Consider the following 54,970-nt stretch of genomic DNA (forward strand, 5'->3'; position numbering starts at 1 on the left):
GCGAAGCGGGTGATCTGGACGAGGTGGTGCGGCTCGCGGGCAAGGATCTGACGATCCGCGAGCTGCGCCGCTACCCGGATCCGCTGTCGCCCGAGGCCGCCAGCCGGCGCAGCGGCCTGCCCGCGCTCGGCCCTGGCGAGATCGCCGGCGCGGTGGGCGAGCTGGACGCCCGCCACGATCTGACTCTGGTGGAGGGCGCGGGCGGGCTGCTGGTCAGATTCGACGCGCAGGGCAGCAGCCTCGCCGACGTCGCCTGGTCGCTGGGCGCGCCGGTGGTGATCGTCGCGCAAGCCGGGCTGGGCACCCTCAACGCGACCGCGCTGACCGCTGAGGTGGCGACCCGGCGGGGACTGAACGTGGTCGGGGTGGTGATCGGGTCCTGGCCGGCGGAACCGGACCTGGCGGCGCGGGAGAACCTGCGCGACCTGCCGGTGGCGGCCGGCGCGCCGTTGCTGGGCGTGCTGCCGGCCGGGATGGGCGCGGTGGACCGGGAGACGTTCGCGGAGCAGGCGAAGGCGGGGCTGTCTCCGTGGTTCGGCGGGGAATTCGATCCGGAGGTTTTCACCGCGGAGGCTTCGGCTTCGCAGTGAGCCGGGCCGAGCGGCCCGTCCATTGTGGATGGACGCGGGGCTGGTGGCTGAGCGGGCTGAATCGGGTAGCCGCGCGATGTGACGCGGGTGCGGGGCGTGAGCCGAGAGTGCCCCGTGTGGGTGATGCAGAGTCCGCGGCCGGGCTCGGGTCGCCGGGCGCTTCGGGTGCCGGTGAGCCGAGCGAGCGGGTCCGGATCACCGCCGCGCCCGGTGGGACCAGATACCGCGCTGCTCCTGCCCGAGGCTGGGGGAGACCGCGCACCGCCCGTTGGCCCTGCCGGACGCGGCCAAGCGGGGCGGAGGCCGGGGGAGACCGCGAGCCGCGCATGACCCCGGGGCAGGCGACCGGTTACGCTCGGTCCCGGACATGCGCAGGGAAGGAGTCCCGGGGTGGTCGAATCCGCGGGCAAAGCGGCACACCGGTCGTCAGCGGTCGCCGAAGAGTGGTCGGTGCCGGTGTTGTTTCCGCCGCAGCGTCCGCGGGTGGTGGTGAAGGCGGATCTGCTGCCGGCGGTGAGCGTGTTGTCGACGGCCGCGCTGCTGGGGATTCCGATGGGCTGGCTCTGGTCGTTGCTGGCGCCCGCGGAACGGGTTCGCGTGATCACCTCGAACGGTCAGCTGGCTCCCCTGGAACTGGAAAGCTGGCACCGCTTCGACGATCTCGCCATCTTCGGCTTCCTGGCGATGGCGACCGGCCTCCTGATCGGCGTGGTGGTCTGGTTCCTGCGCGAACGCCGCGGACCGGTGGTCCTGGTCGCGGCAGTCGGCGGTGCGCTGCTGGCCGCCTGGCTGGGCACCCAGATGGGGCCGGCGTTCGCGAACTCGAAGTACTCCATCGACGCCCCGCCTGCCCTGGGCGCCGTCATCTCCCAGGCTCCCCGCCTCGAAAGCGGCTGGGTGATCCTGGCCGCCCCGCTGGTGACCTGCCTGGTCTATGCCCTGATGGCAGCGTGGAACGGTCGCGAAGACCTCGGCCGTCGCCTGGGCTGACCAGCCGCGAGGGCACCGGGCCGCGCGGCACCGCTCAACCCAGGGCCGCATCCTGCGGCCCGATCCGCGGTCGCGCTCCGGCGTCCGGGATGCGCGTCAGTTCAGGTCCCCCGGCTTGGTGAACCCAGCCACCTCGCTAGGCGGCAACGGCACCGCGCCCAGCGTCTCCAGGAACCCGGCCTCCCTCGTCAGGAACCGGCACACGATCCGCAGCCTCCGCAACGGATTGGTCTCCTCCAGCAGCAGCTGCCGGTCCTCCAGCGGCAACAGGCAATCCGCCGCCAGCTGATATGCCAGGTCCTCGAGCGAGGCATCGTCATGCGGCGCGCGCCAGTCATCTTCATGCCAGGCGGCTTCGCAGTACCGCTGATGCGCCGCTCGGGCCACCTCCGCCAGTCGTCGCGCGGTCGGCTCCGCGGCCGAGGGCACCGGGTCGTCCGGAAGCCACTCCACGGTGCCCATCAAATACGGTGCCGCGCCCGTGTCCAGCTCGCGCAGCCGGAACCGCCGGGCCGCGAGGGTCACCACGTCGAACCGGCCGTCGGGCAGCCGTTTGGCCTCGCGCAGCACCGTGCTGCACCCCACGCCGTACAGGTGGTCCAAACCATTGACCTCGCGCACCAATGGTGCGCGCAGCGCCACCACACCGAACTCCCGTTCCGGCACCGCTCCGGTGACCAGATCGGCGGTCAGCTGCCGGTAGCGCGGCTCGAAAATGTGCAGCGGCAGGTGCACGCCCGGAAGCAGCACAGTCTGCAGCGGGAATAACGGCAGGGTCGCCGTTCCGCTGGGGCACTGCTCGGGCTCGGTCACGCGCTCCACGGTACGGGCACCGGCGCGGCGGCGCAGTTCGTGTTCACTTCCGCGGTGGCGGCTTCAGAACCGCGAACGGGTCGGTGATTTGCATGCCTTTCCCGGCGAACGAGAACAGTGCGGCAGGGCGTCCGCCGGCCCGGCCGGGCGCCGCGGTGTGGCCGGTGGGGAGCAGCAGACCGCGCCGTTGCAGGACGCGTTGCAGGTTGGTCGCGGACACCTTGTAGCCCAGCGCCGCCGAGTACAGGCCGCGCAGCGCGGAGATCGTGAACTCCTCCGGGGCCAGTGCGAAGCCCAGGTTCGTGTAGCTCAGCTTGGACCGCAGCCGGTCGCGGGCGCGCAGGACGATCGCCTCGTGGTCGAACGCGGTACGCGGCAGGGCGTCCACGTCGTGCCATTCGGTGTCCTCGGGCACCGCCGGGTCGACGTCGGAGGGGACCAGGCCCAGAAACGCCGTCGCGACCACGCGCGGGCCGGGCACCCGGTCCGGCGCGCTGAACACCGACAGCTGCTCGACGTGTTTGAGCTGGCGAACGTCCACCTTCTCCGCGAGCTGGCGCCGGATGGACGTTTCGACGTCCTCGTCCGGGCGCAGCCGCCCGCCCGGCAGCGACCAGCGGCCCAGGTGCGGATCGAGCGCGCGGCGCCACAGCAGCACGCGCAGTGTGTCCGAGCGCACTTGCAGGACTGCTGCCAGAACCTCGTGGGCGAGGGGCGTCTGGGTGTTAATATGGCTTCGCACAGTTTTCGATTATAAGGCGAAAACCTCAGCGGAGCGGAACCGGGGCCGACCCGGTCTCGCCAGCGGCGGAGTTCGAGAGGGCCGAAGACATGACCACCACGCTTGACCAGGACTTGACCCCCTACGGCGGGGTCGAGGCGGACGCGGACTGGGCGGCTCGGGTGCGGGAGCTCGCCCGCAAGCGCGACGCGGTGCTGCTCGCGCACAACTACCAGGTTCCGGAAATCCAGGACATCGCCGACTTCACCGGCGACTCGCTGGCGCTCAGCCGCATCGCGGCCAGCAGCGACGCGTCCACCATCGTCTTCTGCGGCGTGCACTTCATGGCCGAGACGGCGAAGATCCTCGCGCCGCAGAAGACGGTGCTGATCCCGGACGCGCGGGCCGGCTGCTCGCTCGCCGACTCCATCACCGGCGCGCAGCTGCGCGAGTGGAAGGCCGAGCACCCGGGCGCGGTGGTCGTCTCCTACGTGAACACGACGGCCGAGGTCAAGGCCGAGACCGACATCTGCTGCACGTCGTCGAACGCGGTCGACGTGGTCGCCTCGATCCCCGCTGACCAGGAAGTTCTCTTCCTGCCCGACCAGTTCCTCGGCGCCCACGTCAAGCGGATCACCGGGCGGCGGAACATGCACGTCTGGGCCGGGGAATGCCACGTGCACGCCGGCATCAACGGGGCCGAGCTGGCCGAGCGGGCCGAGGAGAACCCGGACGCGGACCTGTTCATCCACCCCGAATGCGGTTGCGCGACGTCGGCGCTCTACCTGGCCGGCGAGGGCGCGGTCGCGCCGGAGCGGGTCAAGATCCTCTCCACCGGCGACATGGTGCACGCGGCGCGCGACACCAAGGCGACTTCGGTGCTGGTGGCCACTGAGATCGGCATGATCCACCAGCTGCGCAAGGCCGCGCCGGAGATCGACTTCCGCGCGGTGAACGACCGGGCCTCGTGCCGGTACATGAAGATGATCACCCCGGCCGCGCTGCTGCGGTGCCTCGAGGAGGGCGCGGACGAGGTGCACGTGGACCCGGAAACGGCGGCGAGGGCGAGCGCTTCGGTGCAGCGGATGATCGAAATCGGCCAGCCTGGCGGTGGGGAATGACCGACCCAGTTAATGCTCAGGAGGCGAAAACCTCGCCGGCGGCGCGCTGGGAGGCACGCGCTGACGTCGTGGTGATCGGCAGCGGGGTCGCCGGACTGACCGCGGCGCTGCGGGCCCGCGAACTCGGGCTGCACGTGCTGGTCGTGACCAAAGCGGCGGTCTCCGACGGCAACACCCGGTGGGCGCAGGGCGGCGTCGCGGTGGTGCTCGACGGCGAGCGCGACGAGGGCGACACCGTGGAGAAGCACACCTCGGACACGCTCACCGCCGGTGCCGGGCTCTGCGACGAGGCGGCCGTGCAGTCGATCCTCGCCGGCGGGCCGGCCGCGGTGACCGAGCTGCGGCAGAACGGCGCGGTATTCGACCGCGGCACGTCTGGTCTGTCGAGGGCGCGCGAGGGCGGACACAGTGCGTTCCGGGTCATCCACGCGGGTGGCGACGCTACTGGTGCGGAGGTCGAGCGCACTCTGGTCGCGCAGGCTGGTGAGCGGCGGATCCCGGTGCTGGAGCACCACCTCGCGGTCGACGCGCTGCGGACGCCGGCGGGGGAAGTGGCCGGGGTGACGGTGCTGGACCGCAACGGGGTGCCGGGGGTGGTCCGGGCCTCCGCGGTGGTGCTGGCCAGCGGCGGATTCGGGCAGCTTTACCAGGCGACGTCGAACCCGGAGATCGCGACCGGCGACGGGCTCGCGCTCGCGCTCCGGGCCGGTGCGGCGGTCGCGGACATCGAGTTCGTGCAGTTCCACCCGACGGTGCTGTACACGCCGGGCGCGCGCGGACGCTGCCCGCTGGTCACCGAGGCGGTGCGCGGCGAGGGGGCGACGCTGGTCGACGGCGCGGGCGCGTCGGTGATGGCCGGCGTGCACCCGCTGGGCGACCTAGCACCGCGCGACGTCGTGGCGGCCGCGATCACCCGGCGGCAAGTGCTGGCGCCGGGCGGCATCGACGATCACGTTTTCCTGGACGCCACCGGGATTCCTGGCTTCGCGAAGCGGTTCCCGACCGTGCGCGCGGCGTGCGCGGTGCTCGGGCTGGACCCGGCGGTGGACGCGATCCCGGTGACCCCGGCGGCGCACTTCGCGTGCGGCGGCGTGGTGACCACTGTGGACGGACGGTCCAGCGTGCGCGGGCTGTACGCGGCGGGAGAGGTGGCGCGCACCGGTCTGCACGGGGCGAACCGGCTCGCGTCGAACAGCCTGCTCGAAGGACTGGTGGTCGGCCAGCGGGCCGCGGAAGCGGTCGCGGCGGACTTGGCGGCCGGGCTGCTGCCGGACCCGGCGCGCGGCCGGATCCCGGACCGCACGACCGCGCCCGCGGCGGAACGCGATGCGCTGCAACGAGTCATGAGCCGGTACGCGGCGATCGGCCGGGACTCGGACGGCCTGGCCGCCGCGGCTTCGGTGCTCGACTTGTCGACAACGGACAGTCCGTTGTGGACGCACGCGGCAGTCGAGGACGCGGCGCTCACCCTGGTGGCGCAGGCGTTGCTCGCGGCGGCGGGACGGCGGACGGAATCGCGCGGCTGTCACGTGCGGACCGATTTCCCGGAACGAGACGAGCAGCTGTGGCGGCGCAGCCAGCTGATCCGGTTGAGCCCGTCGGGGCAGCCGGTGCTGGCCGAGTCGACGTCGCTGGAAGGGGTGGCATGAGCGGGGAATTCTCGGCACCGGTGACCCGGGCGCTGATCGCGGCCGGGCTCGACCTCGCCGACGTGCGGCGGGTCGTGACCACGGCGTTGGAAGAGGACTTGCGGTACGGGCCGGACGCCACGACCGACGCCACAGTGCCGTCCGCCGCCCGCGCGGTGGCGGAGCTGACGCCGCGGGTGGCTGGTGTGGTGGCTGGGGTGCCGGCCGCGCTCGCGGTGTTCGACGAGGTGCTCGGCCCGGACTACGAGGTGGTGTCGATCCGCGAGGACGGTTCGCGCGCGGTCGCCGGGGAACCGGTGCTGGTGCTGCGCGGGCCGGTGCGCGGACTGCTGACCGCCGAGCGGACGGCGTTGAATCTGCTGTGCCAGCTGTCCGGAGTGGCGACGGCGACCGCGGCTTGGGTGTCCGCGATCGAAGGAACCGGTGCGGCGGTGCGGGATTCGCGCAAGACCACGCCGGGATTGCGGCTGCTGCAGAAGTACGCTGTGCGCTGCGGCGGCGGGGTGAACCACCGGATGGGCCTCGGCGACGCGGTGCTGATCAAGGACAACCATGTGGTCGCTGCCGGTTCGGTCACCGCGGCGCTGGCTGCGGCGCGCGAGCACGCGCCGCAGCTGCACTGCGAGGTCGAGGTGGACAACCTGGACCAGCTGAACGAGGCGCTGGCCGCAGGAGCGGACGAAGTGCTGCTGGACAACTTCACGCCGGAGCAGTGCGCCGAGGCGGTCGCGCGACGCGACGAGATGTCGCCGAAGACGCGGCTGGAGTCGTCCGGCGGGCTCACGCTCGACCGGGCGCGCGCGTACGCCGAGTCCGGGGTGGACTTTCTCGCGGTCGGTGGGCTCACCCATTCCTCGCCTGCGCTGGATCTGGGGATGGACCTGCGCTGACCCTGTCGCCGCGGCCCGCTCTCCACTAGAATCCCGTTGTCGGGCAAGGGGGAAGGGGGCCGCGGTGCGGGGAATCGCCGCCGGAGCGGTGGCTGCGCTCGCGGCAGCCGGGCTGCCCGTTTTCGCGGCACCCGAAGCGCAGGCGGCCGCGTGCGCGAATCCGTCCGGCACGTACACCGGCGCGGTGTCCTGGGGGCAGCGGCTGATCGACCCGCCGAAACTGTGGCCGTTGAGCCGGGGCGACGGTCAGACCGTCGCGGTGATCGGCACCGGCGTGGACAAGCAGAACGCGCAATTCGGCCCCGGCCAGCTGCTCGGCGGCGCGGGCACCGCGGATTCCGATTGCGACGGGCGCGGCACGATCGCGGCCGGCATCGTCGGCGCGCAGCCGCAGAACGAGACCACGTTCACCGGGGTCGCACCCGGGGTAAAGCTCCTTCCGTTGCGCTACACGGAAAGCAACGGTTCGGCCGCGGACGGCGGCGGCGACCCGGGCGCGCTGGCCGGAGCGATCACGACGGCCGTGGACCGTGGTGCGGGCGTGCTTCTCATCGCGGTGCCAGCGGGTTCGGACAGTCCGGCGCTCAGCGCCGCGGTCGACCACGCGCACTCGCGCGGTGCGGTGGTGATTTCCGCGGCGGCGGCGACGCAACAGGGCGCGCACACGTATCCGACGGCGTCGGCGGGAGTGCTGGCAGTCGGATCGACCGACGAAGCGGGCGCGCCGGTGCAGACGGAAGCCGGAGACTACCTCGGGATTTCCGCGCCCGGCGCGAACCTGGTGAGCACGTCGGCCGGAGGCGGCGGCGCGGTGGCGCACCGGTGGCCGGTGACCGACCCCGGCCTGGCCGCGGCATACGTCGCCGGAGTGGCGGCGCTGGTCCGGTCCGCGCATCCGGAACTGACTGGCGACCAGGTGGTGAACCGGCTGACGCTCACCGCGTCCCGGCCGCCGTCCGGCGCGCACGACCCGAAGCGCGGCTGGGGCATGGTGAACGCCTACGCCGCGGTGTCCTCGACGTTGCCCGCCAACGCGCCGGGACCGAGCGCGGCACCGGCACGGTCGGCGCTGCCGGTGGTGGTCCCGGCCGCGGCGGAAACTCGGTCCACTTCGGACGCCACTGCCGGGATGGTCGCGGTGGGCGGAGTCGTGGTCGCGGCCGCGGCGGGGATCGGGGTGGCGGCGTTCCGGCGGGGAAAGCGGCGCGGCTGGAAGCCGTCGAGGTTCAAGGCTTAGCTATCAAGGCCTCGGCTTCAAGGCTTAGGCCTCAAGGTCCAAGGTTTCAAGTCCGTGAGGGGCCCCTTCACGGAATCTAAGTCCGTGAAGGGGCCAATCACGGAATCTGAGTCCCGCAAGGGCCCCCGGAATCTAAGTCCGTGAAGGTGCCCGTCACGGAATCCAAGTCCCGCAAGGGCCCCCGGAACCTGCGTCCGTGAAGGTGCCCGTCAGGGAATCTAAGTCCCGCAACGGGTCCTTCACCGCAGGCTGGAGCAGCGGATCAGGCCGTGACGCACCGGGTGGAGCCGATGATCGCCACCCCGCGTCCGTCCCGTGCGATGTGCACGCTGAAATCCGCGCCGTCACGGGAGAACCGGGCGATCACTTCGCGATAAGTGCTGCGGTCGTAGGATTTCCAGCCGGCCGCTTCGAGCGTCGGCCGGACCGCCTCGCTCAGCCGGCGCGGCGCACCCGGACTGCCTTCCAGCCGGAGACCGTACTGCCAGCACACCAGATGCCCCGGTTGCGCCGGATCGCAGTCCAGCTCCCCGTTCACGGTGCGCACCGCGCTCGCACCGAACGCGGCCGCGACGCTGTCGAGCACGTTGGTCAGCTCGGCGGCGAGGTCTTCGAGTTCCTGGGTGATCACGGCAGCGCCACCGCCGGGGCCGGCTGTGGCGCTTCAGTGACGTGTCCGCCGGTCAGGACGCCGTAGATGTTCTCCCACGAGTCCGAGCCCGGCTTCAAAACGCCGCTGTGCGAAGTAAGACCCCACTGCAGGTCGCCGCTGGCGTCGCGGCCGGTGGCCAGTTCGGTGACGCCTGGGAACGTGTCCGGGTCGGCGCCGTGGCCGATCCCGGTCCACTCGAACAGGCCCGCGTTGCCCTGGGCGATGACGATCGGGTCCAGCGGTGCGGTCATCGAGTACCGCTGCACGCCGGCTTGGCTCGGCGGCAGGTCGGCTGGGCTCCAGACCCCGTGTCCCATGCCTGCCGACTCTACGTGCAGGACCCGGTCCACCGGCAAGCCCTGCTGGTCGGCGAGGCCGACCGTGGCGCCGCCATAGCTGTGCCCGATCGCGGTGATCGTGGCCGCTCCGCCGGTCTGGGAATCGACCTGGTCGCGCAGTTCGTCGCCGAACGCCTTGAGGTTCGGGGCCATGGTCTGCGCGTAGCTGGCGTCCGCGCCTTCGGTGGTGACGTTCTGCGGGAAGACTCCGTCGGCCCACACCACCATCGCGGTCCGGCCGGACGGATCGGCGGCGACGAGGCTGCGGCCGAGGTCGGCGTAGGACTGGAAGGTGTCCATCCGGGTGTGCACGCCGGGCACGAACAGCCCGACGTTGCGGGTGCCCGGCTGGATGTCTCCGACCAGTTCGGCGATCCGTCCGTTGCCCGACGGATCGAACCGGAGGATCTGCCGGTGGTCGTCGAGAATGCTTTGGTACAGCGCGATCCGGCGCTGCGAGCGGGCGATCTCGTCCGCGTCGGCTAGGCCGGACAGCCGCTGCCGCTCGGCGGCGAGCGCGTCGGAGACCTTCGCGCGGTTCGCCGCGATGGCACTGGCCCACCGGCCGCTTTCGGCCGCCCCGCTCGGTTTTCCGGCCGAGGGAACGGCCTCTTCGGGCAGCAGGGACCGGTACCAGGTCGCGACCTGCTCGTCCGCGCGCCGGTAGCCCGACGAGGACGCGGTGAGACCGTCCCGGAGCACCTGCGCCCGGAGGATCTGCTTGTCGACATCGGTGGAAAGCTCGCTGAGCGTCTTCGCGAGCGCCGCCGCGCAGTTGGCGGACGCGGACACCTGGCCGAAGGCAGCGGCGGGCACTCGTTCGCCCGCCACGGCCTGCTGCGCGGTCCGGAGCGCGCTGGCGCGAGCGTCCAGTTCGGACGCCGCGCCGGCGAGTTTGGCCGGGGCGACCCGGTAGCCGCCGGTCACGGCTGGTCGAGCGGCTCTTCGCCGATGACCGAGGGCGCGACCGGGGCCTGCTGGCCCCAGACGTTCTCGGTTTCGACCAGCCAGGCCGGAATCCGCCTGCCGGAGCCCAGGTCGGCGCCGGCGCCCATGCCGCCCATCGGCATCATGGGCATCATCGGCATCGCGCTCTTGGCAGCCGCGCCGGCCGCCCCGGCCGCGCCGCCGGCGAGCCCGCTGAGGACGTTGGACGAGGTGGTGCCTGCCAGCCCGGAGTGCGCCGCCGGCGCTTCGCCGGAGCCGCTGAGACCGCCGCCGGACGGGACGCCGCCGCTGTCGATCGACGGAGCCTGCCCGCCGCCGACCGGGACGCCGCCCCCGCCGCCGGCCGGACTGGCGCCGCCGAGCTTGGTGCCGGGCGCTTCCTCTTGCTTGTCCTTGCCGTCCTTGTCCTTGCCCGAGGCCCACGGCGGCAGCTTCGGCATGATCGACCCGAACCGGCCGAACGCGGCGGCCGAAGCGGCCGCCAGACCGGCGGTGAACATGTCGCCGAACAACGGGCTGCCGGACTGTGCCGGGTGCGCCGGGTCGGTGATCGCCGGCTGGACGCCGTCGGTCGGCAGCGGGTGCGAGGCGACCGGGGCGCCGACGATCGCCGGGGCGTCCGGGCTGTTCCCGACCACCCCGATGCCGCCGCTGGACGCGCCGCCGCCGGGAACCGGCTTGGGCGGCGCGGGGGCCGCGTTCGGCGAGACCGGGATGGACTCCTCGGCGGTGTCGTAGTTCGTCGCGAGGTTGTTCATCACGACGATCGCCTTCGCGTGCGCGGAGCCGGCGGCGTTGGCGGCCTGTTGCTGCGCTTCGACATTGGCGATCGCCTGCTGCCGCTGCTGGGCCGCGGCGATCAGGGTGGCTTGCGGGGTGTCCGCGGGCAGCATCGGCGGGTTGAGGGCCAGCGCGAGGTCGGCGGGAGCGACGTCCGGCACCGAGACCGGCGGCGGCATCTCCGTTTTCGCCTTGGCCAACGCGTCCGCCGCGTCCTCCAGCATGTCGCGCATGCCCTGCGCGGTGACCGCGACCTTGCGGATGCCGCCGACCAGGTCGACCATCATGTGCCGGTACTCGTCGGCCGCGCCGCCGGTCCACGCGCTGGAGAAGTCCTTGAGCTGATCCGACAGGTTCTCCGCCTGGTCGTAGAGCCCGCGCGAGGCGGAGTTCCACTGTTCGGCGGCGGAGCGCGCGGTGGTCGGGTCGCCCGCCTGCAGCATCGCGTAGAGCTGCTGGTGGCTGAACGCGCCGAAGTTGGTGCGAGGCCCGGTCATGCTTGCTTACCCCCAGCGGAATCGAGGCCCAGCAACGAGAAAAGCGGGTCCAGCAGACCGGTCTGCTGGCCCGATTGGTGCAGATCGCCCGCGACCGACTGGTCGGCCTGGGCGTAACCGTCGGCGACGGTGGTGGTGACGTCCTGTGCGAAGGTGATCGCCCCGCGGACCTGTTCCAGCAGGCCCTGCATCTCGGCGACCGCCGCGCGGTGGGCGTCGACCAGCGAAGACGCTTCCCCGAACTCCCCGAACAGCAGCGGATGCTCGCCGAGGGTGCGCAGGAAGTCGTTCGGCCGGGACATCGCGTGGATCTGGGTTTCCAGTTCCCGGACGAAGTCCGTCAGCGATTCCAGGTGGACGTAGTACGACTGGTCGGGCATCGGCCGGTGACCTCTCGTGCGGCAGGACGCGGGAAAGCCGGCCGTCCGGGGCGGGCGGGGGGATGTGGTCCCGCCCCGGACGGCCGGCGTCGGGGCCGGATCAGGCGAACAGGCCCTGGTTGCGGTTCTCCAGCTGGTGCTGGAGGTCGTGCGCGTCGCCGACCTTGGCGCCGAACTGCGCGATGATCGCGACGATGTCGGCGGTCGCCTGGCGCAGCCGGGTCTCGGACGCGCGCGCCGCTTCACCGGCGGAGCTGCCCGAGGCGTACCAGGTCTGGGTGATCGGCTGCAGGTTCTGGTGCAGCTGCTCCAGCTGGGACGTGAGCGCCTTGGCCTTGGCGGCGAGCGAGGCCGAGCTGTGCTGCAGGGCCCCGAAGCTGATTTCTACGACGTCAGCCATGGTGTCTGATCCTCTCTCAGAGGTTGAGGCGAGGGATCACGTTGCCCTCGACGGTGTGGCTGACGCTCTGGAAGCTCTGGTGCACGTCGGCGTCGCCCGCGTTGTAGTTCGTGTGGCTGGTGTGCACCAGCTGCGACATGGTGTCGAGCTCCCGGACGGCGGCAGTCATCTTTTCCTGGAGCCTGCGCTGCAGGTCCCAGAACGCCACGGCCTGGTCGCCCTTGTAGTTCCGCAGCGACTCGGTCAGCTCGGACTCCAAGCTGGCCATCGTCGTCTTCGCGCTCGACGCGGTCTCCTCGAAGCCCTGGACGGCGCGCGTCATGGCAGCGGAATCTGCCTGGAATCCCGGACTGGACATGTGACGGGCCACCTCCTTCCCTCTCGTGGAAAATCCCGGTGCGCGGCGGGCCGCGCGGTGTGAATGTCACGCTAGAAAAAGAGGCGGTGCGGTCAAACGGCACAACTGCCGGTTTCTTTGACGGCACTATTACCCACAAGCGGTGCCGGTGGGGTTGTCCCCACCCTCGGCAAGGGGGTCCGCGCCAGTGCCTGGAAACCCGCCGTTGACCAGGCTGTAAGCATGACTTCCTGGGGTGCACGACTGTTTCGGCTGCACCGCCCGCTGGTGCTGCTGGCGGGTGCGATGACGGCGTTGCTGATCGCTTCGGTGCTGGGGCTGCTGTTCGACGATCGTACGTTGGTGAACGCCCCGATCTGGGCGAAGCCGTTCAAATTCGCGGTATCGGTGGGCATGTACGCGCTCACGCTGGCCTGGCTGCTGTCGCTGGTACAGCGCGGAAAACGGGCCGGCTGGTGGATGGGCACGGTGTTCGCGGTGGGCATCGGCGCGGACATGGCGCTGCTGGTGTGGCAGGTCGTCTTCCGCGGCCGGACCCTGCATTTCAACAAAGCGACCGAGGCCGACGTGATGATCAATAATTTCGTCGCCGGCGGCGCGTACACGGCTTGGCTGGCGACAGTGGCCGTGGTGATCTTGTTGCTGTGCCAGAAACTGCCGGACCGGGCGCTCGCGTCGTCGCTGCGCTGGGGCACCGCGCTGGCCGCCGGCGGGATGGCGCTGGCGATGGTGATGTTCTCGGCGACGAAGGCGCAGCAGGCGGTGTTCGCGACCGGCGGCAAGCCGTCGACGTTCGGCGCGCACACGGTCGGCTTGGAGGACGGCGGGCCGGGTCTGCCGCTGATCGGCTGGAGCACCGTCGGCGGGGACCTGCGGATCCCGCACTTCGTGGGCATTCACGCGATCCAGGCGCTGCCGCTGATCGCTCTCGCGCTGGCGGCGCTGGCCCGCCGGTACCCGGCGTTGTCGACCGATCTGGTGCGCCGGCGTTTGGTGCGGACCGCGGCGGTCGGGTACGCCGGGCTCATCGCGCTGGTGGCCTGGCAGGCGCTGCGCGGCCAGTCGATCGTCCGGCCGGACTTCTGGACGCTCGCCGCGTTCGCCGGCCTGGTCGCGGTGGTGGTGCTCGGGGTCGTCGGGTCCCTGCGGACCGCGGCGGCTGCCCGCGAGGCAGCGCTGATCTCGTAACCACAGCTGGCCGTGAAGGGCTCCTCGCGGGAATCAGATTCCCTCGAGGAGCCCTTCATAGACGGCGCCGGGCGCGGGTCAGACTCCGGCGGTCTGCTTGATCCAGTCGCGGCTGTTCGCCACGCTGGCGTAGTTCTGCGTACCGTGCGGGTCGCTGCCGCTGTTCTCGCCGGTCGAGCACACGCCGACCTGGACGCCGTCGGCGAGCTGAGGGCCGCCGGAGTCGCCGTGCCAGGACGAGCCGGTGACGCCCTTGCTCGCGATCGCCTTGCCGTTGAAGGCATCCGTGCTGGAGCCGGTCACCTCGACGTCCGCGGTTTTGAGCGTGTCCGACGGCGGGCTCTGGTCCTTGGTGCGGCCCCAGCCGTAGATCTGGTTGGTCGCCCCGTTGGCCGGGTCCTTGTCGGCGAGCTTCATGAACGTCGTGTCCACCGCGGTCTTGAGGTGCAGCAACGCGATGTCCCCGTTGGGCGACGCCTTCTTCTGGTCGACCGCCGACTCGGTTCCCTTGCCCAGCGCGACATCCCCGACCTTGACGTGCATGTCGCCCTTGTTCAGGCAGTGCTGCGCGGTGAGCACCCACTGCGAGGCGATGATCGTGCCGGAGCACTCGAAGCCGCCGTAATCGGTGACGTCGTCCCAGAAGATCTGCGCGCCCCAAGGCGCGGAACTGACCGTGCTTCCGCCGATGATCTGTGTGCCGGCGCTGGCCGGGACTGCCGCCCCGACGCCGAACGCCATCGCCGCCCCAGCAGCCACTGCCGCCGCTTTCGCGAAACGCATGTGGAAAATCCCTCCGCCTTCGGTAGTGATTTCCCGACCGTAGGCGGCTAATGGAAATCCGGTAACCTACGGAAGTCGGTCTTCGGCGCGGGCGGGTGCGGTTGATGGAGAGCCGTTCCGGCGCACGTTGGCGCGCGGCCGCCGTGGCCCTACTGACCGCGTCAAGCGACGGACCTGGCCACCGAATCTGCCTCAGTCCTCCACCGGCTTCGTCCACGCCACCTGCACCAGCTCCGTCCCGTGCCGCCGCGAGACCAGCGTGCCTCGGCCAGCTGGCTGCGGCGACGGCTTCACGTCGCCGAGCAGCACGCCTTCTTCCTTGCCGCCGGACATCACCAGGCCCGGCGAGCCCAGCTCCCGCACCCGCTGGAGCACCGCCTCGAACATCCCTCGCCCGGCGCCGCCGGAAGCGCGCGCCAGGATCAGATGCAGGCCGATGTCCCTGGCCTGCGGCAGGAATTCCAGCAGCGGCAGCACCGGGTTCCGGCCCGCGGTCGCGACCAGTTCGTAGTCGTCGATGACCACGTACAGGTCCGGGCCGCGCCACCACGAGCGGTTGCGAAGCTGTTCGGGCGTGACGTCCGGGCCGGGGAGCCGGTTGCGCATCGCGGTGGCGCACTGGTTCACCAGGTCGGTCAGCGTGTTCTCGGCCCCGGCGTAACCGAGCAGGTGCGGCTCGTCGACCACGCCCAGCAGGCCGCGCCGGTAGTCGCCGACCAGGATCAGGGCCTCGTCCGGCGAATACGTCTGGCACAGGCCGGTGACGACGGCGCGCAGCAGCGAGCTCTTCCCGGACTCCACGTCGCCGAAGGCGAGGAAATGCGGGTCGTTCCGGAAGTCCAGGGCGACCGGGCTCAGGGTGGATTCGGCCAGGCCCAAGGTGATCCGGCCGCGCTGCGGGGCGGGCAGCGAGTCCAGCGGGACCTCCGGCGGCAGCAAGCGGACCTGCGGTGCGCGCGGACCGGTCCACGCCGCCGACACTCGCCGCACCAGGTCCAGTCCGCCGGCGCCGACGGATTCCGGACGCTGGTCGCCGTCGATGCGCGGGAGGGCGGCCAGGAAGTGCAGTTTGTCGGCGGTCAGGCCGCGGCCGGGGCGGTCGGCGGGCACGTTCTGCGCCACCTTGCGGTCGATCGACGAGTCCGCCGGATCGCCGAGGCGCAGCTCGAACCGGGTGCCGATGGCGTCGCGCAGTTGGGCCCGGGCGCCGATCCACTGGTTGAGCGTGACCAGGACGTGGATGCCGAAACCCAGGCCCCGCTGGGCGAGCGCGGTGATCTGCTCTTCCAGCTTCTCGTACTCGGATCGGATGGTGGTCCAGTTGTCCACGAACAGGAACACGTCGCCGAACTCGCGGTCGTCGCTGCTCTCGGTGAACTCGCCGCGGCGGCTGCGGAACGCGGCCATCGACTCGATCCCGTGCGCGGCGAAGAACTCTTCCCGCTGTTCCAGCAACGTGACCAGCTCCGCGACGACCCGGCGGCAGCGCTGCGGGTCGCGCCGCGTGGCGTAGCCCGACACGTGCGGCAGGCCGGCGATCGGGGCCAGCGCGCCGCCTCCCATGTCCAAAATAGACAGCTGTACCTCGGCTGGCGTGTGGGTCAGCGCCAGCATCGCCGCGATGTCCTTCAGCAAAGTCGACTTGCCGCTTTGCGGCGCGCCGACGATCACCGCGTTGCCCGCGGCCCCGGAGAAATCCGCCCACAACATGTCGCGGCGCTGCTCGAACGGCTTGTCCACCAACGCCACCGGGACGGTCAGCTTGCCGTTGCCGCCCCAGCCCAGCGGGCACAGGCCGCGTTCCGGGTCTTCGCCGAGCGGCGGCAGCAGCTGGTCCAAAGTGGGCGGTTCGGTCAGCGGCGGCAGCCAGATCTGGTGCGCGGCCGGGCCGCGGTTCTCCAGCCGGGACAGCATCGCGCCGATGATGGTTTCGCCGGTGCCCTTTTCCGGGACGTCCGCGGCGATTTCCCGGGCGACCGGTACCTCGACCGGGCCGAGCGTGAACGGCAGGACGCCGAGCTGCTGCCCGTCCTCGCGGACGATCCGGCTGCGCGGCGGCAATTCGCCGGACACGTAGGCGGCCTTCAGCCGGATCAGCGTGTCGTTGTCCGACTTCAGGTACGCCGAACCCGGCACCGGCGGCAGCTGGTAGGCGTCGGCGACCCCCAGCACGGCCCGGCTTTCCGCGGCGGAGAAGGTCCGCAGGCCGATCCGGTACGACAGGTGCGAGTCGAGCCCGCGCAGCCGGCCTTCCTCCAGCCGCTGCGAAGCGAGCAGCAGATGGATGCCCAGCGAACGGCCGAGCCGTCCGATCGCGACGAACAGGTCGATGAACTCCGGCCGCGAGGACAACAGCTCGGAGAACTCGTCGATGATCACCAGCAGCGACGGCAGCGGCTGCAGCGGCGTGCCGTCCGCGCGCGCCTTTTCGTAGTCTCGCACCGAGGCGTAGTTGCCCGCCGAGTGCAGGAGTTCCTGCCGTCGCAGCAGTTCGCCGTTCAGCGCGTCCGCCATCCGGTCGACGAGCGCGAGGTCGTCGGAGAGGTTCGTGATCACCGCGCAGGTGTGCGGCAGGTTGGTCATGCCGGCGAAGGTCGCGCCGCCCTTGAAGTCGATCAGCGCGAGGTTCAGCTTCTCCGACGAGTGCGTCACGGCCAGCGCGGTGACCAGCGTGCGCAGCAGCTCGCTCTTGCCGGAACCGGTCGCGCCGATCACCAGGCCGTGCGGGCCCATGCCGCCCTCGGCGGACTCCTTGAGGTCCAGGTCGACCGGACGGCCGTCGGGGTTCACGCCGAGCGGGATGCGCAGCCGGTCGCGCGCCGAGCGCGGCGCCCAGGTGATCGCGGTGTCGGTGTCGCGCGGGTCGCCGATGCCGAGCAGCGCGGCCAGACCGAACGTCGAGGACATCGGTTGTTCGCTGATCACGGCACCGCCTTGGTGCAGCGGAGTCAGCATGCGCGCCAGTGCCTCGGCCGCGCCGTGGTCCAGCCGGTCCGGTACGCCGAGGAAGCCGAGCCGGGCTTCGGTGCCGTCAAGCACCACCATGCCGAGCTGGTCCGGCGCGACGTGCAGGCTCAGCAGCTGGTCCGTCGACGTCGCGCGCGGCTGGTCGACTCCGATCTCGAGCACCGTGATGCCGAGGCGTCCTTCTTCGGCCAGCAACCGGGGCTCGGTGTGCGCGCTGCCGCCGTCGACGATCAGCACGATGTGCGGCAGGTCCGCGCTGTTGCCGCGCCGCGTGAAGGCAGGCCGGTCGCCGAGGTCAGGACCGAGCAGCCGGGCGACCTCCGCGGCGTCGTCGGCGAACAGCCGGCGCGCGCCGGTCGCGTCGGCCAGCGCCGGCGCGGTCGCGTGCGGCAGCCACTTCGCCCATTCCCAGTCGTGCGAGCGGTCCTGCGCGACGCAGAACGCGACGCGCAGGTCAGCCGGGGAGTGGAAGGTCACCAGCTGCGCCAGCATCGCGCGGACCATGCCGAGCACGTCGTACCGGCGGCCGGACAGCGTGGCAGCCGCGTACGAGCGCAGCGAAACCGAAACCGGCAGGCCGTCGACCGTCGAGAAGGTCTGGATGAAGTGCTTGAGGTTGGTCGAGGAAACCGGGTCCAGCTCCTCCAGCGGCGCGATCTGCGGCGCCCGCAACGGCGTCGCGAGCGGCTGCGGACCGGTGGCGGCGCGCACCATCGCGAACGACCGGTCGGCGCGGCGACGGTCCCAGTGCTGGTCGGTTTCGACGTAGGCCCACAGGTCCGCCGGATCCGGCTGCTGCGCGATCAGCGTGGCCCGCTGCTCGTCGGCGACCGCGCGCACGCGGGTGCGCAACCCGGCGAGATAGCGCTGGTAGTCGCGCCGTTCCTCGTTGATCTGCGCCTTTTTCGCCATGCCGCCGCGGCCGAGCGACATGATGATCATGCCGCCCATCGCGGTGACGAACAGCGCGCCGAAGATCCAGGTCATCACCCCGCCGTCGCGTCCGATGTAGACGAACGACATCGCGCCCATGCCGAGCATCATCGGCAGGAACATCATGAGCTGCATCACTCCGCCGGAGCCGCTCTTGGGCAGCATCGGCGGAGACTGCAGCATGATCTCCCCGGGCTGCTCGCCGAGCAGGCCAAGGCGGTCACGAGGGGCACTCATGCCCCGTATTTTGGCCACCTCGTGTCCGCTCGCGGTGGGTACTTTTGCCGTCCGCTCGCCCGCCGCGCCGAACTTACGCTCTGCCGAGACCCGCCGCGCGGCGCGTCGTCCGCACGGATCGGAAGGAGAGCCATGGGCACGACCGGCGAGTACCGGGCCGAGCCGGAGGCCATGCGCTCCACGGTCGGCAACGTGGGCGGGATCATCGCCCACGGCATCAACGCCGTCGCCGACCTCGAAAAACTCGTCGTGGCGCCGATGAGTTTCGCCAGCTTCGGCAGCGTGGTCGCGGCGGCGAACGAGGCGCTGCACTCGCAGCAGGTCAGCGCGGTGCGGTCGCTCCTGCAGTTGCTGCAGGAGATCAACGGCCTGGTCAAGAACAGCGCCGACGCCTACCAACGCGCCGACGAAGCGGTCTCCGAAGGCTACGGCGGCGGCCGGGCCGCGCCTTCGTCCCCGCTCACCTCGATCTGGGGCGCCCCGCACGCCGCGCACCTGGCCGCGGCCGCGATCACCGACAGCGCCGGAGCGCACGGGGAACCGGCTTCGGTCGGCAACGTCCTGCGCTACCTCGGCGACGCCGACCTGGGGCGGCTCGCCGAACACCCGCTGACCGACGCCCGTTTCCACGGCGTCGCCGATTTCAACGACTGGCTAGCCGGAGACGCGGACAACCAGGCGCGAGTCGGCCTCATCGAGGTCTACTCCGGCACCGCGCGCACCTTCGGCGACGTGCCCGGCGGCGTGCACAGCGGCGATGTCGTCGTCGTCGAGCCGCTGCGGCATCCCCACCACAGCCCCGTGATCGCCGTCGCCGGGGACGGCGGCGCGCTCTACAACCACGGCCGGATCGATCCCGGCCTCGGCGGACTCGCCAAGGTCAGCGTGTACCGGCCCGCTTCCGTCTGATCCCGAACCCGACCAAGTGAGGACCACGGCGATGTTCTTCCCGAACTCCAGCGCGATGGACGCCACCGCTTCCGGTGGCGGCCCGATCACCGTGCTGCCGCAGATCGTCACCGGCCAGCCCGAGCAGATCGCCAAGCACGTCCTCGACCTGCTGCACAAGGCCGCCGAGCTGACCTCCCTCTACACCGAGCTGAGCAAGGCCGCCGACCAGCTGGGCAAGGTCTGGTCCGGCGACGCGTCGGAATCGGCGCTGCAGAAGATCTCGCACTCGCTCGACCAGCTGACCAAGATCATCAACGTCATCGAGAAGGGCGCCGAACTGCTCGGCGTCTCCGGCACGCTGGTCAAGGCGGCGCAGGAGGCGTACCGGTCGGTGGTCGCCGCGGTGAACCCGACTGTCGCGTCGCTGATGTCGAACTGGTGGACCTACGGTGCCGCGGTCGCGCTTTCCACCGCCACCAGTGCCACTCTGCGCGGATTCATCACCGCGGTCGGCGGTCTGCTGAAGGCGCTCGGGGCGGGCGACCTGGCCAACCAGATCACCCAGGTGGCGACGATCATCGGCGATATCGAGAAGCTGTTCCACCACGGTTCCCCGGATGCCGACATCTCGGCGGGGAACGCGGCGGTGGCGGGCGCCCCGGTGTCCGCGCCGCAGCTGCCCGCTCCGGTCGCCAGCGCGTCCGGACAGGCGGCGATCGGCGGCAGCGGCGGCGGCCTGCCCAGCGGCAGCCCGTCGTTCACGAACTACACCCCGCCCGCGCTGGCCCAGGGCGGCGGCTGGCCGGGTGGCAGCGGTACCGGCGCGATCAACCCGGCGAACAGCTGGATCGCGGTGGACCCGGCCCCGGCGCCCGCTCCGGCCCCGTCGGTGCCCGCGCCCTCGACCGGCGCGCACGAGGTCGTCATCCACACCGACCTGAACACCGGGCAGTCGACGGTGGAAGCGCCGTCCGGCCAGGACCTCGACATCGACGTGGATATCAACTACCAGGGCAAGCACTTCCAGCAGCACGTCGACATCGACGCGAAGGGCGCCTAACCGGTGGCCGTGGACGCGTCCGGGTACGTCAGCGCGGTGCTGAACGGCTATCGGCAGGTGCTGGCCGGACACCAGCGCCGGGTGACCGGCGACCCGGCGACGCTGGAGGCGGCCGCGAACCGCTGTGGTGCCAACGCGTCCGCGGTCGCCGGCAAGGCCACCGAGATCGCGGACGGCGCGACGGCTTTGCACGCGGACTGGGACGGCGACGCGTACACCGCGTATGCGGCCGCTGCTTCCGATGTCGCGCTGGCATTGAATGAAGACGGGGAGAAGCTGTCCGATCAGGGGCAGCGGCTGTCGATGGCCGCGCAGGTGCTGCGCTCGGCGCGCGCCGCCGTCGATTCGGTGATCGCGCAGTTCGACCAGTACGGCGACCAGCTGATCAGCCAGGCCCGCTCGGCGGACCCGAACGCGGTGCAGGCTTTTCTCAACGCCGCCAGGAATCTGGGCGAGCAGGCGGTTTCCGCGGCGTCCGAGGTAGCCGACGAGCTGTCCGGCTACCTGGCTGAGCTGTTCCCGGCACTGTGGGCCGGGCCGATGAGCAAGCCAGGCAAGCTGGGCAAGAACGGCTACGGCCCGCTGCGCTGGGTCAACGGCGACACCCTCGACGGCCGAAAGCGTCCGCGCGGAGTGCCGTCCTGGTTCGGCAACTCCGGCTGGAAGAAACTTACCTGGGACGGGTTGTCTGGCACCCGCGCGCCGAAGAAGGCGGACACGCCGTTCGGCCAGCCGAAACCCAAGGACGCCAGGGGAAAAATCCGCGCCGCCACCGAGATCACCTACGCCAAGGCTTCGCACGAGCAGGACGGTTTCCTCCCGGAGTACGACGGGAAGGTCACTTCGCAGAACGGCGAAGTGAAGCTGTCCGGGCACACTGAGCTCGGCTTCCGGGAAGACATCGGCGGCAAGACCGGCTACGGCGTCGCGGAAGCCAGCGCGCGCGGGTCCGCGTTCGTCGGCGGCGAGGCGTCCGGGTCGGCGCAGTTCGGCACGCACGGCGTCGGCGTGCACGCCAACGCGTTCGTCGGCGGCAAGCTGGAGGGCCAGGTCGCGGCGGATGTGGCCGGGATCGGCGTCGGCGCGAGCGGGAACGTCCAATATGGACTCGGCGCGCAGCTGGACGGGCAGTTCGTCTACGACAACGGACATCTGAAGATGAACTTCAAGGCGGGTGCCGCGCTCGGGCTCGGCGCCGGGGTGGGCGCAAAGGTCGACATCAACCTGCCGAAGATCGGCGAAACCATCGGCGAGTACGGCGGTGCCGCGGTGGACGCGGTCGGCGACGCGGCCGGGCAGGCCGCGGACGCGCTCGGCGGGGCTTGGGACGATGCCGCGCAGTATGTGGGTTCCTGGTGACTGCCATGGCTGATTCGGTGACGCTTCCGCTGGGCTTCGACGTCCCGGACGGCTGGACGCCGGTGCCGCCGATCGCGCCCGGCCTGGTGTTCGTCGCGGTGCACCCGGAATCGGCGGCGGAGTTCACGCCCAACCTCACCCTCGGCCTCCAGCAGCGCGCGGATTCCCTGCCACTGCCGGAAATCGCCGACGAAGCGGTCGAGCGGCTCGGCCGTACGATGGCCCGGCTGGAGGTGCTCGACCGGCGCGAGGTGGGCACCGCGGCCGCGCCCGGCTGCACCCAGACTCTGGGGCTGCAGACCGGCGAGGGCCAGGACCTGGTGCAGGTCCAAGTGTTCCTGACCGTTCCCGGCCCGGCCGGGCGGGTGGTGCTGGAGCTGGTCTGCACCGCCGATCCCGCGGACGCGCGCGAGCTCGTCCCCGACTTCCGGAAGTTCGTCGCCAGCGTGCACGTGCGCCGGGAAACCCTGCAGGAAAAGGAGAACGACGGTGACTGACCCGTATGCCGTGCCGGACCTGGACGAGCTGCTCGCGCAGGTCCGCAAGCAGACCGAGGAGGTGCAGCGGATCCAGCGCACCGTCGAGGCGATGGAGGTACGCGCCGCCTCCCGCCAGAACGAGGTGACGGTGACGCTGCGCGGCGACGGCCGGTTCACCTCGATTGACATCGATCAGCGCGCGATCCGGGAGTTCGACGCGCGGACGCTGTCGGAGATCGTGCTCGAGGCGGTGAACGCGGGTCTGCAGAAGCTCGCTGAGGCGAGCAGCGCCAAGTTCGCCCCGGTGATCGAGGCGTCCAGGTCGACTCAGTGAGCGCGCCGACCGTCGCCGGATCCACCCGGCGCGTCACGATCGTCACCCCGCGCGCCCGGGTGGACGTCGCGCTGCCGCAGCAGAGCACGTTCGCCGAGCTGGTGCCACAGCTGGTGCGGCTGGCCGGCGCGGCTGGGCAGGCGTCGGCCGAGCATCCGGGCTGGGTGCTGTCGCGCCTCGGCGGCGCGCCGCTCGCGCTCGGCCTGACCGTGGCCGCCGCGCAGGTGCGCGACGGAGAGGTGCTGCACCTGACCCCGCGTGAACGTCCGCGCGGGCCGCTGCTGTTCGACGACGTGGTGGATTCCATCGCCAGTGTCGGCGAATCCGCGACGAGCGCGTGGGGGCCGAAGGTCGCCCGCCGCGCCGGGATCGCGGTGGCGGCGGTGCTGTTGTTCGCAGGCGGCCTGCTGATCCAGGCGTCGCTCGCGGGCAGCGTGCTCGCGCCGATCGGTACCGGATTCCTGGCTATCGTGCTGCTGATCGGCGGCGGTGCGCTGAGCCGCGCGTACGGCGACTCGGGTGCTGGCGCGGCTGGCGCACTGGCTGGAGTCGGCGTGGCGATGCTGGCCGGAATGTCTTTGTTGCCACCGCATCGCGTGTTCTCGCTGGCCGCTGGACCGCTTGCGGCGGGCTTGGCGGCGGTGGTCGTGTACGGCGTGCTGGCCGCGGTTTCGGTCGCGGACCGGCTGCCGTTCTTCGTGGCCGTCGTCGGCTCGGCCGGAATCGGCGCGATCTCGACCGGCGTGGTCCTGCTCAGCGGCGCGAAGCCGGTCGCCGCGGCTTCGGTGGCGGCGGTACTGGCGACGGCACTGGCCGCGATCGCGCCGATGCTGGCGCTGCGACTGGGCCGGTTGCCGCTGCCGCGCGTGCCGGACGACATGGAATCCTTCCGTGCCAACGAACAGCCGTCCCTCGGCGCGGAGATGGCCGGCCGGACGACGTATGCGCAGGCGCTGCTCACGAGCCTGCTGGTGGCGCTGGGCCTGGTGGTCATCGGCTCGTCGTTCGTGCTGGCGACCGGCGGTCCGTGGGAGGCCGGCCTGGCCGCGCTGCTGGGGGTCGCCTGGATTCAGCGTTCGCGTGCCTATGTGGCCCGCACGCAGCGGCTCGTGCTGGTCGGGTTCGGATTGGTCGCCCTGCTGGCCGCCGGGAAGTGGCTGATCGGGGACAACCAGCGGATCGCACTGCTGGTCGCCGGGGTGGTACTGGTGGTGGCCGCGGTGGTGTGCGCGGCGTACGCGACGCGGGTGGCCCGGGGCGTCCGGTCGCCGTATTGGTCGCGGTTGCTGGACATTTCGGAGTTCTTGGTGCTGCTGGCTTTGGTGCCGTTCGTCGGCATGATCGCCGGGGTGTACGAGGCGGTCAGCGGCTGATCGGGCCGGCCGGGTTCAGCGGGTGCGAGCGGCCCCCCCACCTCGGCGGCTTCGCGGATCGCCCTGACCAGTGCCGGCGGCACTGGCTGTCCTGATTGGACACACGCGTACGGCAGAGCCGGGACCAGCACCGTGTCCGCGTCCGCAAGAGCGTCGAAGCCGTGCTCGCTGTGCTGCCGGAAGCCGAACTCGGTGCGGGTTTCGGGCGGGGCGGCGGCGCAGAAACGCAGGTCGTACCAGGGATCGGCGAGGTCGGTGCGAGCCGGGCCGAAGATCTCGGACGCGATCGCCAGCTCGAACAGCGGCATGTCGTCGACGAGGGCGACCGCGATGGTGCGCATGAGGAGAGGGTACGGCAGGAATTTTGCGAAAGGAGTCAGTCCTGCCACTCGTCCAGCGGCCGGCGCGGTGGCAGGTTTCTGGGCGTGACCGTTGTGGAGCTTCGCCAGTACACGCTTTTGCCCGGCAAGCGGGACGCGTTGATCGAGTTGTTCGACCGCGAGTTCGTCGAGTCGCAGGAGGCGGCCGGCGCCACGGTGATCGGCCAATTCCGCGACGCCGACGACCCGGACCGGTTCGTGTGGTTCCGGTCCTTTCCCGACCTGACGGCGCGGCACGCGGCGCTGACCGAGTTCTATGTCGAGGGCGAGGCGTGGCGGCGACACCGCGCCGCGGCTAACGCGACCATGCTGGACAGTGACGACGTCCTGCTGCTCCGGCCGGCCCGCGCGGACTCCGGCTTCCCCTCGCCGGACGTTCCCCGGCCGGCCGTCGGCGCGGCCGAAGTCCCGCGGTCGCGGGTGCTGGTCGTGGTGTGCTCCCGCCCGACGATGATCGACCAGGACTTCTTCGAACGCGAGGCCGGACTGGCACCGACGGCATCGTTCGTGACCGAGCGAGCGGAGAACACCTTCCGGGCACTGCCGGTGCGGGAAGGGGAGTGCGTCCGGGTCTGGGTCTGGCTCTTCCCGGACACCGCCGCGCTGCGCGGCTACCAGCGTCGGCTGACGTCGCTGGAGGGTTGGACGCGGCTGTCCGAGATGGTGCAGGTGTTGCGGCTGGTTCCGACGGCTCGCTCCTGGCTTCGGTAAGCCAACGGCTCGGTCTGGCTTCGGTAAGTCAGCCGTCACCCCAGCGCCAACGGCAACGTCCGCCGGACCGCCTCCCCGTGCCCGCCGTGCAACGGCACCACCGCCACGCCCGGGGGCACCACCGCCGCGTCACCCCGAACGCCAACCCGAACCGTCAACTCCAACCGCTCGCGGCCCCCGGCAGTCCGCAGCAGGGTCGCCGAAGTCGCCGTGAACGCAGCCGAAGGAACCACCGTCGCCAACGTCTGCGCCACCTCCCGCGCGGACCGGGGCGCGAAGCACACCTGAGTCAACCCGCCCCACCGCCAGGCTTTCCAGAAATCCCCGTCCGTCTCCGGATTCCCCATCGAAACCCCCAGCGCCACGCGAAGCTCGTCGGTCAGCTCCCGAGCCTCCAGCACCGTCGACGGATAGCCCGCCTCCGCCAACGCCACCATCAAGCTCAATGCCGCGCTCGCGGTACTCCGCAACGCGCCCAGTTCCCCGCCGCCCCGGGCGAGCGCGGCGATCGGCGCGTCGTCCGGCCGATACCGCACCGCCAGCCACCGCACCCGGTAAACCTGTCCCTGCCGGGGCACCGCCCAAGTCAGCAATTGCACCGCGGCCAGCGGAATGTCCGTCCCCCGGAACGCGGTGCGGAGAATCGCCAGCAATTCGTCATTCGACGGTTCCCCCGGGCCGGGAACGAGCCGGACGATCGCGCTCCAGTCACCGTCCACCTCGGCCACCCCGAACCGGTTCCCGGCCCGGTCCACGTGCTGGCGCACCTTCACCGCACCGGCGATCCGGTACAGCGCGTCCGGGCTGTCCCGCCTGCTGTCGTGGCGCCGCAGCCGGTGCGCGAGCCAGGTCCACGCCCATCCGGCGAAATGCCGTCCCTCAACCCGGATCGACGTCGTCACCAGCAGCAGGCCGGCGAGCGCGGCGACCGTGATCTGCAGCGGCTGCGCCACCCCGCGCACCGCGAAGACGAGCAGCAAGGCCAGCCCGGCGATCTCCCACCCGGCCGCCTGCAGCGGGCGGATCGGCAGCAGCCACGGCCACGGCGCGGTCCCGGAGACCCGGGCCGCGTGCGGCGTCCGAGGGCGGGCCGGCGGGGCGGGCGCGGACACGGACAACGGATTCCCCTGTTCCCCGGGCAGCGACCCGGCCCCGGGAACGCTAGCGCTCGCGCGCGGGCGCGTGGGCGTAAAAAATACCCTCGTGCGCGGTTCCCGGTATCCCTAATCTGCGCGAGAAGCGGATGTGATCTTCGGGGGGCCGGGAAAGCGTGTGGACGCAGCGGGATCAGATCCAGGCGTACCAGTTCCTGCGCCGCCGTCTCGTGTCCGCGCTCGTCGCCGCGGACGCCAACCATCCGGTCTCGCCCAGCCGCCGTCTGGTGCTCGGCACGGTGCTCGGCCTCGGCGCGGCGCTGCTGGTGACCGCGGTGTTCGGCGTGATCGGCCTGGTCAGCCCCTCCGGCGGGAAAGACTGGCTGGCCGGCGGGAAGGTGATCGTCGAGGAGGGCAGCGGGGCCCGGTTCGTGCTCGGCGCGGACGGCGCGGTGCACCCGGTGCTGAACTATGCGTCCGCGCGGCTGCTGGCCGGCGGCAACGGCCAGGAGACGGTCACCGTCCCGGCGGCGAAGCTCGGCACCGCGCCGCGCGGCACCCAGATCGGTATCGTCGGCGCGCCTGATTCGCTGCCCAGCACGCTGATCACCACCGCGTGGACCAGTTGCAGCCGCACCACTCAGGACGCTCCCGCGTCGGCGGAGCCACTGGTCGCGGTCCTGTTGGAGCCGGCTGCGTCCGGGGTCGAGCTGCCGCGCGACTCCGGGGTGATCGTGCACCCGCCGCAGGGCGGCCGGTTCCTGCTCGCCGGCGGCCACCGCTACCGGCTGAGCGACGAAGCCGCCGCGGCGCTGCAGTTCGACAGCTACCCGACGATCACCGTTTCGGCGCGGTGGATCGACACCGTCCCCGCCGGACATGACCTCGGCGAGCTGCCGGTGGCCGGCGCGGGCGAGCACGGCCCGCGGGTCGGCGCGCAGGACACGAAGGTCGGCCAGGTGCTGTCGGTCGTCGATCCGATGGCCGGCGCGGCGAACGCGTCCACCTACTACCTGGTCCGGCCGGACGGGCTCGAGCCGGTGGGCCAGACCGAGGCCGCGCTGCTCGTCTCCACCCCGGCGAACGAACCGGCGTACGCCGGGCGCCCGGAGCCGGTGCGGGTCCGGGCAGCGGACGTCGCGTCGGCGAAGAAGGTCGCCGAGCCCCGCTCCGGCGGCGCGGATCCAGCGGCCTATCCGGACCGCATCCCCGGCAAAGCCCCGATCACCGGCACCGCGGTGACCCTGTGCGCGCAGAACGGCCGCGTGACGGTCTCGGCGGACCTGCCGGTGCCGAACGGCGCGCGGGCGCTGCCGGTGCAAAGCCGCACGGACGCCCGGGTCGCCGACGTCGTCTACGTGCCGCCGTCGCGCGGGGCGGTGGCAGTCGACACCGGGTCCGGCACCATCTACCTCATCACGGACACCGGAAGAAAATATCCGGTGGCGAACGGCGCCGCGCTCAAGTCGCTCGGCTACGGTTTGGGATCCGGGCATCCGGTGCCGGGCGGACTGCTCGCGCTGATGCCGACCGGTCCCGCGCTCGACCCGGCCGCGGCGGGGCAGCCGGCGGGAATGGGGTGAGCGAACCGGTGCACACGACAGCGGAAAGACCCGGCGAAGCGGAATCGGAGCAGCCGGGAGGGGCGGAGTCGAACGTGGGGGATGTCGTCAGCGCGGCCGGGACGGAACCGGATGCCGAGACGGTGCTGGCCACCGCTGGTCCTGTGCCGGGCTTGTCCGCCGGGCCGGATCCCGCCGGTCGGGTCGCTGCCGGGGCGGAGCTTCTCGGTGCGCGATCCGTTGTGCGGCAGGGCGAACCGCCGGCCGGCATCCGGGTGGCCGTGATCGAGGACCATCCGCTCTACCGCCGCTCGGTGGCGCGAGTCCTCGCCGAGGCCCCGGACATCGACCTCGGCGCGGTGGTCGACTCGGTCGCCCGGTTCCACGTCGCGCGCCAGCCGAACGGCAGCGTCGTCTTGCTGGACCTGGGCCTGCCCGGCGTCGCCGGCGCGGCCGCGGTCCTGGAAGTGGCCGAGCTGGGCCACCACGTGCTGGTGGTGTCCGCGCAAGCGGAACCGGAGACCGTGCTGGCCGCGATCGCCGCCGGAGCCAAGGGATTCCTGTCGAAAGACGTGGACGTCGACGAACTGCTGATCGCGATCCGCGCGGTCGCGGGCGGCGGCGCGTACGTGTCCGCGGTGGTCGCCGGGATGATCATCAAGGACAACACCGACCGCCCGGTGACCCGCCCGGAGATGGAGCTTTCGCCGCGCGAGGAACAGGTGCTGCGCCTGGTCGCGGCGGGTGAACGAGACGTCGACATCGCCCGGATCCTCGACATCGGCGTCCGCACGGTGCGCGGCTACCTCGACCGGATCCGCGACAAGACCGGCGAACGGCGGCGGCCGGGCCTGGTGAAGGAAGCCATCCGCCGCGGCCTGGTGGGGAAGGAAACACTGACGTGAAGACCGACGAAGGGCGGCGCCGGACCGGCCCCATCCAGGTCGGGGTGATCGAGGACCACCCGCTCTACCGGGACGCGGTCGCCCGGGTCCTGAACGAGGCCCCGGACATCGAACTCGGCGCGGTCGCCGACTCGGTCGCTCGCTTCGCGGTGCAGGACCAGCCACCCGGCAGCGTGATCGTGCTGGACCTGAAGCTGCGCGGTGTCCAGGACGCGGCAGCGGTGCTGGAGGTGGGACAGATGGGGCACAAGGTGCTCGTGGTGTCCGCGCACGCGGAACAGCCCGAGGTGCTGGGCGCGATGCAGGCCGGCGCCAAGGGGTTCCTGTCGAAGGACGTCGACGGCGACGAGCTGCTGCGCGCGATCCGGACCATCGCCGAGGACAACGCGTACGTGTCGCCGACGCTGGCCGGGATGATCATCCAGGACAGCGACGAACGGCACGCCGGACCGAAGATCGTGCTGTCGGAACGGGAGAAGCAGGTGCTCCGGCTGGTCGCCGCGGGGGAGCGCGACGTGGACGTCGCGGAGATCCTCGACATCAGCGTGCGGACGGTGCGGTCGTACCTGGACCGGATCCGGGACAAGACCGGGGAGCGGCGGCGGGCGGGCTTCGTCCGGGTGGCGATCCGGGAAGGCTTGCTGCGCTGAGCTTTCCGTCGCTGCGGGGGTGCGCTCGGCGGTTGGCCGGGTCGTGAAGGGAACAACGAGGGACTCAGAGTCCGTGAATGTTCCCTTCACGACCCGGCCCGCCGCGTGGGGTGCGATTGGATACGCCCGAGGCGCTTGCCGGGCTGCGGCACGGCTGGGCTGGGCCGGGTTTGCTCGCTCGGCTTGCTGGGCTGGGCTGGATTGCGCGCTCGGCTTGCTGGGCTGGGCTGGATTGCGCGCTCGGCTTGCTGGGCTGGGTTTGCCGCCGCCGGGCTTACTGCGGTTCGGCTTGGCTCACCTCGGCTGGCCTGGGCGCGCCGGTTTGAGTGTCCGTGAAGGGCCCCTTGCCGGACTTAGATTCCCTCAAGGGGCCCCTCACGGACACCGAAAGCGCGGCGAACGTGGCACGCCGCCCGGTCGCGGTGAACGCAAGGCGAACGCGGGCGTTCGGGCGAAGCACCAATGCCGCCGTCGAATTCGCCGGACTCGGCTCACAACCGCCGGAACCGGCTCACAACCGCCGGACTCGGCTCACGACCGCCGGAACCGGCTCACAACCGCCGGACTCGGCCTGCGACCGCCGGACTCGGCCTGCGACCGCCGGACTCGGCCTGCGACCGCCGGAACCGGCTCACACCGCCGGACTCGGCCTGCGACCGCCGGAACCGGCTCACAACCGCCGGACTCGGCCTGCGACCGCCGGAACCGGCTCACAACCGCCGGTTCGCCAACGTCCCGGTGGCGACCCGGGCCTTCCCGGCGACCTCCGGATCCACGTCCACCACCACCATCTCCGCCCCGGCCCCGGCCTGCCCGGCGATCCGCCCGAACCCGTCCGCCACCAGCGAGTACCCCACCCCGGTAGGCGCCTTCGGGTTGACCTCCGTCCCGGTCGCCGCCGGGTCCGCCTGTCCGCAGGCCGCGACCCAGCAGCCCGAGTCCAGTGCGCGAGCCCGGACCAGCACCTCCCACTGCTCTCGCTTCCCCGGCCCGGCACCCCACGACGCGGGCACCGCCACTACATCCGCTCCGTCGTCCGCCAGCCGCCGGAACAGTTCCGGGAACCGCAGGTCGTAGCAGGTCGCCACGCCGAAAACCACGCCGTCCGCGGTGAACGTCACCGGCGAGGAGCCCGGCGCGACGGTGTCCGACTCCGCGAACCCGAACGCGTCGTACAAGTGGATTTTGTCGTACCCGAGGTGCTGTCCCAGCCCCGTGATCAGCAGCGTGTTGCGCACTCGCCCGTCGTCCGCGGGCGTGAACATCCCGGCGATCACCAGTACGTCGTGCTCGGCCGCCACCGAGGCGACCCCGGACGCCCACGGGCCGTCCAGCGGCTCCGCCACCGGACCGAGCGGCCGGCCGAACCGGGCCATCGTCGCTTCCGGGAAGACCACCACGCGCGCTCCGGCCTCCGCCGCGGCGGCCGCTCCGGTGTGAACGGCTTTCACGTTCTCTTCCGGGTCGTCGCCCGAGTTGAGCTGGCACAACGCGATCCGGGGCACGAACGCCTCCCTGGTCCGGGTACAGCGGGTCGCCACCGAGTATCCCTGCCGGGCGCGCCCGGGCCACCTCGTACCCTGGACCCATGCTGAACCGCACCGACCTGCGTGGGCAGGTCCCCTCCGCTGCCGAGCTCCGTGCCGCGCTTCCGCGCGCCGAGTACGACGTGGACGCGGCACTGCATCGGGTCCGTCCGGTGGTCGAGGCGGTGCGCGAGCGCGGGGTCGAAGCGGTCCTCGAGTACACCGAGCAGTTCGACAAGGTGCGCCCGGAGACGGTGCGGGTGCCGGTCGAGGAACTGGCCAAGGCGCTGGCCGAGCTGGATCCGCAGGTCCGCGCCGCACTGGAGGAGTCCATCAAGCGCGCCCGGAAGGTGCACGCGGACCAGCGCCGCCAAGACGTCACTACCCAGGTCGTGCCCGGCGGCACGGTCACCGAACGCTGGGTGCCGGTCGACCGCGTCGGCCTGTACGCGCCGGGCGGCCTGGCGGTGTACCCGTCGACGGTCGTGATGAACGTGGTCCCGGCGCAGCTGGCCGGCGTGCGTTCGCTGGTCGTCTGCTCGCCGCCGCAGGCCGCGTTCGGCGGGCGGCCGCACCCGACGATCCTGGCCGCGGCCGCGTTGCTGGGCGTGGACGAGGTGTGGGCGGTCGGCGGTGCGCAGGCGGTCGCCCTGGTCGCCTACGGCGGCGTCGACACCGACGGCGCGGAGCTGGCTCCGGTGGACATCGTGACCGGGCCCGGCAACATCTTCCTCACCGCGGCCAAGCGGCTCGTCCGCGGCGTGATCGGCATCGACTCCGAGGCGGGCCCGACCGAGATCGCGATCCTGGCCGACGAGACCGCCGACCCGGTGCACGTCGCGGCCGACCTGATCAGCCAGGCCGAGCACGACCCGCTGGCGGCGAGCGTCCTGGTCACCACGTCGGAGGAACTGGCCGACGCGGTCGAGTCGGAACTGGCAACCCGGGTCGCCGGGACGAAGCACTCCGAGCGGGTCGGCGAGGCGCTGGGCGGCAAGCAGTCCGGCGTCATCTTGGTGTCCACTGTGGAGGACGGACTGCGCGTGGTGGACGCGTATGCCGCCGAGCACCTGGAAATCCAGACCGCGAACGCGCGCGAGGTCGCCGCGCGGGTGCGCAACGCCGGCGCGGTGTTCGTCGGCGCGTACGCCCCGGTTTCGCTCGGCGACTACTGCGCGGGCTCGAACCACGTGCTGCCCACCGGCGGATTCGCGCGGCACTCGTCGGGGCTGTCCGTGCAGAGCTTCCTGAAGGGGATCCACGTCGTGGACTACTCCGAGGAGGCGCTGCGCGAGATCGCCCCGCGCGTCGTCGCGCTCGCGAACGCCGAAGACCTGCCCGCGCACGGCCAAGCCGTCACCGCACGTTTCGAAGGAGACGGCCGATGAGCGACGCCATCCCCGGCGGCGAGGTCACCCTCGCCGATCTCCCGCTGCGCGAGGACCTGCGCGGCCGCACCCCGTACGGCGCGCCGCAGCTGGACGTGCCGATCCGGCTCAACACCAACGAAAACCCGTATCCGCCGCCGCCGGAGCTAGTCGCCGACGTCGCCGAGGCGGTCCGCGCCGAAGCGGCGTCGCTGCACCGCTACCCGGACCGCGACGCGATCGCGCTGCGCACCGACCTGGCCGACTACCTGACGGTGTCCACGCGCGTGGTGCTGTCCGAGGCCAACGTGTGGGCGGCGAACGGGTCGAACGAGATCCTGCAGCAGATCCTGCAGGCGTTCGGCGGCCCCGGCCGTACCGCGCTGGGCTTCGAGCCGTCGTATTCGATGCACCCGATCATCGCCACCGGCACGCGCACCGACTGGCTGCCGGTGCCGCGCCGCGCGGACTTCTCGCTCGACACGGAGCAGGCCGCCAAGGCGGTCGCGGAGCGCCAGCCGGACATCGTGTTCGTGACCAGCCCGAACAACCCGACCGGCGGTTCCATCCCGCTGGAGCAACTGCGCGGCGTACTCGACGCGGCGCCGGGGATCGTCGTCGTGGACGAGGCGTACGCGGAGTTCTCGTCGCAGGCCAGCGCGATCGAGCTGATCGCGGAGTACCCGGCGAAGCTCATCGTGTCGCGCACGATGAGCAAGGCGTTCGCCTTCGCCGGCGGACGGCTGGGCTACCTCGCCGCCGCGCCCGCCGTCGTGGACGCGCTGCAGCTGGTCCGGCTGCCGTATCACCTTTCCAAGGTCACCCAGGCGGCCGCCCGCGCCGCTCTCCGGCACGCCGACGCCACCCTCGCGTCGGTGCAGCGGCTCTCCGCCGAGCGCGACCGCGTGGTGGAAGCCTTGCTGGGCTTGGGATTCATCCCGGTCCCGAGCGACGCGAACTTCGTCCTCTTCGGACAGTTCAGCGACGCCCCGGCCAGCTGGCAGTCCTATTTGGACCACGGCGTGCTGATTCGGGACGTGGGCATCGAAGGCCACCTGCGGGTGACCATCGGGACGCCGGAAGAGAACGACGCTTTCCTGGAAGCGAGTAAGGAAGTCAAGCGATGAGCCGCGTCGGCAAAGTCGAGCGCACCACCAAGGAGTCGTCCATCCTGGTCCAGCTGGACCTCGACGGGACCGGACAGGTGGACATCGCCACCGGCGTGCCGTTCTACGACCACATGCTCACCGCGTTCGGCGTGCACGGCTCGCTGGACCTGAAGGTCGAAGCGACCGGCGACGTGCACATCGACGCGCACCACACCGTCGAGGACACCGCGATCGTGCTGGGCCAGGCGCTGCGCCAGGCACTGGGCGACAAGAGCGGCATCCGCCGCTTCGGCGACGCCTGGATCCCGATGGACGAAACGCTCGCGCACGCCGCGATCGACGTCTCCGGCCGGCCGTACTGCGTGCACGTGGGCGAGCCGGAGGAGTACAACACGTTCACCATCGGCAACAACTATCCGTTCGTCCTGACCCGGCACGTGTTCGACTCGCTGGCGTTTCACGCGCAGATCGCGCTGCACGTGCGAGTGATCCACGGCCGCGACCCGCACCACATCGCCGAGGCCGAGTACAAGGCGGTCGCGCGGGCGCTGCGGGCGGCGACCGAACCGGACCCTCGGGCGGGCGGGATTCCGTCGACCAAGGGCGTGCTCTAACCACCGGGGAGGGGTGCCGTTGGCAGGCCCGCGGCACCCCTCAGACCCGGAAGACCGTGCGCGGTGCCGCGTACGCCACCGGCCCGGAAAAGTGTTCCGCCGCAAGCCGAACCGCTTCGCGCACAGTCACCGTGTGCCCGACGTGCGTCAACACCAGGCGTCCCGCTCCGGTGGCGGCGCGCCCAGCTTCGGTGGGAGTCAGATGCTCCGCCGACGGGTCGATGCCGTCCGCCTCGCACAAGAACAGGTCCGCCCCGTCGGCCAAGGACGCGAGCGCTTCGCACGGCCCGGTGTCTCCGGAATAGGCGAAAGTCCGTTCGCCGTCGGTGATCCGCACCCCGAAAGCCGGGAATCCGTGCGACACCGCGACCGAATCCAGCGTCAGCCCGCCGACTCGTGCCGAGTGCCCGTCGTGCAATTCCCGCACCGCGAACACTTCCTCGATCGGCGCTCGTCCGGTGTTGCTCAAGAACGCCGAGATTCGCGCCGCCGTCCCAGGCGGGCCGTACAGCGGGATCGGGCGGCGCAGCCGCAGATCCGCGAAGAGCAGCGCGTACACGGCCGGCAGCAGGTCCGCGACGTGGTCCGCGTGCAGGTGCGAGATCCAGATCGCGTCCAGATCGGCTGGCGAGAGGTATTCCTGCAGCGCGGCAAGGGTGCCCGGCCCGGCGTCGAGCCAGATTGAAGCTTCCTCGTCGCGCACGAGATACCCCGAGCAGGGCGCGTTCGGGCGGGGGTACGGCGTCGCGCTGCCCAGTACCGTCACGGTGAAAGCCATGTGGCACGCTAACCCCTGTGAGCAAAGAGTGGATCGCGGTCCTGCTGCTGGCCCTCGGCGGCTTCCTGATCGGCGGGGTCTACTCGCTGTGGAAGACGGCGAAGGCCTTCGCCGTCGTGCTGGGTATCGCCGCGGTACTGGCGGTCGGCGGCGCGGTGGCCTGGCTGGTCAGCTGACCGGTCGGCGGGCAGCCGAGCCCGGCTCGCGGTCAGCCCAACCGGCCGCGATCGCGAGCAGCCGGCCAGACTGACCGCCGAAACCGCCAGCGGCTAACGCGAGCAGCCGGCCAGACTGACCGCCGAAACCGCCAGCGGCTAATGCGAGCAGCCGGCCAGACTGACCGCCGAAACCGCCAGCGGCTAATGCGAGCAGCCGGCCAGACTGACCGCCGAAACCGTCGGCCGCTAACGCCGATAGACCGCCTCCGCCAGGGTGGCGTGCTTCTTCCACCCCAACGTCTCGTACAGCGCGCGCCCCTGGTCCGTCGCGCCGAGCACGCCGAGCACCGCACCGTCGTCGAGCGCGTGGTTCGCCAGCGTGCGCATCACGAACCCGCCGAGCCCGCGCCGTTGATGCGCGCTTTCGGTGACCACCCGGTCCACCACCACGGCCTCGCCGACCGCTGCCATCTGCCCCTTGGCCGCCTGTTCGCCTGCCGAGTCCTGCACCCGGACGAACGTGACGGCTCCGCGCCGCCGCACCGACGCGGTGTACCCGTCCGCGAGGACCGGGTTCGCGGCCTGCAAGTCCGTCGCCATGATGTGCCCGGTGTCTTCCCAGGCGACCGCCCAGCCGTCGGTCAGCCACGGTTCGATGGTCTGCGGCTCGGCGGTCGTCTTCAGCCACGTGCGAGGCGTCCGCGTCGCTTCGGCGGCGGCGCGGACCAGTGACTCCTCGGCGCGGGGGAGGACGTGCCGCCCTGCTTCCGAAGCGTTGCCGGGCACTTCGATGTGCAGCCCCCACGGCTTTTCGACCGGTGGCGGGGTGTCGCGCGAAAGCGCCCACCCGGCCACCCAGGTCCGTATTGTTTCCTCGATCAGCACGGCCGAAGGATACGAGCGGACACCGACAAAAACCGTCAGACCCGGGTCAGTTGCCGCCCGTCGTCTTCCGGCGCGGACAGCTCCCGCACCAGGCCCTCGCCCTCGACGTCGACGTTCGGCAGGATCCGGTCCAGCCACTTCGGCAGCCACCACGCGCCGCGGCCGAGCAGCGACATCACCGCGGGCACGATGGTCATCCGGATCACGAACGCGTCCACCAGCACGCCGAACGCCAGCGCGAACCCGATCGACTGGATCAGCGTCGACTCGGCCAGCACGAACCCGGCGAACACCGAGATCATGATCAGCGCGGCCGCCACGACCACCCGCGAGCCGTGCCGGAAACCGGTCACCATCGCCTCCTGCGGGTCGGCGCCGTGCACGTGCTCCTCGCGCATCCGGGTCACCAGGAACACCTGGTAGTCCATCGCGAGGCCGAACAGCACGCCGATCAGCAGGATCGGCAGCATGCTCATGATCGGGCCGGTCGAGGCGACGCCGAGCGGGCCGGTCAGCCAGCCCCACTGGAACACCGCGACCACCGCGCCGAACGTCGCGACCACGGAGCCGAGGAAGCCGAGCGTCGCCTTCAGCGGCACCACGACCGAGCGGAACACCAGCATCAGCAGCACGAACGCGAGTCCGACGATCAGTGCGAGGTAGGGCAGCATCGCGTCGGACAGCTTCTGCGACACGTCGATGTTGGCCGCGGTCTGGCCGGTCACCGCGAGGCTGCCGCCGGTAGCTTCCTGCAGCGGGGCGGACGTCGCGCGGATCGCCGAGACCAAGTTCTCGGTCTGGGTGCTGCTCGGGCCGCTCTTCGGGATCACGGTGAGCAGCGCGGTGTCGCCGGACGGATTGGCCATCGGCGGCGTCACCGCGGCGACGTCCGGCAGTTTGCTGATGTCGGACGCGGCCTGCTTGATCGCCGCCGGGTTCTTGTCCGGTCCGGTGTCGACGACGATCAGCAGCGGCCCGTTCGCGCCTTCGCCGAAGCTCTTGCTGACCAGGTCGTACGCCTTGCGCTGGGTGGAATCCGGCGCGGCGGTGCTGTCGTTGGGCAGGCCGAGCTGCATGCTCAGTGCCGGCACGGCGACCACGGCCAGCCCGACGAGTGCCGTCAGCAGCACCGGAACCCGGTGCCGTGCGACGAATCGCGCCCAGCGCTCGCCGTGCGACGGACCACTCGTGCGACGGCGGACCCGGATCCGGTTCTTGGCGACGCGCGCGCCGGCGAACCCGAGCACGGCGGGCAGCAGCGTCAACGCGATGAGCACCGCGATCGCGACCGTCACGGCGGCGGCGACGCCCATCTGGCCCAGGAACGGGATCCCGATGACGGTGAGCCCGGCGAGCGCGATGATCACGGTCAGCCCCGCGAACACGACGGCGGACCCGGCGGTGCCGATCGCCCGGCCGACAGCTTCTTCCGGTTCCCGGCCTTCGGCCAGCTCGTGCCGGTAGCGGGAAACGATGAAGAGCGCGTAGTCGATCCCGACCGCGAGGCCGATCATCAGCGCCAGCACCGGAGTGTTCGAGTTCAGTTCCATCGAACCGGAGGCGAGCAGGATGCCCGCCATCCCGACGCCGACCCCGACCAGCGCGGTGAGCAGCGGAATGCCCGCGGCCAGTAGCGAGCCGAAGGTGATGATCAGGACCACCGCGGCCACCGCGACGCCGAGCCCTTCGGTAGCCCCGGTTGCCGGGACGCCCTGTGCGGCGTCGCCGCCGTATTCGACCTGGAAACCCATCTGCTTCGCGCGGTCTCCGCTGGCGAGCAGCGCCTGCCGGTCGGCGTCGGCGAGCTCGAAGCCCTTGACCTGGTAGCTCACCTGCGCGAGCGCGACCCGGCCGTCCGGCGAGAGCGACTTCGCCTGGAACGGGTCGACGACCGAGGCCACCTTCGGCGCGGACCTGAGCTTCTGCACCACCGATTCGACGGCTGCCTGCCCGGCCGGGTCGGTGACCTTCTGCCCGTTGGGCGCGGCGATCACGACGCGCGCGGTGCCGCCGCCCGCGGACGCCTGCGGGAAGTGCTCGGCCAGCCGGTCGATCGCCTGCTGCGATTCGGTGCCCGGGATGGTCACCGAATCGGACAGCGAGCCGGACAGCGTGAGCGCGCCCGCGCCCAGCGCCATCAGAACCGCCGCCCACACCGCCGCGACAAGAGCTCGGCGGCGGAACGACAGCCTGCCGAGCCGATACAGGAAGGATGCCACGAGTCGTCTCCGTTTCGCCCGGAATGGGCTCTTCACCTGAGGGTCCGCACCTTCGAAGCTAGCCGATCGGCAAGGAGCCGCCAAGCCGATCGGCTAGGATGTGACTAGCCGCACGGCAAGTGTCCCGCTAGCCGGACGGCAGGTATGCTCGTGTGCCGCGGAGCCGCGCACTCCGCTTGACGAGGAGGGCGCGATGACGACCGCCGGACCGGTCGCGGACACTCGCACCAGGCTGCTCGCGACCGCGTTGAAGTTGTTCGCGGAGCACGGCGTGGAAGGCACGTCGCTGCAGATGATCGCGGACGAGCTGGGCGTCACCAAAGCAGCGGTGTACTACCACTTCAGGACGAAGGCGGAGATCACCGAGGCGGTCGCGGCACCCGGAATCCGCGAACTGGACGAGCTGGTCGTCGAAGCGGCGAAGCATCGGCGGCTGGGGGCCAGGGTCGATCATCTGCTGGAGGGGTTCGTCGAACTGGTGGTGCGGCACCGGGTGCTGGTGGCACTGTTCTCCAGCGACCCGGGCATCGACGCCGCGCTGGCGAAAAGCGCGCATGGCGTAGAGGGCTTCAAACAAGCGCTGATCACGATCGTGGCCGGACCGGAGCCGAGCGTGACAGACCGGGTCGCGGCGATGGTGGCGTTCACCGGGATCGCCATGGTGGGCGGGGCGCCGGACCTGGCCGAGGTGGACGACGAAACGTTGCGGCAAGAGCTGGTCGGGGTGGGCCGCCGGTTGCTGGGGCGGCCTCGGCGCCGGGTTTGCTGAGGGCTGCGGCTTCGGCTTCGCGTCAGCCGGAGTCTTCGCTGTCGGATTCGGCTTCGCGTTAGCTGCGGGCTTCGCATGCGCCTTCGCCTCGGCTGCGGCTCGGTGTGGCCGTTGTGAAGGGCCCTTTGAGGGAATCTACGTCCGGTAAGGGGCCCTTGACGGACGTTCGGCAGTGTCGGGGCGGGAGAATTCGGCGGTGGCGGGGCGGGGAGTGTGCGGCAGCGGCGGGGCGGAAAGCGTGCGGGGAGCGTTCGGCAGCGGCGGGGCGAATGCGTGCGGCGATGGCGGGCCGGAAACGTTCTGCGGCGGTGGAACGCGGCGGGGGTCAGGGCAGGCGGGAGTCTTTCAACTCGCGTGCTTCGCGCAGTTCCTCGGGGCTGAGCTGTTCCGGCGGGACCTGGACGACGCCGCGGAAGCGGCGGCACACCGGGCATTTCTGGACTCGGCGGTCACCCAGTCGAATCGCCTTCAGTGACACAAAAGGGATCCAGATGGTCGAGAAGTAATGCCCCTGGCTGCATTGCACGATCGTGTACTCGGGCATCGTCGTCTCCTCGCCCAGCTGGACTCCGCCGCCATTATACGGCCGCTATTCCTCCCCATCCCGGAACTGCGCCGCACCCAACCCCACCGTACCGAACCCTGCCCTACCGAACTCTGCCGTACCGAACTCTGCCGTACCGAACTCTGCCGTACCGAACCCCGCCGTGCCGAACTCTGCTGCCCGGAACTCCGTCGCCGGGAACTCCGTCGCAAGAAATTCCGCGGGCACTGCCGCGGTGAGCCATACCCCGTTGTCGCTCACCTGGAACACGTACCCCTGCTCGGCCATTTCCGCTGCCGCGACGGTCAGCACCACCGGTTTCCCGTGTCGTGTGCCGACTTTCACCGCGGTTTCCCGGGACGGCGACAAATGCACCGCATGGCGTTTCATCGGGCGGAGGCCTTCCGACCAGATCGCGGGCAGGAACCTGGTCGCGGTGCCGTGGTAGAGGATTTCCGGCGGGCTCGCGTCGGGGAGTTCCAAATCCACCGCCGCGCTGTGGCCCTGGTTGGCGCGGATCAGAGTCCCGGTCTCGTCGAAAGAGAACCGCTGTTTCGCGCACAGCGCGACGACCTCGTCCAATTCCGCCCGGCTCACCGGCATCCGGTTCCGGGTCAGGGCGGCCAGCAAGTCGGCGACCGGGACCCAGCCGCCCGGGGCGAGGGTCAGGCCGAGGCCGGCGGGGTCGTGGCGCAGGTGGCGGGAAAGCCGCTTGGAGACCCGGGTTCGGTGTTTCTCGTTCATCCGCGTCCAGTAACCCACGTCGACCCCCGCGGCGCAACGGAATTCAGATGCCGCCCTCGGCGACCGGCCGCAGTTTGCCCGCGCCGGGGCCGAACCGGGCCAGTTCGTCGTCGGCGTTGTACAAGCCGCAGCTGCGCAGAGACAGGCAGCCGCAGCCGACGCAGCCGGTCAGGCGGTCCCGGAGGCGTTGCAAGGCGTCGATCCGGGCGTCCAGTTCGGTCTGCCATTCGCGGGACAGCCGTGCCCAATCCGCTTTCGTCGGAGCGTGGTCGGCGGGCAGGGTCTCCAGCGCCGCGCTGATGTCCTCCAGTGACAGCCCGACTCGCTGCGCCGCCCGGATGAACGCGATCCGGCGCAGCACCGAACGCGCGTAGCGGCGCTGGTTGCCCGCGGAGCGTTCGGACGTGATCAGGCCGCGGTCCTCGTAAAACCGCAGCGCGGTGTGCGGCACTCCGCTGCGTTCCGCGACCTGTCCGATGCTCAGCTTGTCCGCCAACCTCGTCATTGCTTCAGGTTAGCGCTTGACCTTCAGCTTGGTCGAGGTTGCATCGTGACACTCATGACCATGACGACGAACGTGCCCGGCTACGCCGACCTGCCCCGGCTGATCTCGCTGATGACCGGGGACGACAAGCACAGCGCCGCTGCGGAGTCCACTGTGGACGTCCTGTGGGTGCTTTTCGACCGGGTCCTGCGGACCAGCCCGGCGACCGCGCGGGATCCGGCTCGCGACCGGTTCCTGCTGTCCAAAGGGCACGGCCCGATGGCGTACTACGCGATCCTCGCGGCGAAAGGCTGGCTGAGCGAGGACGAGCTCGCCGACTGGAGCTCCGCGCGCTCGCGGCTCGGCCACCACCCGGACCGGATCCGGGTGCCCGGCGTGGAGATTTCCAGCGGCTCGCTCGGCCATGGTCTCCCGATCGCGATCGGGACCGCGCTCGGCCTGCGGGCCCGCCGGTTCCGCTCGCGCGTCGTGACGCTGGTCGGCGACGCCGAACTGGACGAGGGCTCCAACAGCGAGGCGATCGCGGTCGCCGCGCGCCTCGGGCTCGATCGGCTCACCGCTGTCGTCGTGGACAACCAGTCCTCGACGCATGGCTGGCCGGGCGGCATCGCGCGCCGGTTCGAAACCGAAGGCTGGGCCGCGCGCACGGTGTCCGGCCGAGATCACGAAGCCCTGTACGAAGCGTTCACCAGTACGCATCCGGGACAGCCGCTCGCGGTCGTCGCCGTCGTGGAACCGAAAGGCGCGCACTGATGCCGAACATGCGAGAAACCTTCCTGGCCACCGCCGAGGAGATCGTCCACGCCGATCCGGACGTGGCGATCGTCCTCGCCGACATCTCGGCCGCCCAGCTGGCCGGCGCCGCCCGGCGGCACCCGGACCGGGTGATCAACGTCGGAATCCGCGAACAACTGCTGGTCAGCACCGCCGCCGGGCTCGCGCTCGCCGGGCTGCGGCCGATCGTGCACACCTTCAACGCGTTCCTGGTCGAGCGCGCCTTCGAACAGATCAAGCTGGACCTCAGCCATCAGGAACTCGGCGCGGTGCTGGTGTCTTACGGCGCGTCCTACGACATGCCGATGGAGGGCCGCACCCACCAGGCGCCCGGCGACGTCGCGTTGATCGACACGCTGCCGGACTGGTTCGTGCACGTGCCGGGGCATCCGGACGAGGCCCGCCGGCTGCTGCTCGACTCGGTTCCCGGCGACAGCCGCACGTACCTGCGGCTCTCCGCGCAGCAGAACTCCGCCCCGCACTTGGGCATCGGGCTTCAGCGGATCCGACGGGGAACTCGCGGCGCGGTGATCGCGGTCGGGCCGACGCTCGACCGGGTACTCGAGGCGACCGAGGGGATGGACGTGTCGGTTCTCTACACCTCGACTGTCCGGCCGTTCGACGCCGAAGGGCTGCGTGCCGCCGTGGGGGAAACGGCCGAGGTGGCGTTGGTCGAGCCGTACCTGCGGGGCACGTCCGCGCACCAGGTGTCGGACGCGCTCGCGGACCGGCCGCACCGGCTGCTGAGCATCGGCACCCGGCGCGACACCGAGGTCCGGATCTATGGCACGCTCGCCGACCACGACCTCGCGCACGGGCTGGACAGCGGCTCGATCGCGTTGTCCCTCAAGGAATTCTTCACCAGCTGAGCCGACTGCCGGGCAATGGGCAACCGGCCGTGGTCACCAGCCGCGGTCGGTGTGTCGCGGGGCGTGCGGCACGGGCGCGACGCGCCGGCGCGTGCGATCGATCTCCGCGCGGGTGGTCTGCTGGGGGATGGCCAGCTCCCTGAACTGCGGAAACGGCACGCTTTCGATGTCGTCCCGCCAGGCTTGCAGCATCCGGTTAAGCAGGTCGGACTCGGACATTTCGTCCTCTTTCCGGGTCCGGGGGCGCCGGCGGCGCCTCAGGCGGATAGGGGGATACCCAGATCGGCCCGCGGCGAAACGGGGTCAGCCGGGAAATCTCGTGGGGACTAGGCTCGTCCTGTGTCTCGTGTGGTGATTCTCGATTACGGTTCCGGCAACCTCCGCTCCGCCGAACGCGCCGTCGCGCGCGCGGGCGCCGAGGTGGAGGTCACCGCGGATCCGCATGCCGCGCTCGAAGCCGACGGCTTGGTGGTGCCCGGCGTCGGTGCGTTCTCCGCGTGCATGCGCGGGCTGCTGGACGTGCACGGGCACCGCATCATCGGCAAACGGCTCGCCGGCGGCCGCCCGGTGCTGGGCATCTGCGTCGGGATGCAGATCCTGTTCAGCCGCGGCGTCGAGCACGGCGAGGAGACCGAGGGCACCGGCGAATGGCCGGGCACGGTCGAGCGCCTGCACGCCGGCGTGCTGCCGCACATGGGCTGGAACACCGTCCGCGCCCCGGCCGATTCGCAGTTGTTCTCCGGCATCGACCCGGACGAGCGGTTCTACTTCGTGCACTCGTACGCGGCCCGCGTCTGGGAACTGGACTCCGGCCTGGCCGGCCAGCAGCCGAAGGTCACCTGGGCGAACCACGGCGAGGACTTCGTCGCGGCGGTGGAGAACGGTCCGCTGTGGGCGACCCAGTTCCACCCGGAGAAGTCCGGCGACGCGGGTGCGCACCTGCTCCGTAACTGGCTCGCCACGCTCGGCTAGGTTCCGGCACGGCAGCGGCCTTTCCCTGGGCGACCGAGCTTGCCTCGGGCCGCTGACAGCGTGCCCGAGGGACGTGCAGTCATCGCCGATCGCGCCTGGGCGGACGTCGACGCGGGTGTCCCGGTGGACCTCGTCCGTGGCTGACCAGCATCCCCCGGACGGTGCCGCTGCCCCGCGCCTCTAGTCTGTGCGCGTGACTTTCACGCTCCTTCCCGCAGTTGATGTGGCCGACGGCCAGGCAGTCCGACTCGTCCAGGGCGAGGCGGGCACCGAGACGTCCTACGGCAGCCCGCTCGAAGCGGCGCTGCAGTGGCAGCGCGACGGCGCCGAGTGGATCCATCTGGTGGACCTCGACGCGGCGTTCGGCAAGGGCAGCAACCGCGAACTGCTCGCCGATGTCGTCAAGCGGCTCGACGTGCAGGTGGAGCTCTCCGGCGGCATCCGTGACGACGCCTCGCTCGAGGCGGCGCTCGCCACCGGGGCCCGCCGGGTCAACCTGGGCACCGCGGCGCTCGAAGACCCGGACTGGACGGCCAAGGTCGTCTCCGAGTACGGCGACCGGGTCGCGATCGGTCTCGACGTGCGGATCACCGAGGCCGGGCACCGGCTGTCCGCGCGCGGCTGGACGTCCGACGGCGGCGACCTCTGGGACGTCCTCGAACGGCTCGACCGCGACGGGGCGAGCCGCTACGTGGTCACCGACGTGAGCAAGGACGGCACCCTGCGCGGCCCGAACCTGGAGCTGCTGCGCGAGGTCACCGCCCGCACCGACGCGCCGGTGATCGCCTCCGGCGGAGTGTCCAGTGTGGACGACCTGCGCGCGCTGGCGGCGCTGTCCGGCGACGGCGTCGAAGGCTCGATCGTGGGCAAGGCGCTGTACGCGGGCGCGTTCACGCTGCCCGAAGCGCTCGCGGCGGTTCGCTGACCAACGCTTCCGAAATGCGGTGCCGGGCCGACTGGCACCGCATTTCGCGTTTCAGGCCGGCACCGCCGCTTCCCTGGCCGGCTGCGTCCGCCCGGCCCGCCGGAGCTCCTCGACGCGGGCCAGATTCCGTGCCCGCCAAGCATTTCGCCCTCGCCGCGGCGAGCACCGCCGCTCCCCGCGGCCGGCTCGGAGGCGTCCGGCGGGCCGGAACTGTCGTCCGCGCGGCCCGGTCGATCGTCAGACAGCTGGCCGGCTGGGGGCGATGGTCCAGGTGGTGGAGCCGGAACGGTCCGCGCCGAACTCGCCCGGATCGGCCACGAACCGACTGAGCGGTACGCATTACCCGCCAGGTAATCGACGGCATGCAGCGGCGACGGCAGGATCCTTGGCAGACAAGGAAATCCGGTCGAAGGAGCCAGAAATGACCGCGTACGCCATCGCCCAGCTGCGCCAGCCCGGCCTCGTCGCCGACGAGGTCTATCAGTACCTGGAGCTGATCCAGGCGACGATGGACCCGTTCGAGGGCCGGTTTCTCGTGCACGGCGGCCGCACCCGGGTGGTCGAGGGCGCCTGGCCCGGCGCGACCGTCGTGCTGGAGTTCCCGGACTTCGCCGCCGCGCAGGCGTGGTACGAATCGCCCGCCTACCGCAAGATCCTGCCGCTGCGGACGGATTTCCTCGTGAGCGACACGATCCTGGTCGAGGGCTGCGGGCCGGACCACGACTCGGCCGCGATGGCCGCCGCACTGCGTGCGGCCCGGTCAGCGTGAGGACCGGCTCACCCGTCGACCTTGATCGCGATCCCGATCGTCCGCTCCGGCCCGCCGCGCAGCCGGCTGAAGAACATCGACACCCGGCCGACCACGCCGTAGTCGCGGGCGATCACGCGGCGGGCGTGCTCGCTGCCGTCGGCGTCGAGGAGCCGGGCCGTCCCGGTCGCCTCGGCACCGTGCAGCCGCCGTCCGCGCAGGTCGCACGCCTGCAGCCGGACGTCGCCGTTGTTGCGGATCCGCTTGACCTTGCCCGCGGTGCGTTCGGAGAACAGCACCAGTTCGTCGCCGTCGCGCGACGCCCACACCGGCGTCGGCACCGCCCGGCCGTCCCGGCGGAAAGTGGTGAGCACGACGTACTTCTCGGCGGCGAGACGTTCCAGTTCGGACATAGCGTCACGGTAGTCGGTAGCGGGCAAGGCGCCGCTCGCCGCGCCGATGCCGATCCCGCGCGCCGCCTTGGACAGCGTCGAACGTGCTTCCCCCAGGTCGGACCCGGCCGTGCCGCTACCGGTCAGCTGCCGCCCAGCCAGCCGTAATCCGGTGCCGAATCGAGGACGATTCCTTCCGCCACCGCGACGAGCTGGTCCTTCGGCACCCGTCCGGACGCGGTCAGCCACCGCCCGGACGGCAGCTTCACCGAGACCAGGGCGTCCGCCGGCCCGGACGCCGGGACGTACGCCCCGGTCAGCGCCCGGACTCGGACCGGAGCCGACCCGCCGAGCGAGGGCGGGGCCCCGGCGACGGTCACGTGCACCGTTCCGGTCGGCCCGCTCGCGTCGAGCACCGTTTCGGCGTTGGCGGAGTCCGGTCCGCGCACGGTCGTCGCCTGCTCGCGCATCCCCGCGGGCAGCGGCCCGAACCGCGCCTCGCCGCGAACCCGCACCGGCGAGGCGGCCACCGAATCGGCCACCTGCTCGGCGACCGTCCTCGCGTCCGGCAGGCCGTCGACCGTCGCGGTCAGGACGTGTTCGTCGTCCGGCATCCAGGTCAGCGTGGCGGCGGTGCCGGACGAGCTGGTCACCATTCCGACCCTCCCGTGCACCACGACCTGGTCGGGCAGGGCGGAAATGCGCAGCGCGGTCTGCGCCCACGCCGGATCGGCCGTGGAATGCGAAGCCAGCTCGATCCGGCTCGCCCCGGACTGCCACTGCCGCACCTGCGGGGCGATCCCCGGCCCGCCCGAGCGGTACTGCTCGGTGAAGCCGCCGGGCAGCCAATCCGGCGCGTAGGTGAGCACCGGCTGTCCGGCAGCCGGGGTGAGTTGCGCGGTCGAGTCCGTCACCGCGGTGACCGCGAGCGGCACTCCGGCGGCGACGGCGACCACCGCGGCCGCCGCGGCCGCCAGTGCCAGCCGGGGACGGCGCCGCCGCTGCCGGGCGCGGGCGAGCGCGTTGAGCACCTCGTTGCCGTCGGGGGCCCGCTCGGCGAGCCGTTCGAGGCTGTCGCGCAGCAACGTCTCGGTCTCGTTCGACGGGGTCATTCTCCGGCTCCGGTGGTGAGGGCGGTCGGCAACGGACGGGCATCGGCGCGCAGAGCGGCGAGCGCGCGCGAGATTTGGCTGCGCACGGTGGAAACGCCGCAGCGGAGGAACTCGGCGATCTCGGCGTCGGTGTAGTTCTCGTAGTACCGGAGCACGATCGCGGCCCGTTGCTTCCGCGGCAAGGCGGCCAGCCGGGCGAGCATTTCGTCGCGCTCGTCGTAGGCGGCGCTGGGATCGGCGGTCGGCGGCCCGAGCGAGTCGAGCACCGAATGGTTCGACGGGATCACCCGGCGGGCCGCCCGGCGGCGCCAGGACAGGTACTCGTTGGTGATCATCCGGCGGACGTAGGTCGGCGGCGATTCGATCTTCGCCCAGCGTTCCTGGGCACGCAGGAGCACGTCCTGGACGATGTCCTGGGCCAGGTGCGGATCGTCGGCGAGGACGGTCGCATAGCGGAGGAGCCCGTCGAGGCGGTCCGCCACGAACTCGTCGAAACCGGTGGTCACGATCATGAGACGCGCGAGGGCCCGATTCTGATGCGTCTCGTTCGAATTTCAGTTTCGACTAGCCTATGCTGGCATCGGTGAACGACGAGCTGCGCGGCTGGGTTGACCGGGTCGCCGACTTCCTGACCAGCGAATACCACCTGCCGCCGATCGCCTGCCGGGTGCTCGGCTGGCTGATGGCGTGCGATCCGCCGGAGCAGTCCGCGGCGCGGATCGCGGAGGCGGTGGGCGCGAGCCGGGCGTCGCTGACCACCAACCTGCGGCTGCTGACCGATGCCGGGCTCGTCGTCAAACGGCCGGGGCGGGGCGAGCGCACCGTTTACTACCGGATGGACGACGACGCCTGGCAGCGCGTCCTCCGCCGCCGGATCGCGACCCTCGACTCTTTCCGCGACCTGACCCGCGCCGGCGTCGGCCTGGTGGAGCGCGCCGGCGGCGACGCGAGCCGGGTCCGCAGCGCGGGCGATGCCTTCGCCTCGATGGCTGAGGCTCTCGCCGATGCCGGACGCCTGCGCTCCAGCCGGGTTCCCCTGAGTCACCTTTCGTGAGGGGCCCTTGCCGGACTTCTCCTCCGTGAGGGACGCCTTGCCGGACTTAGATTCCGTGAGGGGCACCTTCACAGTCCTGGATTCCGTCGAGGGCACCTTCACGGACGCACCACGCCGGTCCGCGACAAGTGCCGGGCACGCGCATGGGCTGGGACTGGCGACCGCCGTCGTTCCGAGCCCGCCGACTAGGCTGACAGGCATGGCTGTGGCGGTACGGGTGATCCCTTGTCTCGACGTCGACGCGGGCCGGGTCGTGAAGGGTGTCAACTTCGCTGACCTGCGCGACGCGGGCGATCCGGTGGAGCTGGCGCGGCGGTACGACGCCGAAGGCGCCGACGAGCTCACCTTCTTGGACGTCACCGCGTCCTCCGGCGACCGCGAAACCACCTTCGATGTGGTCCGCCGCACCGCGGAGCAGGTGTTCATCCCGCTGACCGTCGGCGGCGGCGTCCGGTCCACTGACGACGTCAACCGGCTCCTGCGGACCGGGGCGGACAAGGTGAGCATCAACACCGCCGCGATCGCGCGGCCGGAGCTGCTGCGCGAGGCATCGCGGCGGTTCGGGGCGCAGTGCGTCGTGCTGTCCGTCGACGCTCGGCGGGTGCCTGAAGGCAGCGAGCCGACGGCGTCCGGCTTCGAAGTCACCACGCACGGCGGGCGGCGCGGCACCGGCATCGACGCGGTCGAGTGGGCCGCGCGCGGTGAGGAGCTGGGCGTGGGGGAGGTGCTGCTCAACTCGATGGACGCGGACGGCACCAAGAACGGCTTCGACCTCGAACTCATCGGCCTGGTCCGCGAGGCGGTCCGGGTCCCGGTGATCGCCAGCGGCGGTGCGGGCGCGACCGAGCACTTCCTGCCCGCGGTGGAAGCCGGCGCGGACGCGGTGCTCGCGGCCAGCGTGTTCCACTTCGGACAGTTGGCCATCGGCGACGTGAAGGACGCGCTGCGCACCGGCGGGGTGGTCGTCCGATGAGCCTCGCCCCGCAGCTCGCCGAGCGGCTGAAGCGCAACGGCGACGGCCTGATCGCGGCGGTCGTGGTCGATCACGCGACCTCCGACGTCCTCATGATGGCCTGGATGAACGACGAGGCGCTGGAACGCACCCTGACCACCCGGCGCGGCACCTACTGGTCGCGCAGCCGGCAGGAAATCTGGGTGAAGGGCGAGACTTCCGGGCACGTCCAGCACGTGCGCGAGGTCCGTATCGACTGCGACGGCGACACCGTGCTGCTTCGAGTCGATCAAACCGGTCCGGCCTGCCACACTGGCTCGCACACCTGTTTCGACACAGACGACCGGCTGCTCCTGGCCGACGAAAGCGAGTCCGCTCGATGACCGTGGTTGCGAACGTGCTGGTCGGGCTCGTCGCCCTGATCCATCTGTACATCGTGGTGCTGGAGATGGCTTTGTGGACGACGCCGCGGGCACGCGCGGCGTTCGGCACCACCGAGGAATTCGCCGTCGCGACCAAGACGCTCGCCGCGAATCAGGGGCTGTACAACGGTTTCCTCGCCGCGGCGCTGATCTGGGGCCTGATCGCCGCCGACCCGGCCGGGTTCCAGCTGAAGCTGTACGGCTTGGCCTGCGTGATCGTGGCCGGACTGTTCGGCGCGGCGACCGCGTCCAAGCGGATCCTCTTCGTGCAGGTGCTGCCGGGCGTGCTGGCGCTGGTCTTCGTGCTTCTCGCGCGCTGACCTGGTCGGGGCCCGGCCACCCGGTTCGTTCCGCGAAGGGCCCGTTGAGGAATCAGATTCCCGCAAGGGGGCCTTCACGGACAGTCGGCAACGGTGCCGCTGTCGCGCCAGTCAGCCGATGTCGCGCCAGTCAGCCGATGTCGCCGGTGAGGTAGCGCTGCAGCGTCGGCGCGACCGCCGTCACCAGCGTCTCCACCTCCGCGGCCATCATCGGCGGGAACTGCGCGACGTACCGGATCAGCCCCATCCCGACCAGTTGCGACGCGCACAACGCCATCCGCAGTTCCGGCCGGTCCACCCCGAGATCGTCCAGCAGCCGGGCGAAGAACTGCGAGAAGAACTCGCGCAGCACGCTGCTCGCCGCGTTGTGCCCGGCGATGCTGCGGACCAGTGCCTGGAACGTTTCGCCGCCGGCGCCGTCCCATCGGGTGAGAAACGTTCGCGCGATCCGGGTGCCGAGTTCCTCCTCCGGGCCGTCGCGCAGCACCGCGAGCAGTTCCTCCGGCTCGAACGGCAGCTTCAGCACCGCTTGCGCGAACAAGCCTTCCTTGCCGCCGAACCAGTGGTTGACCATGGCCGCGTCGACCCCGGCGCGCGCGGCGATCGAGCGGACCGTCGCGCGCTCGTAGCCGTTCTCCGCGAACACCGCGCGGGCGGCTTCGATCAGCACCGACCGGGTGTCCTGACCGGCGGGCCGTCGGCCGCGGCGGCGGGCGGTAGGGTCGTCCGAGCTCACTGGGGCATCGTGCCCGCTCCCGGCCAGAAATTCAACACCCAGTGAATACCGCACCCGGCGACCGCCCGGCACGGCGTAGCGGCACAATGAGGCGCATGGTCAGCTCAGCAGCCGCGTCCGGGCCCGGCCCGGTCAGCCCTTCCCGCGCCGAGTTCCGCGCACTGGCCGAGAGCCGCCGCGTGATCCCGGTGGTGCGCAAGGTCCTCGCCGACGGCGAAACCCCGCTCGGGATCTACCGCAAGCTCGCCGCCGACCGGCCCGGCACCTTCCTCTTCGAGTCGGCGGAAAACGGGAAGTCGTGGTCGCGCTGGTCGTTCGTCGGCGTGCGCAGCCCGGCCGCGCTCACCGTCCGCGACGGCAAAGCTGTCTGGACCGGCACCCCGCCGGCGAACCTGCCCGTCGAGGGCAACCCGCTGCAGGTGCTGCGCGCGACCGTCGAGGCGCTGCACACCGAGCCGCTGCCCGGCCTGCCGCCGCTCACCGGCGGGATGGTCGGCTACCTGGGCTACGACTCGGTGCGCTGGCTGGAAAAGCTGCCCGAGCTGGCCGAACGCGACCTCGACATCCCCGAGATCACCATGCTGCTGGCCACTGACCTCGCCGCGTTCGACCACCACGAAGGCACCGTCACGCTGATCGCGAACGCCGTCAACTGGGACGACTCGCCGGAACGGGTGGACGCCGCGTACGACGACGCGCTGGCGCGGCTGTCCGCGATGACCGAGCAGCTGCGCGTGCCCGCGCCGCCGACCGTCGCCACGTTCGACCGTCCGGCGCCGGAATTCCGGCGGCACCGCACCAAGGAAGACTTCCACTCGGCGGTCGACAAGGCGGTCGAGGCGATCAAGGCCGGCGAAGCGTTCCAGGTCGTGCCCTCGCAGCGATTCGAGATCGAGACCGGCGCGGACGCCCTCGACGTGTACCGCGTCCTGCGCACCTCCAACCCGAGCCCGTACATGTACCTCCTGCGGCTGGAGGGCTTCGACATCGTCGGTTCGAGCCCGGAATCGCTGGTGACGGTGCGCGACGGCCGCGCGACCACGCACCCGATCGCCGGCACCCGCTGGCGAGGCGCGGACCCGGAGGAGGACGCGCAGCTGGCCAAGGACCTGCTCGCGGACGAGAAGGAACGTGCCGAGCACCTGATGCTCGTCGACCTCGGCCGCAACGACCTCGGCAAGGTCTGCAAGCCGGGCTCGGTGCACGTGGTCGACTTCTTCCAGATCGAGCGCTACAGCCACGTGATGCACATCGTCTCCACGGTGACCGGCGAGCTTCGCGAGGACGCCACGGCGTTCGACGCGGTCGCCGCGTGCTTCCCGGCGGGCACGCTGTCCGGCGCGCCGAAGGTGCGGGCGATGCAGCTGATCGAGGAGCTGGAGCCGGTGCGCCGCGCGCTGTACGGCGGCGTGGTCGGGTACTTGGACTTCGCCGGCGACGCGGACACCGCGATCGCCATCCGCACCGCGCTGATGCGCGATGGGGTCGCCTACGTCCAGGCGGGCGGCGGCGTGGTGGCGGACTCGGTGCCGGACTACGAGGACACCGAGTCGCTGAACAAGGCCCGCACGGTGCTGTCCGCGATCGCCGCGGCGGGAACGATGGTCCCGGCTGGGCAACTCGACCCGGCAGAGGACTCGGCCGGTGTCTGAGCAGTCCGCCGGCTCGGACGAGGCAGGGCCGGGCCGTGGGGCGCAGGAGGACGAAGTGACGCGTGGGGCGGCTGGTTCCGGCGGTGAGCAACGGGAATCCGGGGATTCGGCTGCCGGGGGAGCGGCTGCGGCCGGGGTGGCCTCGGCTGACGCGGGCCGGGTACCGGGCGGTGGGGAATCGGCGGCCGGAGCTGTCCCCGCGGAACCAGCTGTCGCGGATTCGGCTGCCGCCGGCGAAAAACTCGCCCCTTCGGAGCGGCCCGCCGCCCGGTCCCGCGGTCCACTGTGGACAATCGTGCTCGCCCTCCTGCTCGGCGCTCTCGCCCTGTGGGGCGCCTCGAAAATGACCTGGTTCGCCGAGTTCCGCGACGAGGGCGTGCGCGGCACCGTCCGGTACACCGAGTCCGGCGAACAGCGGGCGAGCGCGCTGGTGCCGCTCGCGATCCTCGCCCTCGCCGGCGTCGCCGGGGCGATCGCCACCAGCGGCTGGCCGCGCCGGGTGCTCGGCGTCGTCCTGGTGCTGGCCGGCGCGGCGGGCGTCTGGGCAGGTCTCGACGGCATCCGCTTCGGCGGTTTCGCGCCCGGCGTTCCGGGCACGCAGATCGTCCTCGGGCACCTGATCGCGGCGCTCGGCGGAATTCTTCTGGCCCTCGGCGGGTTGGCAGCGATCAAGTGGGCGGGCACCGCGCGGAAGCTCGGCGCCCGCTACGCCGCGCCGGGAGCCAACGCCGCGCGCAAAGATCCGGACACCGAGCTGTGGGAGGCGCTGTCGGAGGGAAGCGATCCGACCGAGCCGCCCGGTCCTCGTCGCTGACGCAACCCGGGACCGGCCGGTCATCGAGCGGGGGTTAGCATCATTTCGGCGGGAAGGGGAAGGTTTTTGTGAGCGAGCTAGCGAGCGTTGCGCAGTGCACGGCAGCGGGTGAGGACGTCTGATGACCGTGCTCGAAGACATTGTCGCCGGCGTGCGCGAGGACCTCGCGCAGCGGGAATCCGCGCTGCCGTTCGACGAACTCAAGGCCCGGGCGGCGAAAGCGGCCCCGGCGCGCGACGTCATGGCGGCGCTGCGCGAGTCCGGCATCGGCGTGATCGCCGAAGTCAAGCGGCGCAGCCCCTCCAAGGGCGAGCTGGCCACCATCCCCGACCCGGCCGCGCTGGCCCGTGACTACGAGGACGCCGGCGCCCGCGTGATCAGCGTGCTCACCGAACAGCGCCGCTTCGGCGGCTCGCTGGCCGACCTCGACGCGGTGCGCGCCGCGGTGGATATTCCCGTGCTGCGCAAGGACTTCGTCGTCAGCCCGTACCAGGTCCACGAGGCCCGGCTGCACGGTGCGGACATGGTCCTGCTGATCGTCGCCGCGCTGGAGCAGAACGCGCTCGTCTCGCTGCTCGACCGGGTCGAATCGCTCGGCATGACCGCCCTCGTGGAGATCCACAACGCCGAAGAAGCCGACCGTGCGCTGGAAGCCGGTGCGAAGGTCATCGGCGTCAACGCCCGCAACCTGCACACCCTCGAAGTGGACCGCGACGTGTTCTCCCGCCTCGCGCCCGGCCTGCCGATGGACGTGTTCAAGGTCGCCGAGTCCGGTGTCCGCGGCCCGGGCGACCTGATGTCCTACGCCGGCCACGGCGCGGACGCGGTGCTGGTCGGCGAGGGCCTGGTGGCGTCCGGCGACCCGAAGGGCGCGGTCGTCAAGCTCGTCACCGCCGGTTCGCACCCCGCCTGCCCGAGGCCGTCGCGGTGACCGCCCGAGGCAAGCACGACCCGGACGAACGCGGCTACTACGGCCCCTACGGCGGCCGGTTCATGCCGGAAGCGCTGATCGGCGTGGTCGACGCGGTCGCGGCGGAGTACGAGAAGGCCCGCCACGACCCGGCGTTCACCGGCGAGCTCAGCCGTCTGCTCACCGAGTACGCGGGCCGTCCGTCACTGCTCACCGAAGCGAAACGGTTCGGCGAGCACGCGGGCGGCGCGCGGGTGTTCCTCAAGCGCGAGGACCTCAACCACACCGGCTCGCACAAGATCAACAATGTGCTGGGCCAGGCGCTGCTCACCGTCCGGATGGGCAAGAAGCGTGTCATCGCGGAGACCGGGGCGGGCCAGCACGGCGTCGCCACCGCGACCGCGTGCGCGCTGCTCGGCCTCGACTGCGTCGTGTACATGGGCGAGGTCGACACCGAGCGGCAGTCGCTGAACGTGGCGCGGATGAAGCTGCTCGGCGCCGAGGTCGTGCCGGTGAAGACCGGGTCGCGGACGCTGAAGGACGCGATCAACGAGGCGCTCCGCGACTGGGTCACCAACGCCGACACCACGCACTACCTGTTCGGCACCGCCGCCGGTCCGTACCCGTTCCCGATGATGGTGCGCAACTTCCACCACGTCATCGGCGAAGAAGCCCGGGCGCAGATCCTGGAGAAGGCGGGCCGGCTGCCGGACGTCGTCGCCGCGTGCGTCGGCGGCGGGTCCAACGCCATCGGCATCTTCTCCGGCTTCTACGACGACGAGTCGGTGCGGCTGGTCGGCCTCGAGCCGGGCGGCGAGGGCATCGAGGGCAACCGGCACGGCGCGACGCTCACCAAGGGCACCCCGGGCAACCTGCACGGCGCGATGAGCTACCTGCTGCAGGACGAGGACGGCCAGACGGTCGAGTCGCACTCGATCTCGGCCGGCCTGGACTATCCGGGCGTCGGTCCGGAGCACGCGTGGCTCAAGGACTCCGGCCGCGCGGAATACCGTCCGGTCACCGACGCGGCGGCGATGGACGCGTTCCAGCTGCTGTCGCGCACCGAAGGCATCATCCCCGCGATCGAGTCGGCGCACGCGCTGGCCGGAGCGCTGGAACTGGGCCGCGAGCTGGGTCCGGAGGGGCTGATCGTCGTCAACCTGTCCGGCCGGGGCGACAAGGACATGGACACCGCGGCGAAGTGGTTCGGACTCGTGGACGGGGAAGACAAGTGAGCGGCCTGGACGATCTGTTCGCGGCGACGCGGGCGGAGCGCCGCGCCGCACTGGTCGGCTACCTGCCCGCCGGCTTCCCGACCGTCGAGGGCTCGAAGGACCTGCTGGCCGCGACGATCGACGGCGGCGCGGACCTGGTCGAGGTCGGCGTGCCGTACTCGGACCCGGTGATGGACGGCCCGACCATCCAGGCCGCCGCCGAGGCCGCGCTGTCCAGCGGCTTCCGACTGAAGCAGCTGTTCGAGGTCGTCGAATCGGTGTCCTCGCGCGGCGGCAAGGCCGTGGTGATGACGTACTGGAACCCGGTGCACCGTTACGGCGTCGACGCGTTCGCGCGCGACCTCGCCGCCGCGGGAGGGCTGGGCCTGATCACGCCGGACCTGATCCCGGACGAGGCCGACGAGTGGATCGCGGCGTCGGAGAAGCACCGGCTCGACCGGATCTTCCTGGTCGCGCCGTCGTCGTCGGACGAACGCCTGGCGAAGACCACAGCGGCGTCCTCGGGCTTCGTGTACGCGACCGCGGTGATGGGCGTCACCGGTGCCCGCGACGCGGTGGGCGTGCACGCGGAAGACCTGGTGGAACGGACTCGCGC

Annotated in this window: 58 protein-coding genes and 1 pseudogene (2 of these 59 running past the window's edge); 36 read left to right on the forward strand and 23 right to left on the reverse strand. The window is 71.4% G+C overall.

Translation table 11 applies throughout. The annotated features are described in order from the left end of the window. A protein-coding gene (gene bioD, locus AMYBE_RS0102050; RefSeq protein WP_020657665.1) for a dethiobiotin synthase crosses the window boundary here: on the forward strand, positions 1-590 show its 3' portion. The gene continues 136 nt to the left of window position 1, outside the view; 590 of the gene's 726 nt are visible here — the last part of the coding sequence; the start codon falls outside the window, past its left edge; its stop codon occupies positions 588-590. 390 nt (positions 591-980) lie between these two features. After that, on the forward strand, positions 981-1,580 hold the full coding sequence (locus AMYBE_RS0102055) for a DUF2567 domain-containing protein (RefSeq protein WP_020657666.1): 600 nt from the start codon (positions 981-983) through the stop codon (positions 1,578-1,580). A 96-nt stretch (positions 1,581-1,676) separates the two neighbouring features. Here AMYBE_RS0102055 and AMYBE_RS0102060 read toward each other — a convergent pair whose 3' ends face one another. Both AMYBE_RS0102060 and AMYBE_RS0102065 read right to left on the reverse strand, forming a co-directional pair. After that, positions 1,677-2,393, reverse strand: coding sequence for an LON peptidase substrate-binding domain-containing protein (locus tag AMYBE_RS0102060; protein WP_027927299.1), 717 nt, complete (start codon positions 2,391-2,393; stop codon positions 1,677-1,679). 43 nt (positions 2,394-2,436) lie between these two features. Beyond that, entirely contained in the window at positions 2,437-3,078 is a 642-nt protein-coding gene (locus AMYBE_RS0102065) for an NUDIX hydrolase (RefSeq protein ID WP_281172134.1), read from the reverse strand. A gap of 146 nt (positions 3,079-3,224) precedes the next feature. Here AMYBE_RS0102065 and nadA point away from each other — a divergent pair, with 146 nt between their 5' ends. From nadA to AMYBE_RS0102085, 4 genes are all read left to right on the forward strand, one after another. Next, the gene (gene nadA, locus AMYBE_RS0102070) at positions 3,225-4,235 is read left to right on the forward strand and encodes a quinolinate synthase NadA (protein ID WP_020657669.1); all 1,011 of its coding nucleotides are present in this window, start codon (positions 3,225-3,227) and stop codon (positions 4,233-4,235) included. Continuing rightward, positions 4,232-5,884, forward strand: coding sequence for an L-aspartate oxidase (locus AMYBE_RS0102075; RefSeq protein WP_027927300.1), 1,653 nt, complete (start codon positions 4,232-4,234; stop codon positions 5,882-5,884). The genes nadA and AMYBE_RS0102075 overlap by 4 nt, the downstream gene beginning before the upstream one ends. Continuing rightward, on the forward strand, positions 5,881-6,774 hold the full coding sequence (gene nadC / locus AMYBE_RS0102080) for a carboxylating nicotinate-nucleotide diphosphorylase (protein WP_020657671.1): 894 nt from the start codon (positions 5,881-5,883) through the stop codon (positions 6,772-6,774). Before AMYBE_RS0102075 ends, nadC begins: the two co-directional genes overlap by 4 nt. A gap of 64 nt (positions 6,775-6,838) precedes the next feature. After that, a complete protein-coding gene (locus AMYBE_RS0102085) occupies positions 6,839-8,011 on the forward strand; it encodes a S8 family serine peptidase (protein WP_020657672.1) in 1,173 nt (390 codons plus the stop codon). A 262-nt stretch (positions 8,012-8,273) separates the two neighbouring features. On the opposite strand, the gene AMYBE_RS0102090 is transcribed toward AMYBE_RS0102085, so the two are convergent. The 6 genes from AMYBE_RS0102090 to AMYBE_RS0102115 form a co-directional block, all read right to left on the reverse strand. Continuing rightward, positions 8,274-8,642 (reverse strand): hypothetical protein, encoded by a 369-nt coding sequence (locus AMYBE_RS0102090; protein ID WP_020657673.1) that lies wholly within the window; start codon positions 8,640-8,642, stop codon positions 8,274-8,276. Then, positions 8,639-9,928: an alpha/beta hydrolase gene (locus AMYBE_RS0102095; RefSeq protein WP_020657674.1), complete on the reverse strand. Its 1,290-nt coding sequence runs from the start codon at positions 9,926-9,928 to the stop codon at positions 8,639-8,641. The genes AMYBE_RS0102090 and AMYBE_RS0102095 overlap by 4 nt, the downstream gene beginning before the upstream one ends. Then, positions 9,925-11,226 (reverse strand): WXG100 family type VII secretion target, encoded by a 1,302-nt coding sequence (locus AMYBE_RS0102100; protein ID WP_020657675.1) that lies wholly within the window; start codon positions 11,224-11,226, stop codon positions 9,925-9,927. Before AMYBE_RS0102100 ends, AMYBE_RS0102095 begins: the two co-directional genes overlap by 4 nt. Beyond that, entirely contained in the window at positions 11,223-11,606 is a 384-nt protein-coding gene (locus tag AMYBE_RS0102105; protein WP_020657676.1) for a hypothetical protein, read from the reverse strand. Before AMYBE_RS0102105 ends, AMYBE_RS0102100 begins: the two co-directional genes overlap by 4 nt. Before the next feature lie 100 nt (positions 11,607-11,706). After that, on the reverse strand, positions 11,707-12,006 hold the full coding sequence (locus AMYBE_RS0102110) for a hypothetical protein (protein ID WP_020657677.1): 300 nt from the start codon (positions 12,004-12,006) through the stop codon (positions 11,707-11,709). Between the two features lie 16 nt (positions 12,007-12,022). Further along, complete coding sequence (locus AMYBE_RS0102115) at positions 12,023-12,364, reverse strand: WXG100 family type VII secretion target (RefSeq protein WP_020657678.1); 342 nt, start codon at positions 12,362-12,364, stop codon at positions 12,023-12,025. A gap of 222 nt (positions 12,365-12,586) precedes the next feature. On the opposite strand from AMYBE_RS0102115, the gene AMYBE_RS0102120 reads away from it, so the two are divergent. Then, positions 12,587-13,552: a hypothetical protein gene (locus AMYBE_RS0102120; RefSeq protein WP_020657679.1), complete on the forward strand. Its 966-nt coding sequence runs from the start codon at positions 12,587-12,589 to the stop codon at positions 13,550-13,552. A 78-nt stretch (positions 13,553-13,630) separates the two neighbouring features. Here AMYBE_RS0102120 and AMYBE_RS0102125 read toward each other — a convergent pair whose 3' ends face one another. Both AMYBE_RS0102125 and AMYBE_RS0102130 read right to left on the reverse strand, forming a co-directional pair. Further along, positions 13,631-14,335 (reverse strand): S1 family peptidase, encoded by a 705-nt coding sequence (locus AMYBE_RS0102125; RefSeq protein WP_020657680.1) that lies wholly within the window; start codon positions 14,333-14,335, stop codon positions 13,631-13,633. Between the two features lie 192 nt (positions 14,336-14,527). Further along, entirely contained in the window at positions 14,528-18,472 is a 3,945-nt protein-coding gene (locus tag AMYBE_RS0102130; RefSeq protein WP_027927302.1) for a type VII secretion protein EccC, read from the reverse strand. Positions 18,473-18,604: 132 nt separating this feature from the next. Here AMYBE_RS0102130 and AMYBE_RS0102135 point away from each other — a divergent pair, with 132 nt between their 5' ends. The 7 genes from AMYBE_RS0102135 (at position 18,605) to AMYBE_RS40800 (ending at position 25,059) form a co-directional block, all read left to right on the forward strand. Further along, the gene (locus tag AMYBE_RS0102135; RefSeq protein ID WP_020657682.1) at positions 18,605-19,381 is read left to right on the forward strand and encodes a WXG100 family type VII secretion target; all 777 of its coding nucleotides are present in this window, start codon (positions 18,605-18,607) and stop codon (positions 19,379-19,381) included. Positions 19,382-19,412: 31 nt separating this feature from the next. Next, a complete protein-coding gene (locus AMYBE_RS0102140; protein ID WP_020657683.1) occupies positions 19,413-20,423 on the forward strand; it encodes a WXG100 family type VII secretion target in 1,011 nt (336 codons plus the stop codon). A 3-nt stretch (positions 20,424-20,426) separates the two neighbouring features. Continuing rightward, the gene (locus AMYBE_RS0102145) at positions 20,427-21,782 is read left to right on the forward strand and encodes a WXG100 family type VII secretion target (RefSeq protein WP_020657684.1); all 1,356 of its coding nucleotides are present in this window, start codon (positions 20,427-20,429) and stop codon (positions 21,780-21,782) included. Positions 21,783-21,787: 5 nt separating this feature from the next. Then, positions 21,788-22,279 carry a hypothetical protein gene (locus tag AMYBE_RS0102150; RefSeq protein ID WP_020657685.1) on the forward strand — a complete coding sequence of 164 codons (492 nt, stop codon included), beginning with the start codon at positions 21,788-21,790 and terminating at the stop codon, positions 22,277-22,279. Further along, on the forward strand, positions 22,272-22,595 hold the full coding sequence (locus tag AMYBE_RS0102155; RefSeq protein ID WP_020657686.1) for a YbaB/EbfC family nucleoid-associated protein: 324 nt from the start codon (positions 22,272-22,274) through the stop codon (positions 22,593-22,595). Before AMYBE_RS0102150 ends, AMYBE_RS0102155 begins: the two co-directional genes overlap by 8 nt. Then, positions 22,592-23,968, forward strand: a complete 1,377-nt coding sequence (gene eccD, locus AMYBE_RS0102160) for a type VII secretion integral membrane protein EccD (protein WP_020657687.1) — start codon at positions 22,592-22,594, stop codon at positions 23,966-23,968. Before AMYBE_RS0102155 ends, eccD begins: the two co-directional genes overlap by 4 nt. Before the next feature lie 425 nt (positions 23,969-24,393). Further along, positions 24,394-25,059 carry an NIPSNAP family protein gene (locus AMYBE_RS40800; protein WP_245573141.1) on the forward strand — a complete coding sequence of 222 codons (666 nt, stop codon included), beginning with the start codon at positions 24,394-24,396 and terminating at the stop codon, positions 25,057-25,059. Positions 25,060-25,094: 35 nt separating this feature from the next. Here AMYBE_RS40800 and AMYBE_RS0102170 read toward each other — a convergent pair whose 3' ends face one another. Then, positions 25,095-26,177 (reverse strand): type VII secretion protein EccE, encoded by a 1,083-nt coding sequence (locus AMYBE_RS0102170; protein ID WP_034286704.1) that lies wholly within the window; start codon positions 26,175-26,177, stop codon positions 25,095-25,097. Positions 26,178-26,329: 152 nt separating this feature from the next. Here AMYBE_RS0102170 and eccB point away from each other — a divergent pair, with 152 nt between their 5' ends. The 3 genes from eccB (at position 26,330) to AMYBE_RS0102185 (ending at position 29,270) form a co-directional block, all read left to right on the forward strand. Then, positions 26,330-27,736 carry a type VII secretion protein EccB gene (gene eccB / locus AMYBE_RS0102175; protein WP_020657690.1) on the forward strand — a complete coding sequence of 469 codons (1,407 nt, stop codon included), beginning with the start codon at positions 26,330-26,332 and terminating at the stop codon, positions 27,734-27,736. 221 nt (positions 27,737-27,957) lie between these two features. Next, the gene (locus AMYBE_RS0102180; protein ID WP_027927303.1) at positions 27,958-28,620 is read left to right on the forward strand and encodes a response regulator transcription factor; all 663 of its coding nucleotides are present in this window, start codon (positions 27,958-27,960) and stop codon (positions 28,618-28,620) included. Further along, positions 28,617-29,270, forward strand: coding sequence for a response regulator (locus AMYBE_RS0102185; protein ID WP_020657692.1), 654 nt, complete (start codon positions 28,617-28,619; stop codon positions 29,268-29,270). The genes AMYBE_RS0102180 and AMYBE_RS0102185 overlap by 4 nt, the downstream gene beginning before the upstream one ends. Positions 29,271-29,980: 710 nt before the next feature. Here AMYBE_RS0102185 and AMYBE_RS0102190 read toward each other — a convergent pair. Next, positions 29,981-30,775 (reverse strand): carbon-nitrogen hydrolase family protein, encoded by a 795-nt coding sequence (locus AMYBE_RS0102190; protein ID WP_020657693.1) that lies wholly within the window; start codon positions 30,773-30,775, stop codon positions 29,981-29,983. 83 nt (positions 30,776-30,858) lie between these two features. Here AMYBE_RS0102190 and hisD point away from each other — a divergent pair, with 83 nt between their 5' ends. From hisD to hisB, 3 genes are read left to right on the forward strand one after another with little or no spacing between them, the layout of a single operon-like run. Beyond that, positions 30,859-32,184: a histidinol dehydrogenase gene (gene hisD / locus AMYBE_RS0102195; protein ID WP_020657694.1), complete on the forward strand. Its 1,326-nt coding sequence runs from the start codon at positions 30,859-30,861 to the stop codon at positions 32,182-32,184. Beyond that, the gene (locus AMYBE_RS0102200; RefSeq protein WP_020657695.1) at positions 32,181-33,290 is read left to right on the forward strand and encodes a histidinol-phosphate transaminase; all 1,110 of its coding nucleotides are present in this window, start codon (positions 32,181-32,183) and stop codon (positions 33,288-33,290) included. Before hisD ends, AMYBE_RS0102200 begins: the two co-directional genes overlap by 4 nt. Then, positions 33,287-33,886 (forward strand): imidazoleglycerol-phosphate dehydratase HisB, encoded by a 600-nt coding sequence (gene hisB, locus AMYBE_RS0102205; protein ID WP_020657696.1) that lies wholly within the window; start codon positions 33,287-33,289, stop codon positions 33,884-33,886. The genes AMYBE_RS0102200 and hisB overlap by 4 nt, the downstream gene beginning before the upstream one ends. Positions 33,887-33,926: 40 nt before the next feature. On the opposite strand, the gene AMYBE_RS0102210 is transcribed toward hisB, so the two are convergent. Further along, positions 33,927-34,664 (reverse strand): MBL fold metallo-hydrolase, encoded by a 738-nt coding sequence (locus tag AMYBE_RS0102210; RefSeq protein ID WP_020657697.1) that lies wholly within the window; start codon positions 34,662-34,664, stop codon positions 33,927-33,929. A gap of 17 nt (positions 34,665-34,681) precedes the next feature. On the opposite strand from AMYBE_RS0102210, the gene AMYBE_RS45375 reads away from it, so the two are divergent. Further along, positions 34,682-34,840, forward strand: coding sequence for a hypothetical protein (locus AMYBE_RS45375; RefSeq protein WP_020657698.1), 159 nt, complete (start codon positions 34,682-34,684; stop codon positions 34,838-34,840). A 228-nt stretch (positions 34,841-35,068) separates the two neighbouring features. Here the strand turns inward: AMYBE_RS45375 and AMYBE_RS0102220 are convergent, their stop codons facing one another. Continuing rightward, positions 35,069-35,707, reverse strand: coding sequence for a GNAT family N-acetyltransferase (locus tag AMYBE_RS0102220; RefSeq protein ID WP_245573142.1), 639 nt, complete (start codon positions 35,705-35,707; stop codon positions 35,069-35,071). A gap of 35 nt (positions 35,708-35,742) precedes the next feature. Beyond that, the gene (locus tag AMYBE_RS0102225) at positions 35,743-37,926 is read right to left on the reverse strand and encodes an MMPL family transporter (protein ID WP_020657700.1); all 2,184 of its coding nucleotides are present in this window, start codon (positions 37,924-37,926) and stop codon (positions 35,743-35,745) included. Positions 37,927-38,119: 193 nt separating this feature from the next. Here AMYBE_RS0102225 and AMYBE_RS0102230 point away from each other — a divergent pair, with 193 nt between their 5' ends. Next, on the forward strand, positions 38,120-38,695 hold the full coding sequence (locus tag AMYBE_RS0102230; RefSeq protein WP_020657701.1) for a TetR/AcrR family transcriptional regulator: 576 nt from the start codon (positions 38,120-38,122) through the stop codon (positions 38,693-38,695). Between the two features lie 325 nt (positions 38,696-39,020). Here AMYBE_RS0102230 and AMYBE_RS0102235 read toward each other — a convergent pair whose 3' ends face one another. The 3 genes and pseudogenes from AMYBE_RS0102235 to soxR form a co-directional block, all read right to left on the reverse strand. Continuing rightward, complete coding sequence (locus tag AMYBE_RS0102235; RefSeq protein ID WP_020657702.1) at positions 39,021-39,239, reverse strand: hypothetical protein; 219 nt, start codon at positions 39,237-39,239, stop codon at positions 39,021-39,023. A 207-nt stretch (positions 39,240-39,446) separates the two neighbouring features. Further along, positions 39,447-39,983: pseudogene (locus AMYBE_RS40805) on the reverse strand (RNA 2'-phosphotransferase); the annotation flags it as partial. A 43-nt stretch (positions 39,984-40,026) separates the two neighbouring features. Beyond that, positions 40,027-40,488, reverse strand: coding sequence for a redox-sensitive transcriptional activator SoxR (gene soxR / locus AMYBE_RS0102245; RefSeq protein WP_020657704.1), 462 nt, complete (start codon positions 40,486-40,488; stop codon positions 40,027-40,029). A 60-nt stretch (positions 40,489-40,548) separates the two neighbouring features. Here soxR and AMYBE_RS0102250 point away from each other — a divergent pair, with 60 nt between their 5' ends. Both AMYBE_RS0102250 and AMYBE_RS0102255 read left to right on the forward strand, forming a co-directional pair. Then, a complete protein-coding gene (locus AMYBE_RS0102250; protein WP_027927304.1) occupies positions 40,549-41,241 on the forward strand; it encodes a thiamine pyrophosphate-dependent enzyme in 693 nt (230 codons plus the stop codon). After that, the gene (locus AMYBE_RS0102255; protein ID WP_020657706.1) at positions 41,241-42,131 is read left to right on the forward strand and encodes a transketolase family protein; all 891 of its coding nucleotides are present in this window, start codon (positions 41,241-41,243) and stop codon (positions 42,129-42,131) included. The genes AMYBE_RS0102250 and AMYBE_RS0102255 overlap by 1 nt, the downstream gene beginning before the upstream one ends. A 33-nt stretch (positions 42,132-42,164) precedes the next feature. Here the strand turns inward: AMYBE_RS0102255 and AMYBE_RS0102260 are convergent, their stop codons facing one another. Continuing rightward, positions 42,165-42,350 carry a hypothetical protein gene (locus AMYBE_RS0102260; protein ID WP_020657707.1) on the reverse strand — a complete coding sequence of 62 codons (186 nt, stop codon included), beginning with the start codon at positions 42,348-42,350 and terminating at the stop codon, positions 42,165-42,167. A 129-nt stretch (positions 42,351-42,479) separates the two neighbouring features. On the opposite strand from AMYBE_RS0102260, the gene hisH reads away from it, so the two are divergent. The 3 genes from hisH (at position 42,480) to AMYBE_RS0102275 (ending at position 44,797) form a co-directional block, all read left to right on the forward strand. After that, a complete protein-coding gene (gene hisH / locus AMYBE_RS0102265) occupies positions 42,480-43,103 on the forward strand; it encodes an imidazole glycerol phosphate synthase subunit HisH (protein ID WP_020657708.1) in 624 nt (207 codons plus the stop codon). 193 nt (positions 43,104-43,296) lie between these two features. Then, positions 43,297-44,028, forward strand: a complete 732-nt coding sequence (gene priA, locus AMYBE_RS0102270; RefSeq protein WP_027927305.1) for a bifunctional 1-(5-phosphoribosyl)-5-((5-phosphoribosylamino)methylideneamino)imidazole-4-carboxamide isomerase/phosphoribosylanthranilate isomerase PriA — start codon at positions 43,297-43,299, stop codon at positions 44,026-44,028. A gap of 421 nt (positions 44,029-44,449) precedes the next feature. Then, the gene (locus AMYBE_RS0102275; RefSeq protein WP_020657710.1) at positions 44,450-44,797 is read left to right on the forward strand and encodes a DUF1330 domain-containing protein; all 348 of its coding nucleotides are present in this window, start codon (positions 44,450-44,452) and stop codon (positions 44,795-44,797) included. An 8-nt stretch (positions 44,798-44,805) separates the two neighbouring features. Here AMYBE_RS0102275 and AMYBE_RS0102280 read toward each other — a convergent pair whose 3' ends face one another. The 3 genes from AMYBE_RS0102280 to AMYBE_RS0102290 form a co-directional block, all read right to left on the reverse strand. Then, positions 44,806-45,189 carry a PPOX class F420-dependent oxidoreductase gene (locus tag AMYBE_RS0102280; RefSeq protein ID WP_020657711.1) on the reverse strand — a complete coding sequence of 128 codons (384 nt, stop codon included), beginning with the start codon at positions 45,187-45,189 and terminating at the stop codon, positions 44,806-44,808. A gap of 122 nt (positions 45,190-45,311) precedes the next feature. Further along, positions 45,312-46,280 carry a hypothetical protein gene (locus AMYBE_RS0102285; RefSeq protein ID WP_020657712.1) on the reverse strand — a complete coding sequence of 323 codons (969 nt, stop codon included), beginning with the start codon at positions 46,278-46,280 and terminating at the stop codon, positions 45,312-45,314. Then, complete coding sequence (locus tag AMYBE_RS0102290; RefSeq protein ID WP_020657713.1) at positions 46,277-46,792, reverse strand: sigma-70 family RNA polymerase sigma factor; 516 nt, start codon at positions 46,790-46,792, stop codon at positions 46,277-46,279. Before AMYBE_RS0102290 ends, AMYBE_RS0102285 begins: the two co-directional genes overlap by 4 nt. Before the next feature lie 71 nt (positions 46,793-46,863). Between AMYBE_RS0102290 and AMYBE_RS0102295 the strand changes: the two genes are divergently transcribed. From AMYBE_RS0102295 to AMYBE_RS0102310, 4 genes are all read left to right on the forward strand, one after another. Further along, positions 46,864-47,334 carry a GbsR/MarR family transcriptional regulator gene (locus AMYBE_RS0102295; RefSeq protein ID WP_211226790.1) on the forward strand — a complete coding sequence of 157 codons (471 nt, stop codon included), beginning with the start codon at positions 46,864-46,866 and terminating at the stop codon, positions 47,332-47,334. Between the two features lie 199 nt (positions 47,335-47,533). Continuing rightward, on the forward strand, positions 47,534-48,307 hold the full coding sequence (hisF, locus tag AMYBE_RS0102300; RefSeq protein ID WP_020657715.1) for an imidazole glycerol phosphate synthase subunit HisF: 774 nt from the start codon (positions 47,534-47,536) through the stop codon (positions 48,305-48,307). After that, the gene (gene hisI, locus AMYBE_RS0102305) at positions 48,304-48,669 is read left to right on the forward strand and encodes a phosphoribosyl-AMP cyclohydrolase (protein ID WP_020657716.1); all 366 of its coding nucleotides are present in this window, start codon (positions 48,304-48,306) and stop codon (positions 48,667-48,669) included. Before hisF ends, hisI begins: the two co-directional genes overlap by 4 nt. Next, complete coding sequence (locus AMYBE_RS0102310) at positions 48,666-49,028, forward strand: DUF1304 domain-containing protein (protein ID WP_020657717.1); 363 nt, start codon at positions 48,666-48,668, stop codon at positions 49,026-49,028. Before hisI ends, AMYBE_RS0102310 begins: the two co-directional genes overlap by 4 nt. 130 nt (positions 49,029-49,158) lie before the next feature. Here AMYBE_RS0102310 and AMYBE_RS0102315 read toward each other — a convergent pair whose 3' ends face one another. Next, on the reverse strand, positions 49,159-49,764 hold the full coding sequence (locus tag AMYBE_RS0102315; protein ID WP_020657718.1) for a TetR/AcrR family transcriptional regulator: 606 nt from the start codon (positions 49,762-49,764) through the stop codon (positions 49,159-49,161). Between the two features lie 95 nt (positions 49,765-49,859). Here AMYBE_RS0102315 and AMYBE_RS0102320 point away from each other — a divergent pair, with 95 nt between their 5' ends. The 5 genes from AMYBE_RS0102320 to trpA form a co-directional block, all read left to right on the forward strand. Beyond that, on the forward strand, positions 49,860-51,416 hold the full coding sequence (locus AMYBE_RS0102320) for an anthranilate synthase component I (RefSeq protein WP_020657719.1): 1,557 nt from the start codon (positions 49,860-49,862) through the stop codon (positions 51,414-51,416). 295 nt (positions 51,417-51,711) lie between these two features. Beyond that, a complete protein-coding gene (locus tag AMYBE_RS0102325) occupies positions 51,712-52,230 on the forward strand; it encodes a Trp biosynthesis-associated membrane protein (RefSeq protein WP_020657720.1) in 519 nt (172 codons plus the stop codon). Positions 52,231-52,351: 121 nt separating this feature from the next. Beyond that, positions 52,352-53,161, forward strand: coding sequence for an indole-3-glycerol phosphate synthase TrpC (gene trpC / locus AMYBE_RS0102330; RefSeq protein ID WP_020657721.1), 810 nt, complete (start codon positions 52,352-52,354; stop codon positions 53,159-53,161). Continuing rightward, the gene (gene trpB, locus AMYBE_RS0102335) at positions 53,158-54,375 is read left to right on the forward strand and encodes a tryptophan synthase subunit beta (protein WP_020657722.1); all 1,218 of its coding nucleotides are present in this window, start codon (positions 53,158-53,160) and stop codon (positions 54,373-54,375) included. Before trpC ends, trpB begins: the two co-directional genes overlap by 4 nt. Next, a protein-coding gene (trpA, locus tag AMYBE_RS0102340) for a tryptophan synthase subunit alpha (RefSeq protein ID WP_020657723.1) crosses the window boundary here: on the forward strand, positions 54,372-54,970 show its 5' portion. The gene runs 193 nt beyond the window's last position; 599 of the gene's 792 nt are visible here — the first part of the coding sequence; its start codon is at positions 54,372-54,374; the stop codon falls past the right edge of the window. The genes trpB and trpA overlap by 4 nt, the downstream gene beginning before the upstream one ends.

The sequence above is a fragment of the Amycolatopsis benzoatilytica AK 16/65 genome (assembly GCF_000383915.1).
GTDB classification, from domain to species: Bacteria; Actinomycetota; Actinomycetes; order Mycobacteriales; family Pseudonocardiaceae; genus Amycolatopsis; species Amycolatopsis benzoatilytica.

Coding starts and splice junctions, on each gene's coding strand:
- AMYBE_RS0102320 (WP_020657719.1), top strand. CDS start 49,860: ATGGTCAGCTCAGCAGCCGCGTCCGGGCCCGGCCCGGTCAGCCCTTCC.
- AMYBE_RS0102255 (WP_020657706.1), top strand. CDS start 41,241: ATGCCGAACATGCGAGAAACCTTCCTGGCCACCGCCGAGGAGATCGTC.
- AMYBE_RS0102110 (WP_020657677.1), bottom strand. CDS start 12,006: ATGGCTGACGTCGTAGAAATCAGCTTCGGGGCCCTGCAGCACAGCTCG.
- AMYBE_RS0102275 (WP_020657710.1), top strand. CDS start 44,450: ATGACCGCGTACGCCATCGCCCAGCTGCGCCAGCCCGGCCTCGTCGCC.
- AMYBE_RS0102120 (WP_020657679.1), top strand. CDS start 12,587: ATGACTTCCTGGGGTGCACGACTGTTTCGGCTGCACCGCCCGCTGGTG.
- AMYBE_RS0102250 (WP_027927304.1), top strand. CDS start 40,549: ATGACGACGAACGTGCCCGGCTACGCCGACCTGCCCCGGCTGATCTCG.
- trpC (WP_020657721.1), top strand. CDS start 52,352: ATGACCGTGCTCGAAGACATTGTCGCCGGCGTGCGCGAGGACCTCGCG.
- soxR (WP_020657704.1), bottom strand. CDS start 40,488: ATGACGAGGTTGGCGGACAAGCTGAGCATCGGACAGGTCGCGGAACGC.
- AMYBE_RS0102125 (WP_020657680.1), bottom strand. CDS start 14,335: ATGCGTTTCGCGAAAGCGGCGGCAGTGGCTGCTGGGGCGGCGATGGCG.
- AMYBE_RS0102135 (WP_020657682.1), top strand. CDS start 18,605: ATGGGCACGACCGGCGAGTACCGGGCCGAGCCGGAGGCCATGCGCTCC.
- hisD (WP_020657694.1), top strand. CDS start 30,859: ATGCTGAACCGCACCGACCTGCGTGGGCAGGTCCCCTCCGCTGCCGAG.
- AMYBE_RS0102290 (WP_020657713.1), bottom strand. CDS start 46,792: ATGATCGTGACCACCGGTTTCGACGAGTTCGTGGCGGACCGCCTCGAC.
- hisI (WP_020657716.1), top strand. CDS start 48,304: ATGAGCCTCGCCCCGCAGCTCGCCGAGCGGCTGAAGCGCAACGGCGAC.
- AMYBE_RS0102140 (WP_020657683.1), top strand. CDS start 19,413: ATGTTCTTCCCGAACTCCAGCGCGATGGACGCCACCGCTTCCGGTGGC.
- AMYBE_RS0102105 (WP_020657676.1), bottom strand. CDS start 11,606: ATGCCCGACCAGTCGTACTACGTCCACCTGGAATCGCTGACGGACTTC.
- hisB (WP_020657696.1), top strand. CDS start 33,287: ATGAGCCGCGTCGGCAAAGTCGAGCGCACCACCAAGGAGTCGTCCATC.
- AMYBE_RS0102235 (WP_020657702.1), bottom strand. CDS start 39,239: ATGCCCGAGTACACGATCGTGCAATGCAGCCAGGGGCATTACTTCTCG.
- AMYBE_RS0102285 (WP_020657712.1), bottom strand. CDS start 46,280: ATGACCCCGTCGAACGAGACCGAGACGTTGCTGCGCGACAGCCTCGAA.
- AMYBE_RS0102280 (WP_020657711.1), bottom strand. CDS start 45,189: ATGTCCGAACTGGAACGTCTCGCCGCCGAGAAGTACGTCGTGCTCACC.
- AMYBE_RS0102200 (WP_020657695.1), top strand. CDS start 32,181: ATGAGCGACGCCATCCCCGGCGGCGAGGTCACCCTCGCCGATCTCCCG.
- nadA (WP_020657669.1), top strand. CDS start 3,225: ATGACCACCACGCTTGACCAGGACTTGACCCCCTACGGCGGGGTCGAG.
- AMYBE_RS0102260 (WP_020657707.1), bottom strand. CDS start 42,350: ATGTCCGAGTCCGACCTGCTTAACCGGATGCTGCAAGCCTGGCGGGAC.
- AMYBE_RS0102115 (WP_020657678.1), bottom strand. CDS start 12,364: ATGTCCAGTCCGGGATTCCAGGCAGATTCCGCTGCCATGACGCGCGCC.
- AMYBE_RS0102310 (WP_020657717.1), top strand. CDS start 48,666: ATGACCGTGGTTGCGAACGTGCTGGTCGGGCTCGTCGCCCTGATCCAT.
- nadC (WP_020657671.1), top strand. CDS start 5,881: ATGAGCGGGGAATTCTCGGCACCGGTGACCCGGGCGCTGATCGCGGCC.
- AMYBE_RS0102075 (WP_027927300.1), top strand. CDS start 4,232: ATGACCGACCCAGTTAATGCTCAGGAGGCGAAAACCTCGCCGGCGGCG.
- AMYBE_RS0102100 (WP_020657675.1), bottom strand. CDS start 11,226: ATGACCGGGCCTCGCACCAACTTCGGCGCGTTCAGCCACCAGCAGCTC.
- hisF (WP_020657715.1), top strand. CDS start 47,534: ATGGCTGTGGCGGTACGGGTGATCCCTTGTCTCGACGTCGACGCGGGC.
- AMYBE_RS0102130 (WP_027927302.1), bottom strand. CDS start 18,472: ATGAGTGCCCCTCGTGACCGCCTTGGCCTGCTCGGCGAGCAGCCCGGG.
- AMYBE_RS0102150 (WP_020657685.1), top strand. CDS start 21,788: ATGGCTGATTCGGTGACGCTTCCGCTGGGCTTCGACGTCCCGGACGGC.
- AMYBE_RS0102230 (WP_020657701.1), top strand. CDS start 38,120: ATGACGACCGCCGGACCGGTCGCGGACACTCGCACCAGGCTGCTCGCG.
- AMYBE_RS0102210 (WP_020657697.1), bottom strand. CDS start 34,664: ATGGCTTTCACCGTGACGGTACTGGGCAGCGCGACGCCGTACCCCCGC.